The following is a 57,671-nucleotide window of genomic DNA, read 5'->3' on the forward strand; positions in this document are numbered from 1 at the left end:
ATCGACAAAAGTGTAAACAACTTCTACAGTTCCTGCCTGAGTTCCCTGTACAATTCCGCCTTGTGTTATTGTTGCAGTTCCTGATCCGTTTTTTATACTCCAAACTCCTCCTGCCGTTTCATTCTGGAACGCTGTTGATGGTTTTGAAATTGAAATGGTATCAGGCCCTGTGATAGCTGGTAAAACAGTAGCAGCTTTTATAGTGATTTCACGCGAAACCACTCCTTTACAATAGCCATTCTCTACTGTATAATTAATTTTTACTGTTCCAATTCCAGTTCCTGTTACAAGTCCAGAAGCAGTTATTGTTGCACTTCCTGTTCCATTTGTAATAGACCAAACTCCACCAGAGGTATTGTTATTAAATTGAGTCGTAGATCCTATACTAATTATACTTGATCTGCCAGTTATTGCACTTACTACTGGATTTGCATTAATTGTTATTGCAGAAGTTGGCGCTGAAACGCATCCTCCTCCTGTTACTGTAAAAGTAAAAGTTGCAGTACCTGCAGAAATACCTGTTACAACTCCATTATTATTTACTGTTGCTACTGCAGGATTACTGCTTGACCAAGTTCCTCCACTTGTCGGAGACAATGTAGTTGTTGCATTTATACAAATAGAATTAGAACCTGTTATACTAGCCTTAGGTGCTGTTGTAACAGTAACTGCTGGAGTTGCCAACGAATTACAGCTTCCTGTTTTTGTAAAAGTAAACTTTGCAGTTCCTCCCGAAATGCCTTTTACTACACCTGCATTAGTAACAGTTGCGATTGTTTTATTACTACTCGTCCAAGTTCCGCCTGTAGTTGGCGATAATGTTGTTGTCCCATTTACACAAATCGAACTAGGTCCTGTAATAGTTGCTACTGGACAATCATTAACCGTTACAGCAGAAGTTGCTGGTGAAGTACAACCTCCAGTTTTTGTAAAAATAAACGTTGCTCTTCCTGCGCGAATACCTGTCACAATACCATCGTTACTAACTGTTGCAACAGAGGAATTACTACTGCTCCACGTTCCACCCGATGTTGGCGATAAAGTTGTAGTGCCATTTATACAAATTGAATTTGTTCCTGTAATACGAGCTGGCGTACTATTGCCAACTGTAAGAACTGGAGTTGGTACAGATGAACAGCTTCCTGTTTTAGTATAAGTAAAAGTTACCGTACCAGTAGAAATCCCTTTTACAACACCTGCATTAGTTACAGTTGCGACTGCTCTATTGCTACTAGTCCACGTTCCACCAGAAGTTGGTGACAAAGTTGTGGTTCCATTCACACATATATTATCTGGTCCTGTAATAATTGCTTGAGGACAAGTATTGATTGTTATTGAAGAGGTTGGTAAAGAAGCACATCCGTCCGTTTTTGTAAAAACAAATGTTGCTTTTCCTGCAGCTATTCCTGTAACAACTCCTGCATTACTTACAGTTGCTATATTAGAATTACTGCTTGACCATGTTCCTCCAGTAGTTGGAGACAATGTTGTTGTTGCGTTTACACAAATAACATTTGAACCTGTTATACGTACTGCAGTATTTGCATTTACTTTAACCGCTTGACTTGGTAAAGACGAACAACCTCCAGTTTTTGTAAAAGTAAATGTTGCTGTACCAGCAGAAATCCCTTTTACGACACCTGAATTTGTTACTGTTGCAACTGCTTTATTACTACTTGTCCATGTTCCTCCAGTAGAAGGTGACAATGTTGTTGTTTCATTAATACAGATAGAGCTTGATCCTACAATTTCTGCATTTGCAGCAGAGCTAACGGTTACGGCAGCTGTCGGCTCTGATGGACAACCATTCAAAGCTGTGAACGTAAACGTTGCAGAACCTGGTGAAATACCTTTTACGATACCCAAATTGTTTACTATCGCAACAGCAGGGTTGCTACTTGTCCAAGTCCCCGCTAAAAGAGGAAATACTTTTGTTGTTCCATTTATGCAAATAGAAGTTGGTCCTATAACAGATACTTTTGGAATCGATTTTACAAGCACCGTTCTATAGCTATCACCTTTACAATCTGAGTCGTCAGAATCATATTTTAAGATAAATGTACCTGGCTGCAATGCTGTAACAACTCCATCGCTGTTTACTGAAGCAACTAATCTATTAGAAACCGACCATTTACCGCTGTGCCCTGAATGAGTTGGGTGGTTGGCAATATTGAATTGTGTCTTAGAGCCAGCACATATAATGCTGTTTCCTCCAATAATCGCTCCAATCGGATTTCTTTTTCCATTATAAGCAGAAGTTGATTTTGAGTTATTCTGAGAAAACAAAATTGTTACTGTAAATAAACTCAAAATAACATAGATGTAAGATTGAAATAATTTCATTGTAATTATTCTCTGTTTTAGTTAGCACTTTTTGGTTTACAAGTCACAACTTGTTTTTTTACAACTGCCTTTTTATTTGCTTCTATTTTTAAACTTTTTCTTCCTGTATGAGAATGTTTGTTTGAAACACTCACTTCATTTAGTTTTAATTGACCTTGAAAATCAAAATGAGAAGAAACACCACAGTTTGCCAAATCATAATCTTCAAATCCATCAGAAGCCAATTCACTATATTTAGTATTAGAGCCTACTGCCACAGGAAAACGGTTATTATATCCGTATAACGCTGCCGAATAACGATTTAAAGCATCTTTATTTTCTACCTCTTGACCATACGGACTAAATTGAGTAACCTCAGAAGCAAAAGTCCATTTCTTAAATTCCTCTCCTTTTGTAATTTCCCAAACATTATTTTTAAACACATAAAATGGAGAGAAATCAGTAAAGTAACCTGTTTTACGCGGTGTCGGATCAATAGTATAGTTTCTACCTGTTAGATACGCGTACGATTTATTGGCTCTCCAATTTCCAAGTACATTATACAAATACGGATTATACGAACGTTTGATAACGTCATCCACATCCTCATTGCTAGTATCTGTTTCGTAACCAAATTTCAATTTACCATCAACAAAAGTCATTTTTGGCAAATTGCATTCACATTGAGAAGGCCATTCGTTGCTATACTCAATAGCAGCAGCATTTACAATTCTGTCAATTGGACTGCTAGCTAAAAATGGAGATTCCCCAAGAGTGTCTTTTGGTCCCGTAATTTTATTGTTTACATCATAATCGTATAAAGGATTTCGCATAGACGTAACATTAGCCATAGAAGCCATCTGCATATTACGGTGTCCAGAACGAATTATTTTTATTTTTCCAGTCGTTACAACATCGCCTTTAATAAGGACTCCTCTATTATCTATTAACTGAAAACTAGAACCATTAACATTTACTACCCATCCTTTTAGAGCACTTAATACATCTTCTTCTCCTTCTTTTTTATTAGGAGCTTTACCGCTTAACCAAACTTCATCTCCATTGATTAAGTAATCAGATGCCGCAACATTTCCTTTAGATTGATCAAATTGATATTGATTATTACCTGTTTTTAAAACATTATATTCCAATCCAGCATTCTTTGCTGCTTGACTCATTCCGTCATAACTCCAATATGCAGGGAAATTGAATGTATAATATTTATCCTTATACTCATTAACCGTTTCTTTTAATAATACATCACCTGTTTCAGCATCCCAAGCAAGATTTTTAGTCGACACTTCCGATCCTAAATCGTAAGCAACGGTCTCAGAAAGTATTGCAGATGTGTGAATTACTTTTGTCGTAACTGCTGTACGAAGTTGAGTTTCATGCTTAGAATGAGCAGGAATAATTGTTGGCACAACGATAACAATGATAGTAAATGGCAGAGTAGCAACATTGACCGCTACACCATCTGTTGAAGTAACCGTTTTGTTTTCTCTAAAATCATTTATTACATCATAATCAACTCCGACAAGCTTAGTTTCAATCTTTCCTTTTGAATCTACGGTCTGAATATAATTATTTAACAATCCTACATTTTTACTTTCCGAATTTGAGACAATATTATAATTATAGTCAACCCCAGATATAGCTCTTGTCTGGCCTTCTCCATACACACGCTGGCTTTTCATTTTTCCATCCATATCATTGGTATGGATAGAATACCCTTGTGACATTGTAAGATGATCTTTCACATTTAAATTAATCAGATTTGCTAGAACACCTGAAGATTTATGCCCTCCAGACATTATTGTTCTATCTACAATTGTTGGAAAATCATTAGAAGTATAAAATTCAGTTACAACATTTCCTGTAGCATGTTTTTTTACAACTGTTCCATAAGACGGGTCTTTATCATTTTTTCTGTCCAAGTTCTTTACCGTTACACGGCTATAAGTAACCTTTGGCGAAGGAAAAAATGATTCTCCGAATGGTTCTTCAACATAATTATCAGACTCAGGACCTAATAACAATTCGGGCTCATTTTTGTCATAAGCAGGTTTTACAAAAGGATTTTCTTTTGATCCTAAAGGCTCATAAGTTGCCACTCCAGAAGATTTACTAGTAGGATTACCGTCTGCATCAACTGCATTATATGAATATTCCTGTCCATAAGATTGTTTGTATAGATCAGAATTTTTATTTCCAGTCATGATATCCCACTGGTCATGAATTTTGATATCTTTAACTCTGCTTCCACCGCCCAACTTTTTACTATCAGGATGGTGCAGTCTAACCCAAGATTTACCAGTAATAAAATTACTTGCAATACCATTTTTTTCTAGTATTCCATTCGGGCTTTCAAAAATATCAAGCAATGTTGGCAACCAGCCTACCAATTCTGTAATAATACCTTTAAGATCTTTAGTATCTTCTTCATTATTTAAGCTGTAAACCAATCTGTTTAAGTTCTTTCTACCAAATCCCCAACCCGTTTTAGAGATAGGATTTACTTCTTTAATACCATTAAAACCGTCTTCTTTTCTAGCTTTAGTAAGTGGAATAGCTACATATTGTTTACCATTAAATTCATTAAAGGCATACTTGTCCATATCTTTGGTCAACGTCATATAACCCGTAACATAATCGTACTTATCCGTTTCATTAATACCGGGTTTTGGATCAGGATTCACCATGTTGAGCAGGAACCTAAAGTAAATCGGGTTTTCTACATCTCCTATGGTCTTCAAGTATTTATTGTAGAAAGTTTCAGCAATTGAGGCATTACCTTCGCTCTTTATTGCATGATCTAACTCTACATAAATATAATCTCCTAAATCTTTTTTTCCAGGCTTTGCAGAATCATTAATGTTTGAAGCAGTAAAGTCATCTTTGCTACCGCTCCCCACCACTTTAAACATCTGCATTACATCTTTGTTTTGTACTTTACTGTAATCATCAGATTCATAATTCAATTCCATTATACCTCCAGATGGCAAATGAATTGACTTTAACAGCCAGACAGATGCATTTTTATCTGTTCCGTTTTCTATATTCTTTTGGTCAACATACCCATACTCAGCATTTGACAGAGCGCTCATAGTAGCTAGACCAACATTCTCATCAACTTTTTTATAATTCCCCCAAACATCATAAGCTTTCATATCATAATTAGGGTTATTAATAGTATCTGTAGCTAAGTTATATCCAGAACCATTAATCTCTTTTTCTGAAGCATAATTGAAAACATAAGGAGTATATTCTCCCATTTTTGAATTTTTATAAGTAAAATAAACTTTTTCTAAAGTTAATTTTCCTTTTTCTCCATCAATTCCTGTTCCTGTTTTTCCTTTATTAATGTTATTGTCAACTCCTTGACATAAACGGTAACTGTATTTAAAATGAGCTTCTTTAATAGGTGTTGCTTCATCTCCTTTAGCAAGATATTCTGGTTTTGAATACAATGAAATTTTATCCAATTTATAAGTTGGAGATGTTTCATCAATTCCTCCATTCTCATCCTTAACACCAAAAGCATCTTTTCTTTCTGAAAGGTGAAAAATCGCAACATGAGTTTTTGTTACAATCCTTTTGATGTATAATAATTCCTTCTCTCCATACAAGTAATTGGCTTTATTATCCTTTTTACTTGAACGCAGACCTTCATCAAAATTGGCTTGATTTTTTTCGAATGGAACTCTCCATCTGTAGTTGTGCCCTTTGTCTGCATATTTATTTTCGTACTCAAAATTAGTATACGTTCCTAAATCATCATCTGATGGCCCATTATTACTAATATCTTGGTAATCTGAAGACAATACTGAAGTTAACAAATAAGTGTGCGCATATGCAGGAGTAGTTACTCTATTGAAATACTCATCTCCACCTTTAGAATTTCTCGGCGAATTATCAACCCCAGGATTGTACTCAATCAATCCATTTTTAGCGCCAGCATTTTTATACTGATTTCCATCACTAACATCAAATGTTGTTTCTTTTTTCACACTATTGTAAGCTGCCATACCGTAAATGTAACGGTCGCCGCCTTCTTTTGTAATTTTAATCTCAGCAGTGTGGTTATCTTTAGAATATTCGCTAAATCTTTTTGTGAATCCAAAATCTTCAGCTTCTTTTTTAGTCAGTTTTTCTATGGTTTGATTTCTTGCCAATCTTGTTTTTCTCGCAACCTGACCTGTATTACCAACAACATTTTTATTTGTTGAATAATTTAAACTTGTTTTTCTATCAAAACCACTTCCTTCAATATTCAGCTTGATTGGCTGATATCCGCCTAATTGATTTTCGAATAAATCGATTTCTTTATCTGTATGAAAACCTCCAATATTCTTAAAAAATACTTTTTCGTAATCTGGTCTATTATTTGCCTTTTTTTCTTTAAATCTTCCTAAAGCTGGATTCGAATTTGACCATAACGCGCTACGGCTATCACCTATAGTTACATTCACATCAACACCAAAATGGACACCTCCACCAGCACCAAATTCTAAACCAAGTGAGCCTCCTGCACTATCATCATTTGTTTCGTTATCGTAAACATATCCTACTTGCGATTTGTACGGACGATACATACCAGAAATTCCCTGTCCCTGAATACTATAAACATCATAAGTATTATTTGTAATAGGCAGCGATGTAGTGTTTTTATTGACTGTTCTGTCTTTTTCTCTATTAAAATCTAAAACTGCAGATCGTGGCGCATTGTATGTGTTTTCAAAACCATACGCTTTTTCTACTTTTCTCTTTTCAGAATCTTTAATTCCCTGAGAAGTTCTATAACCAGAAAACTTCCCTCCGCCTTCAACACCCCATATTTCCCCTTCAATATTCGCACTAAACATGACGTTTGAAGAAACCATACCTACACGCTTAGTTGGTGTATATGAAGCATTGTTCATTAACAATGAACCCGATATCCCACCAAAAGATGTACTACCCTCTTGTTGTGATGTAGTAGTGTTACCTTTTTGATCAGTTTTACTTACAGTATGAGAAGATTTTGTACTAGATGAAGCCGACATAGTTACGCTCTCAACTCCTTTTCTACTATTATAACTAACTCCGGTATTAAGTCCTAAACTTGCACTGTTTCCATCTTTCTCTTTTATTTTTTGAGAAAGCGAAATACTTGGAGAAACTGATACTCCCTCTGACGCTGAAGATTCAAGATTTACACCAACACCAAGATTACTGCTTATCTGAAACGAAAAGCCTCCGTTTACTGCAACACCTAGTCCGTCATAATTATTATATTTTACTCCAATACCAAAATTTGCATTTGCTTTTTCTTTCATACCAAAAGCCGTAAGAAAAACATTTGCGCTTGATCCTACTGTTACATTAGGTTTCATGCTATTTTCGTAAATCATTTCGTCTCCATCAAAATCATCTGGTAAACCGCGAAGCTGTCTTGAGATCTGCCCTACGTTCAAATCCCAGCCTAAACCTACCCATGATGCTTCTTGGTCCATACCAACACCAGAATTGTACGCCAGATTTAACGGATAACCTCCAACATCCATAATTGGAATATTGTAGTTAAAATCTCCACTCGCAAGGTCAACCATATCTGATGTTCCTATTGGTGTAAATGACTCAAATTCAGGTTGAGATGGCCCTCCCGTCAATGCATACATCTGCATAGGCTGAAGTGTCTCCAAAAGAATCATCATAGCTAAATAAATAGCAACTATTTTTTTAAACTTACTTATTTTCATTTGCTGGATCATAATGCTACTGGGGTAAAAGGATCTTTAAATTTAAATTTCAATGTTCCCTTTTTAAAAAGATAATCGTTGTAAATCAACTGGATTTTATCATTAGGATCTATCCCAGAAAAAAACAAGAGCACTTTTTGAAAAGGGGCTATTTTATAATTACGCTCATAATTTATACCTGAGCACAATATTGTATCTTTTTTTGACGTTACTACATAGAAATCTTTATCAAGACCGAACGACATGTATTTAACCGAATTTGTATAATCAAGCCCTGTAAAATCTTGATTAAGAAGATCTTTCTCTTCATCTTGCTGAAAAATAAATTCAATAACACGCTCTCTTTTATTTGCTTCATAAAGAGAATCGACATGAGAGAGATTCTCGATTCCTTGAGATTTCAGCAGAAAATATTGAATAGGAACTTCAATAGCTGTAAAACCAATATCGTCTACTACTTGAGTATACGACCTTGATTTCCAGCCAATTTTTTCTAAATTAAAGTAACGATCTCTAATTTCAGAATCATTATTTGGGTTCTCTTCTTTTTTACATGAAGCTAGAAGAGATAGAAATAAAATAAAGATTACAACGCTATATCCCTTCATACTTTTTATTTAAATAAGTAAGAAGTTCATCTGTAACATCTATTTTTTCATCGGCAAACAGAACGGTCTGTTGGCCATCTGAACCTATTACAAGCTGATATTTTTTGTCTTTTGAAAAATCTGAAGTGTAACTTTTAATTCGCGACCAGATTTTAGAAGTTTGCTCTTGTGGATAGCTCTGATTGAACTTTTCGAACTCTTCTTTTCTTTGAATAAATTCCTGCATCAGCTGTTCTTTTTGAGCACCAGCAACTGACGATTTTTGTAAGAAAGAATAAAGTGAATCTAATGCTGATTTGCGAGAATTGAATTCTTTTTCTCCTACTCTTTTCATTTCTTTAGTCATCGCAAAACCTTCAAATAGTTTTGCTGAATCAATATACACGACTTTCGTGTTTTGACGAAAAAATTGAAAAAATAGTAAAATAATTAATGCGCATATTAACACTACATTAATTACACGCTGAATGGTGAATTTATGTTGGGGCATAAATATGTTAGTTTGTTTTTGGTGAGGCAAATGTAGAATTAATTATGAATTATTCAATAAAAAAACCTTTTACAAATAAAGAAATACATAATTTTTACAAAAACATTATTTTTAAAGAATTTTTCACATTCAAAGGTTGCTCTAAAAAATAATATATCAAGATTTCGAGTAGGGTGCCTACGGCTTCCCGTAAAAAAAACGCAAAAACACGAATTAACATAATTTTAACAAAAATAAATAACATGTAAAAACTTATAATCGTAAGTTAAGCGCGCGACTTATTACTGTACATTTACATCTTTAGCACTTAAAAATTACCTACAAATTTTCTCTTAAAAAAAACTTTTACCGAACAGAGAATTTATTTTTGTATTCTTACAAAAAAAACTAAATTGCCCCCGTTTAAAAATAAAAGCGGCCCCTTGAAAACATTAACAATACCACGTTATATTCTAATTCTTTTTTCTTTTACTCTAATTTCTTTCGGCGATCCTTATATGATTAAAAGGATTTCGGATAAAGATTTTAGATATGAGTTTTACACTACAGATAAAAAGATCAACCCTAAAACTTCTAAAACTTATTTTTGGTTTAAGGGCGGACTTATTCATGAAGCGCAAGGCGGAATTGCGGGCGAACTCTTAAATGACAAGTTCACCAAAATGTATCATAGCAATCAGTTAGCCGAGCAAGGCCAATTTAAAAACGGACTTCGAGTTGGAGAATGGAAAACTTGGCACAAAAACGGAGCATTAGCCTCCATCCTTCACTATAGCAATGGTTTACGTTGTGGCAAATTCTCGAGATATGACGATATCGGAAATTTAGTTGAAAACGGAAAATATAGTTCGAACTTAAAGACTGGGAAATGGACAAATGCTGAATCACAAGAAATCATCACTTATAAAAATGGCGTAATTGTTAAGAAAAAAGAAGTAATTACAAAATCAGAACAATATAGAATTAAACAAGAAAATATTAAGGCTGAAAATGCAAAAGAATCTCAAAAAGAGCTTGAAGCAACTTCTGATGCATTGAAATTGAAATCTTATAAAGAAAAAACAAAAGAAGAAAAAGCACAGGCAAGAGAAAAGGCTAAAAAAGAAAATGAAATAGCAGCAGCTGATAAAAAAGCAAAAAGAGCGGCCGAAAAAGAAGCGAAGAAAATAGCAAAAGAAAAAGCTAAAAATGAACCTAAAAAAGATTCAAAAATAGAAAGCTTTTTTAAGAACCTTTTCAAAAAGAAAGATAAAGCGCCAAAATAATGGTTAAAGCTCATAGTTTGCTATATGCCATTTATATCTGCTTAATTGTTTCAATAATCTGCGGAGCCCTGTTGTACTTTTCAAACTTGTACAATCAGCTTAATTTGTATTATAATGTGCAAGAAGAACTGTACATCCAGAATCAGTCTGTTTTGAATTTTGCATTAGGAAATAAAATCCAGCCAGCCGAAATTGATAAAGATGAAAAAACCAGTATAGAAGGAAGTTTTGAAGCAAAACCTTATGGCTTGCTCACTTTGATCTTGGCAAAATCTTATATCTCAAATGACACTGTTTCATCAGTACATTTTGTCGGAATTAGAAGTGCAGATAAAAATGCAATCTATTTAACCAATTTATCAAAATCGCTATCGTATTCTGGAAAAGTAAAACTCGTTGGAGACAATCAGTTACCGAGTACTTTTATTGAGACTTCGTACATAAACAATAGTCTCAACGAGCTTAAAAATGAAGGAAAAAATACAATTTCTGAGCCAACGCTTCCAGAAATTAATACCGATTTTAAAAAGATCTTTTTGGATCTTAAATCTGAAAAAGTGAAGCTTGCAGACCTAGAAAAAACCAAAGACTCGCTCTACTATAATTCCTTTTTAAATGCTACAAAAGACATTACAGTAAACCCGAATCTGAACAATATTATATTTAAAGGCAACTTCATTTTACGATCTGAAGATTCTATTAGAGTGAGAAAAAATACAGTTTTAGAAGATATCATTCTGATTGCTCCCAAGATAACTTTTGAAGAAGGTTTTAAAGGTACAGTTCAAGCCTTTGCAACCAAAGGAATTGAACTAGAAGAAAAAGTAACATTAAATTATCCGTCAGTAATTTGTGTTTATAACGAAGGTACAGAAGAGTCAAAAATTAAGATAAAAAAAGAATGCAAAATCTCTGGTGCCGTGGTTTTATTTGGAAACAAAATAGATGTTATCGACAAACACAGCATAGAAATAGACGACTCGGGATTGCTCTTTGGAGATTTATATTGTACAGGAAAATTAATGCTTAAAAGTAATGTTTACGGTTCTGTTTATACCAATCGTTTTTTTATAAAAACAGGATCAACGTCATACGACAATATAATCAGCGATATTGAAATTAATACAACAAAGCGACCAGATTATTTCATTTCAATTCCGTTATTCAACACAGAAACAACCAATTATGGAGTCATTAAAAAAGTGTTGTAAAGTACACGCGAATTCGCTGCTGGAATCTGTTATTGCATTAACGATTATATCGGTTTGCCTCTATTTTGCTGTGATGATTTTTGCATCAGTATATACGCCAAAAACGTCTGCTAAATTTTATAGCACGCAGAATAAAGTGAATGAACTTTTTTATTTATCGCAGATAAAAAATGATTCTATAGCGAATGATGAAAATGAAAATTTATTAATTGAAGAAGAAACTGTAAACGAAAATCTGAAAAAGATTTCTGTGCAGTATAAAGATAGTACACAGTTCAAATTTGAAAAAACTTTTTATGTCCAAAAGCCCTAATAAATATTATTCTGTAGCTGCTTTTTCTATCATAGAAGCAATTGTAGGCATGGCTGTTACGGCTATTATTATGGGAATTTTGTTTGTTATTTTTTCAATTGTGAGTGGAAGAATGATCGACTTTAAAAACCAAAATCAATTGGTAAACGATTTAAATCGATTGACATACAGTTTGAACAAAGATATTTTTGAAAATGAAAAAATGATTGCCTCCGAAAATGAAATTTATTTTAACGGATATGCCGGTGAAAGAGTTTCTTATCAGTTTTTTGATGATGTTATTTTAAGAAATAGCGAAACGTTTGTGGACACTTTTCAAATCAAATTAAAAACAATGATTTTGGATACTGTAAAAAGCAAATCGGAACAATTTGTTTATCAAAAGATTAAACTAAATATCGAATCAAACGAGAAAGAACTGGATTTACGATTTTATAAAAGAGTATATCCTAACGAATTATTACAAAAGATTAAAAACTAATGAGTTTCGATTTATCAACATATAAAGCGCCTAAAGCCGAGAAAAAAGATTTCAGGATTGAAACAGGATCTTTTCAGCTTTCAAAAAAACTTTCTGATAAGAAAAAAGAGATTTTCTACAGAGAGCTGGGAATGCTTTTGCGATCTGGAGTCGATTTTAAAAAAGCTTTGGAAATTTTAAGCAATCAATCTGATAATAAATTTGAAAAAGAACTCATAATTGGCATTAAGGAAAAAGTTATTGAAGGAAGAAGTATTTATGAATCAATGCGCGAAACCGATCAATTTTCTCCTTACGAATATTATAGCATTCAAATTGGAGAAGAAACTCGAAAACTAGAGGAAGTTTTGGGTGAATTACAGAAGTATTTTAACCGAAAAATTCAAATGAAAAGACAGATTGTTTCGGTTATGACCTACCCGACAATTGTAATGCTGGTTACTATTTTGGTTTTGTATTTTATGCTTAACAAAGTAGTCCCAATGTTTAGTTCTGTTTTTAAACAATTTGGAAGCGAATTGCCAAAAAGCACGCAGATTATCTTAAAAATTTCAAATCATTCGGGAATGATATTTTCATTCGTAATTGCCTTTATTGTTGGACTGACAATTGTTCATTTTTTATTAAAAAACAAGGATAGTTACAGGGCGTTTACAACCGCAATGCTCTTAAAAATCCCTTATTTCGGAAATTTAATTCGTAAAATCTATATATCGCGTTTTTGCCAGGCAATGAATTTATTGATTACATCAAGAACTACTTTGATTAATTCTTTAACCCTAACCGGTAAAATGATCAGCTTCTATCCTATCGAGATTGCAATTCAGCAAATTAAAGAAGACATCACGCGAGGAGCTTCATTACACGAAAGTTTAAAAAAACACAATGTTTTTGAAAATAAAATGGTTTCGATGGTCGAAGTCGCAGAACAAGTCAATCAGCTAGAAACTATGTTTGAACGATTAACCGAACAATACAATGAAGAAATTAGCCATCAGACCAAAATGATTGGAGTAATCCTCGAACCTATGATTATCATCGTAATTGGTGCCATTGTAGGCGTCATTATGGTTTCGATGTATGCACCAATGTTCGATTTAAGTAAAATAATAAATAAATAACCATAATTCATTTTCAATTTAAAACTCCCAAATAAAACAACAATTAAAAGAAATATAAATGTTAAAGCACATTAAAAAATACCACAACTCTTATAAAAAAATGTACGTTAAAGCTTATTCATTAACGGAAATTTTAATTGTATTATGCATCATCGGTATATTATTATTGATGGTTTTACCCAATCAGACTTCTGTAATTGGGCAAGCAAAGGCTATTGAAGCGCAAGCTATGCTAAATCAGGTTTATGGTTTAGAAAAAAGCTATTTCTACAGACATTCAAAATACTCTGGAAGCCTAGAAGAAATTGGTTTTGAACAAGAAAAAACTGTAGATGAAGGCGGTCAAGCAGTATACAAAATTGAAATTATCGATGCTACTAATGATTCGTTTTTAGCAAGAGCAACCGCTACTTCAGACTTGGATGGCGATGGCAGTTTTAATACTTGGGAAATCGACAGCAAAAAAATATTAACCGAAGTAACCAAAGAATAAATTGAAACTAGCCTCAATAATCTTGCTGCTTTGTTTAGCATTAGTTTTTATTCAAGATTGGAAATTTCGTAAAATACATGTCGTTTTACCGCTTGCTATTTTCATAATTTCTTTTCTTGTTATTCCTGTAAAAAAATACGAACTAGCTGAAATAGTAGCATACAATACCGTTTTTTTCCTAATTACTTTAGGGTTTCTTACGCTATATATGAGTTTGAAATCTAAAAAAATTCTCAACCCTTTCCTTCACTATTTTGGATTGGGAGATTTGCTATTTTATATCGCTGTCAGCCCTTTATTTTTATTAAAAAACTATATTTTATTTTTCATATTATCTCTTGTTTTTGCCATTGTAATGCAGTTTGGACTGAGAAAATTCATTAAAGAAAATACAGTTCCGCTGGCAGGTTTTTCGGCTTTGTTTCTATTCACTGTTTTAATGAAAGACTATTTTCTAACCTTTCAAAAACTAACCTTATTCTGATGATACAAAATATCGAAATATTTCCAGAAATACAGCATGTTGTATCAAATGATTTGGCTAATCAATACCGCATTATTCCGAAATCGCTACATGAAAATACGATTGAAGTTTACGTAGATCATTCTAGCAATAAAGAAGATGCAAAAGAAGAGCTGGAGCTGTTTTTAGGCAAAAATATTGTTTTCCATTCTGCAGAATCTGCAGAAATTGAAAAAGCATTATCTATTTATTATAGAAAAGAACGTGCCTTAACTTCAAACAAATCATTGAGTGTTGACAAGGGTGATTTTCTTGAAAATTTATTGGCCGAAGCTAAGTCTTTAAAATGCAGTGATATTCACTTTGAAGTTTATGAAAATTCATCTCGAATTCGTTTCAGGATTGATGGGCAATTAATTGAACGTTACAAGATTGAGCAGGAAAATTATCTGGAACTGGTCAATAAAGTTAAGATTAAAGCCAAACTGAATATTACCGAAAAAAGGCTTCCGCAAGACGGACGAATCACTAACGAATCTTTTGATATCAGGGTTTCGATTCTGCCTACTTTATTCGGAGAAAAAATAGTAATGCGTCTTCTAGGCCAAGATGCTTCAAATATTGATTTGAACACTTTAGGCTTGCAGAAAGAAGAATTAGAAAAATATCTGGAAGCGGTTAAAAAACCAAACGGAATTATCTTAATAAGCGGTCCAACGGGTTCTGGAAAAACGACTACACTTTATGCTACTTTAAGATTGTTAAATGACAGCAGAAGAAATATCGTTACCGTTGAAGATCCTATCGAATATACGCTTAAGGGAATCAATCAGGTTCAGCTTAAAGAAGATATTGGTTTAACATTTGCTTCTGCCTTAAAATCCTTTTTGCGTCAAGATCCAGATGTGATTATGTTGGGAGAGATTCGTGATTCTGAAACGGCTTTAATGGCAATTCGAGCCTCATTAACGGGGCATTTGGTATTATCGACCATTCATACCAACTCTGCCATTGGAACCATTTCGAGGCTGATCGATATGGGCGTACCATCCTACTTAATTGCCGAAACCTTAAACTTGTCTGTTGCACAAAGATTGATTAGAAAACTTTGCGACAGCTGTAAAAAAGAAACTATAAGCGATCCTAAAGATTTTCCACTCAATTTCAAATTTCCGTATGAAATAGAATCTTATTATAAACCAGTGGGTTGTAACAAATGCTTTCATACTGGATACAAAGGAAGAACGGCGATTTATGAAATCTTAAATATCGACCATACCATTGCAGAAGCTATTAAAAATAACACCATTACCAAATTATACAGTAATGACAGCAATTATAAATCATTGCCTGAAAAAGCATTTGAGATTTTAGCTGCAGGAGAAACATCTCTAGAAGAAATTTATTCAATTTTAATAAACATATAAATAATGCTTAAACAGATCGTTTTCGCACTAGTTGCGTTATTCTTTTCAAATATAATTTTTGCTCAGCAAGATCTAACGGAACTTAGCAGAAAGTTTGACGAATTTTCAGTACAAAAAAAGGGATTAAATGAAACCATTAAAATTGATGTTTCAGGACTTACTCTCCATGATTTCATTGCCTCAATAGCCGAAGAACATCAATTAAATGTCGATGTAGATACAGAATTAAATCAGCCGGTTGCCAACAACTTTTTTGATGTAACTGTAAAAGATGTTTTCCTGCATCTTGCTCAAAAATATGATATTGATGTTTCTTTTATGAGCAATATTATTGTTTTCAAAAAGAGAAAAGTAGTTGCTGTAGTAGAAAAAAAACAACCTAAAATTATAGATGTAGCCTATAATCCGCAAAATGACTTCTTGTCGGTTAAGCTCGAAAACGATACTTTGTCTGCTGTTGCAAAAGCGATAATAGATAAATCGGGAAAAAATTTACTCTTAGCTCAGGATGTAAAAAACATCAAAGTTTCTTCTTACGTGCTAAACCGCCCATTTGATCAAGTTATCGAAATGATGGCAAAATCAAATGATTTAACTGCTACAAAAGACGATAGTGGCATTTATTTTTTACAAAAGGGCACAGCTCAGAATCTGAGCGCACAAACAACTGGACCGAAGGCAAAACAGCCAAAAGCAAGCTTAGGTGTTCCCGGATATTATGAAGTAAATATTAATAAAAATGGTTTTTTACAAGTTAGCGCTTACATCGCAGACGCATCTGATTTATTAACCGAAGCAGCAGAGAAACTTCACATTAACTACTTTTTATACAATAAACCAGAAAATGAAAAAACAACGCTTTCTGCTGATAATATAACTTTTGATGACCTTTTGGCTCACATCTTTAAAGGAAAAAAATATACGTACAAAAAACAGGATAATTTTTATTTAATTGGCGAAGAAGCTACAGAAGGATTGAGAATTACCGAAATGATTCAGCTGGAAAATAGATCAATTGAATCTGTTATCTCTACTCTGCCAAAGGTTTTTTCAGAAAAACTGGAAATAAAAGAATTTATAGAACTTAACGGTTTAATCGTTTCTGGTTCTAGATCTATACTGGAAGAATTAAAAGTCTACATCAAACAAATTGATAAAGTTGTTCCGATGGTTCAGATCGAAGTTATTATTGTGCAGTACAATAAGGCGTATGACATTCAAACTGGAATGAAAGCAGGTCTTGATAAAATAAATAAAGTTCAAACTGGCGGAGTATTATTTCCAAACTCAGATGTCACTTTAAACGGTTCGTCTGTAAACAGTTTAATAGATGCTTTTAATGGTTTTGGTCTTTTTAAACTAGGAAAAGTAACCGAATCATTTTATCTAAATTTAAAATTATTGGAGAATAACTCTGCTTTAAAAATAGAATCGACTCCTAAAATTGCTACCATTAGCGGACACGAAGCAAAACTGTCTATTGGTGAAACAAGCTACTATTTTGAACAAAATAACAGGCTGATAAATAACAATATCGGAAATGATATTTTAAATTCGGGAACGTGGAAATCTACAGATGCAAATCTTAGTGTTTCTATCAAGCCTTATGTTTCTACAGACGAAAATGTTACTTTGACCATCGCGGTAGAAAAAAGTTCGTTCTTGGCAAGAGTTGGTGAAGATGCGCCTCCTGGAAAAGCAACTCAAAAATTTGAATCGCTTGTAAGAGTTAAAAACAGCGAAATGATTTTATTGGGAGGTCTTGATGAATTGAAAAAAGAAAATTCTGGAACTGGAACACCATTGCTTTCGAGAATTCCAATTATAAAATGGTTCTTCAGCAGCAGGAAAAAAGGAAAAAGTGACTCGAAACTTCACATTTTTATTAAACCAACAGTTATTTATTAAGAATGATCGCCACTTTATCTAAATTCATTAAAATAAACGACTTAAACGTTGTTGGCGTAATTAAAAAAGAAGGTTACGAAATCTATAATTTGCTTACTGTAAAAAAGAAAGCAAACAAAATTTCTATTGTCTCCAAACAGACCTTTGAAACCTTTGATAGTTTAATAAAAACTGCAGATAAAAAATTACCTATTTTGCTTCTTATTGAAGGAAAAGGAGTTTTAAACAAAGAAATAAATTTTGAAAATGAAGCCGATTTAAACTGGCAGAAAAATATCGATTTCAATACTATTTATTATACTGATCTGAAAGGGAAAAATTCCAATTTCATGAGTTTTTGCAGAAAAAACATCGTAGAAGAAAGCATTTCCCAATTTCGAAAAAGTGGGTTTGAGATCATTGATGTTTACATTGGTTCGTTTCTTGGCGCATTATTGAATAGTACTTTAAAAAGAGAAGTTCTGTATTCTACCGATTTAAAGCTTGAATTTGAGAATGATATTCTCTCCAGTTTTTCTAAACAAAATGAAACACCAAATGCTGTAAATTATCAAATTGGTGAAGAAACAATATCAAATGTTTTCTTGCCTCTTTATGGCTCAGTGATTCATTTTTTTGTAAAGCCAAAAGAAGTTTCTAAAACGGTAAATGCTAGTTTAAACAATGAGGAATTAGTATATAAAAAAGCATTTAATTTTCTTGGTATCGGAATGCTAGTGGCTTTTCTAATCTCGTTATTAATCAGCTATTTTTTGATTCAATATTATGGCACTAAAAACTCTGAACTCAATCTTCAGACTGTTTATTCTAATCAATCGTATCAGTTAATATTGGATTTAGAAGCTCAAAAAGAAAAAAAGCTGAATCTCTTAAAAGAATCTGGCGTCTTGTCTTCTAAGTTTTTTTCTTTTTATAGTTACGAGATTATGAAAACAATTCCGAGTGCTATTTCTTTAACCGAATTAAATATTGCTCCCTTAAAAGAAGAATATAAAGAAAACAAAAAAGCTTTGTTTGAAAGCGGTTCCATAATTATTAAAGGCGAAACTTTTCAAGAATCATCATTTAATTCATGGCTAGAAAATCTAAAAAAAATGGATTGGATGCAACGTTTCGAAATCGTCAGCTTAAAAAAAGACAAAAAGAACAAATCAATTTTTGAAATAAAAATCATACTTAAAAATGTTTGAAAATTATTCGTATAAACAGAAATTTTATGCTTTGATCGGAATCTTTTTTATGCTGTCGATAACGGCATACAAACGATCCTTTCACACCTTGTTTGATGTTGTTTCAGAATATCGAGAACTTTCAAAAAAGGCTGATGATATTAATAAAAAAGCAAATAATACCGGAACTCTTAAAAACGATGTGGAGTATTTGAACAAAATAATTGGCAAAGAAGGCGTAACAAAAGAAATGGTACAGCAAGAAATAATCAGTTTTGCCAGTACAAATTCTGGAGTTTCGATAAACGATTTAAAGCCCATTCATGATTATCCAGAAACAGATTATCACATTATAACCAATCAATTGGACGTCACTGGAAATGCGAATCAATTATTAGAACTGGCCTATAATTTTGAAAAAAAATTCAACTATTCTCGAATGGTGAGCCAGAACTTTTACACCACTAAAAAAAACAATAATAAATCTGAAGTTTTACATTTAAAAATGATTTTTCAAAACTATGAAAACACTAAATAAAATTCTATTAATCAGCCTTTCTCTTTTTATATTCTCTTGTGATGATATCCTTGAAGAAGATATTACTAATGATATCGTACAAGTTATTTCTCCAACAAAAGACGCTGTTGTAGAAAGTAATGTAGTTAACTTTAAATGGAACAGCTTAAAAGGTGCTGACAAATACCGCGTTCAGGTTTACGAATACGATCAGGTACTGATTTTAGATTCGTTAACTACAAAGACCAACTTGACTTTACCCCTAGCTGCAGGAAGTTATATCTGGCGTGTGCGAGCAGAAAATTATGCTTATCAATCGACCTATTCTTTTCCATCCAACTTTTCAACAAATATTCCAGATGATTTAACCAATCAGCAGGTTATATTATTAACTCCAGATAGTGACAAATATCTAAATTTTACCAATATCACCTTAAACTGGGAACAGCTTGATAACGCCACTTCTTATAGTGTAAGAGTAGTAAATACAGTAACTGGCCAAGAAGTTTACCCACAAACAGACTTAACAGATACTTACTTAACATTGGATCTACCAGAACTTGCTGACGGAAATTATGAATGGAGAGTAAAAGCAAAAAATGCTGAAACTGAGACAAGGCAATATGCAGCAAAAAGGTTCAATGTTGACACAACCGCTCCAAATCAGCCAAAAAATTCATTGCCTGCTGATAATGCTACTCAAACAGTAAATACTGCAGCAAGTTTTACTTGGACCATTGCTTCAGATATTGGAAACATAAAATCGCCAATATCTTATGTAGTAGAAATAGCAACTGATATAGATTTTACATCCAATCTTCAAACATTAAACAGTAATACAACAACACTATCCTATACTTTTGCTACTGCAGGAACGTATTTCTGGAGAGTAAGAGCGGTTGACGTTGCTGGAAACATTGGAACCAACAGTACAGGATTTAAGATTACAGTTAATTAATAATGGCAAAAAAGAAAATTAATATACTTCTAATTATTGTAGTTCTAAGCCTATGGGGAACCGTAGGTTATAGAACTATAAAACGTTATTTTACCGATAATGATGGCTTCGCAAATAGCGAAATTTCGAATCATAATGTATCTCTAAAAAAAATTAATAAAGATACTTTTGAATTAAAGAAAATTGGCCGTGATCCTTTTTTAAATAAACAGTATAATGAAAAACCTGCATTTGTTGCTTCAGTTTCTTATCATGCTCCAGCAAAAAAAGTGATAAAAGCAGCACCAGCTCCAAAAGTAAACTCCAATATTAGCTGGCCACAGTTACAGTATTATGGTTATATAAAATCTAATGATCAAGAATTAGTTCTCTTAAAAATAGATTCTAAACTGCATAAATTGAAATTGAACAATGAAGTAAATGGCTTAGTAGTGAAGAAAAAATTTAAAGACTCTGTAGAAGTTTTTTTTAATTCACAGCGCAGAATAATACATATAAAATAAAGAAACCCGCCCTTTTTAAAAAAAAGTCAGGCGGGTTTCATGAACATTGGGGGCTGTTCTATATATTTTGCTTAAGGCACAATCTTAACTAATGTCCAGTTTATTCCTAAAGGATTTTTTGTCACTTTGCAGATTAAAGGAAACTCGGGATTTTTGACAATCCACATTTCGGTTGCATCGATTTGGGCTTTTATATGAAAAGCTTCAACTGCTTTTCCATCTAGAATTACAGCTGCTTTTGAATCATTTTCAACTAAATCGTATATCGTATTATTGTAAACAAACTTTTTATTTTGAATCAAATCCTGATAAGCCGACTGTGAAATCATAAAAAAGGTTTCGGATGGTTTTAAATTCAATACTGGCGCGTATTCGCCTTGACTGTAACTTAACGCATTTCCGTTTTTTAGTCCTTCTTTTGTGGTTACAATGCTGCTTTTTACACCTCTTGTTTCCAATTTGAAAATAAGTGCGTCATTAGTCAAATCAGCATTTAACGTCAATGCTCTAGTTTGTCCGTGAAGTTTACAGCTGTAATGTAATTCGGTATTATTTTTAAACGTCGGAATTATACTTTGTGCCTTTCCGATTTGAAAGGCCGCACAGATTAGCATGGATAAAAGTACTTTTTTCATCTTTTGAATATTTATTTTAACGGCGGTAAAATTGTCGTTCCCCAAGCTGAAGGTTTTGAATCCATTTCTAAAATTAATTCGCCTCCATTGTTAATATCATCATGGGAAATCCAAGCTTTCTGATAGGATTTTCCGTTTAAAAAAGCAGTTTTGATATATCGGTTTTTATCACTCCTATTTTTAGTAGTGATTTTAAAACTTTTACCATTTTCCAACTGCATAGTCGTTTCTGTAATTAAAGGTGAATTAATTAGATAATACGGCTGCCCTGCATTTGGATACAATCCCATCATGTGGAAAGCCAGCCACGAAGACATTGCGCCTGAATCGTCATTTCCAGGCAAACCTGCATGAGAAGTATTGAAATTATTCTTGATAATGGTTCTGATTCTATCACTGCTTAAATATGGTTTTCCTATCCAATGATACAGACACGGAGTCAGAAATGAAGGTTCGTTAGCTACATTATACAAATTGGAATCGAAAAGAATATTAAGCCTGTTCTCAAAAGCTTTTTCTCCTCCTGATTTTTTAACTAATTCTGGAACATCATGCGGAATACTCAACGAATATTCCCATGAATTTCCTTCGTAGAAAAACACGCACCAATGGCAGACATACCAAGGCGATTCTATAATAACAGGCGTATATTTGAAAGTAGGTTTCTGAATTTTTGATTCACCAAAAACAATATCATCCAGCCAGTTTCCGTCTCTGTCTTTTGGCATAATAAATCCTTTTGCACCTCTGTTTTCATAATCTGCACGCCACAAATTCTGCCAGCTGTCCGCTTGTTTCATATACTGATTGTACAAATCCATTTTGCCCAAACCTTTGGCAACGATGGCAATATTATAATCGTTATACGAATAATCAATAGTTCGGTTTCCAGCGCGGTCTGTACCGTATGGAACATAGCCTAATTTAAGATAATCGATAAGTCCGCCTCTTCCCTCTTTTTCTTCATTTTCACCCGGAGGAACTGTAGCATCTTTGAGCATCGCCTGCAATGCCAATTCGTAATCTATACCTTTTAGATTTTTTACAAAAGCATCGGCAATTACAACCTCAGCATTAGATCCTCCCTGCGTTCTTCCGTTATCGTTACCACTTCTTCCTTCAGGTAAAAAGCCTTCACGTTTATAAATATTCAGCATCGCATTGATGATTTCAACTTTACGTTTAGAATCGATCAGCGTGATTAACGGACTTGAAGTTCTGAAAGTATCCCAAATGGTATAAAAGTCATCATAATACGGTTCGTCATTTGTCCAAAGCGGATTCTCGCCTGTTCTATTCACTGGCATAATCATCGTGTGATACAAACCTGTGTAGAACATTTTTTTATATTCTATCGAAGTGTCTTCTGAAAGCTGGATTCTACTCAATAAATTTTCCCATTTATTTTCTAGAGAAGCCAAAACAGCATTAAAATCCCAATTTGGAATTTCAACTTCGATATTATTTTTTGCTTTTAATTCACTTAAAAATGAAATTCCAATTTTGACATTCAGTTCTTCTTTTCCTGAATTTTCAAAAGATAAAAGTGCTGCTGTTTTTTTACCTGAGTCAAACTGTGCTTTTTCATTATAAAACTTACCATCTTTACAAGTCACATATTTGGCAATCGGCTGATCGAAAACGGCCCAGAAATAAACCGTATAAGCGCGCCCGTTATTCCAGCCTCCGCGAATTCTGCTGTAACCGCGAACTTCGGTATCTGAGACAATTTCGATTTGAGAACCTACAAACATCTGTGCTTCTCTACCATCGGGTTCGTCTTGCTCTCCCAGAAAAAATCCAGGATCTATTTTTAATTCTTTCGATTTGTTTTTAGGATAAGTAAATCGGTAAAAAGAAACTTTTTCACCAGTCGTGATTTCTGTTTTGATTTGATTTTCCTTAAAAACAGTTTCATAATACCCCAACTTTACATTTTCTTCAGTTCGGTAAGACGTTTGATCCAATTTATCCAAAGCTCCAGAAAATGGCATAATAGAAATATTTCCATATTTGGGTCCGCCTCCCGTTCCGCTTACGTGAACTTGACTGAAACCTGTTACTTCTTTCGGCATTGGAAGCCAGCCACTATTAGGATGAACTGTACAATCGGGACTTGGTTTTACCATTCCGTACGGGCAAGATGGCCCAACAAAAACCCTCCCTACACCTTCAGAACCAATCATGGGATCAACGTATTGTTGAACGGTTTTTTGTGCACTTATGCTTAGTGTGAACAAAAATGATATTCCGAAAAGTATATTTTTACTATATATCTTCATTGCTTAATAATTTCTTTAAAAGTTTTTTTAGCCACTCCCGATAGCTATCGGGATTCACAGATTACAAAGATTATTTTTTAAACACATAGAGACATAGATTTTTTTAGACTTAGCTGAAGGGTATCAAAAAGAAACTCGTTTCTTAACACATAGCTATGTGTTTTATTAGTAAGTGAAACGCCTTTTTTAGCTATCCAAAAAGCTATGTTTCTATGTGTTTAAAAATTAAAAACTCTATTATTAATACTTTTGAGTTTCAATTATTTTAAAATTGAAAGTATTTTATGAAACACTTCATTGTTTTCATAAACTCCTTGAAAATCTTGTGAATGCGGACCGTAAGCAAATATTGGAACCATCGTTGCTGTATGATCGTTAGTTATAAAATCGCCTTCAATTTCATGCTTTTTGACATTTCCCTGCGGAATAGCAAATCCTGATGTTTCGTGATCGGCTGTTACAATAACTAATGTTCCTTCGTTTTGATCTGCAAACATTAAGGCTTGTGTAATTGCTGTATCAAAATCTATCGTTTCTGCAACAATTCCTGCTGCGTTGTTAACGTGTCCAAAACTGTCAATCTGCGCACCTTCAACCATTAGGAAAAAAGGCTTTTTCTTCTTGCCTAAAAATTCCAAACTGTATTTTGTGGCATCTGCCAATAATTCTCCTCTTCCTTCTAAAACTGATGGAACTCTGCCTTGTGAAATAAAAACTCCAACAGCCTCACTGTTTTCTGCTTGCATTTCCTTAACTGAATTCAATATTTTAAATTTAGAATTAATTGAAGTATTTTTAAATTCAGATGCTCCTCCTGCCACAAACAGATTCAGTTTGCTTTTTAATAAATCTTCTGAAATTCCTTTTGCATCAGATCTTTCTTCTCTGTGCGCAAAAAAAGCAGCTGGCGTTGCGCCCGTAATTTCGTCTGTAGAAATGACACCTGTTGAGAAGTTTCTTTTTTGCAAAATTTCTGAAATATTTGAAATTGGTTGTCGTAAACTATCAGTTCCAATAGCTCTATTATTGGTTTTCTGCCCCGTAGCCAATGCAGTTCCAGCGGCTGCAGAATCGGTTGTAAAATCATCTGCCGACTGTGTTTTTATAAAACCAATACTTTTTAATTGTGTTAAAGACAAAGCTCCGTTATTGGCTAAAACTGCCGAAGAGATTTGAGATAATCCATTTCCGTCTCCAATTAAAAGAATAACATTTTTTACAGGAAGATTTTTTTGATCTGTTTTATAGGTCGGAATATAAACTTTTGACGAATTTGTAGCGGTTACAAATCTCTTAGGGAAAGATTCTAGATAATGAACACAATTATAAGGTTTGTCTGTATTAATAATATCAACTCCTAAATTTAAAAAAGCTTTCCATGAACTTTTTGTATCAGGACAGCCCCAAAATCGGAATGGTTTATTTAATGTTTTCGCTTTAGCAATAACAGCAATTACGCGATTATAATCCTCATGTGTCAATCTCCCCAGTCCGTTCCAAACTGAATATTTTTTAAAGTCAACGCTTATCATCGCTACTTTTTCCCAGTTCTCTTTCGAAATGGTTTTGTCTATTTCTTGAAAATCGAAGAAAATAAAGCTCGGATATTTTATATATGTTGAAGCTTCTGGCCTGTTTCCAGAAATAATAATTTTTACATCTTTATTACTGGTAATAGTTTCATATTTCTTTAGAATCGAAATAAGTTTATTAAGCGTTGGCTCCGCTTCAGTCTTTAGGTCTATTAATAAAAATAATTGGTTTCCTTTTTTGTAATTCATTTTTAAAGCCGTTTCTAAAGGCTTTAAATACAACTCTTCTAAAGTTCTCGAAACACTGATGCTTTCTTTATCATGAGCCACATAGAGATTATTGTCTTTCAAAAAAATATCGGCTTCAATAGATGTTGCTCCATTAGAATAGGCATCCCAAAACGGAATCGTATTATTGTAATCATTATGCGAATGCACTTTGACTGGATTTTGTGCGTTCGCTCCTAAAAAGGAGAAGAACAAAAGGCTAAATATAAATGATAATTTCATTTTAGAATTAATTACTGAATTTTAGAAAAAACGTAGGTTTTGAGGAGCAAAAAAGGTGTGGTATAAAGCCGTAATTCTAGACTTCATAATTCGAAAAATATAAAAAGCTTTTTGGGGAATAAACTTTTCAAATGCATAATAAAACAGGGCTTTTTTATCAGCCCTGTTTAAACAACTAACACAAAAAAGACTGCTATTTTTAGGTACAGTATAAATAAACTGCAGTCTTTAATTCAATATAAAAAAACAAAAACTTAAACTAGTATCCTTCGTTCTGAACTAGATATCCTGGCGTATTTGAAGCTCCGTCAATTGCTTTTTGAGGAATCGGGAACAATCTTTTCTTTACATCAGTATCTGTTTTTTCTGTCCATTTATCTTCAAAATGGCTGAAACGAATTTGAGTATTTCTTCTCAAACCTTCCCAGTAAAATTCAAAACCATATTCTCTATACAAAATATCTAAATTGATTGCAGGAAGTGCAGCAGGAATTGGAGCACGAGCCGTTCTTGACGTTCTAACCGTATTCATATCTGCTAATGCACCTGCGTTATCGCCTTTTCTAAGTTTAGCTTCAGCACGCATCATCAAGATTTCAGCATATCTTAGCAAAACCATATCTACACTACTAAAGTTATTTCCGTCTGGAGACGTGTGGCTAAATTGGTATTTAGATACTCTATAACCAGAATAGTGCATACTTCCTTCTTTTGTAAAATCAACTTTAAGCGTCAAGTTAACATAGCCCACATTTTTATCTGGTCCGTTTCCTTTAATTTGTTTAACTGGGTAGATTCTGTAACCCGTATCACATTTGTAAAACGCTCCGTTAGCATCTTTTCTAGCAGCCCACGGAATACCTCTCATAATTCCTCTGTCGATTTCAAAGTCTTCTGCTTTAACACAGTAGTAATGGTTCTCATCATTTAAAGGACTAAATCCTGTAAGATCTTTTAAGTTAGCAGGCACTTTTGCGTTGTTTTTATAAAACCTGGCATCAGCATCTGCAGGGTCTACAGATCCGTAAGCATCAACCCAAGTTTGATAAAAATCAGATGTAATAGCTGGTCCGTCAGTTCCGTCAGCATCAATTTTTTCAGGTCTTGGAAACATTGAGCCAGGAATTGACCAATAAGCCCAACGATTGTGTTCTTCTTTAATAACACCACGCTGATCTAATGCAAAAATGACTTCTTTATTTGTATTGTTATTATCATCAAATAAATCAAAATATTCAGGAGATAAACTGAATTTACCTGAGTTCACAATATTATCGGTGTATTTGATTACTTTATCCATATCTGCTGGAGCAAATGATGGCGTACCATAAGGATCACGATAAACAGCTGCATTCAAATACAATCTAGAAAGAAGTCCCCAAACTGCAGCTTGCGTCATTCTTCCAGGCCCTTTATCTTTATTGATTACATCAGCAACAGCTAATAAATCGCTTTCAATATAACTAACAGCATCTGCGCCACGAATTATTTCTGAGTTTACTTTAGATGATTCTTTTTTAAATACAATTCCCCAGTTATCTAAGGTCATCATGTTTAAGTAAGCTCTTAAAGCTTTCATTTCATAAAGAGCTCCCTGCGCTTCTGTATTTCCAGCTTCTGCAAGAGGAGTCAATACTTCAATTGCTGTTAATGTTCTAGAAAGATTTATGGTTACTTCATTCCAAGTACTTGATACCAAATCATTTGTAGGGGTCGTTGTATGTGCGTGAACTGCTAAATATTTACCGCCATCATACCAGTCTGTACCACCTCTGTAAGGCAAAATACCTTCATCACTAGCAATTAACTGTAAACCAAAATTGTTTGTATGTATCCAAGTTGATTTTAATTGACCATAAGCTGGAGCAATGGCTCCGTTAACCGCCTCTGCTTGTCCTATTCCGTTTAAAGATTCATCTAATACTTTTTCTTCTAAGTCTGTACAACTCCAAGTAAATAATAAACTGAATGCAATGGCTCCTACTATTATTTTATTTTTCATGTTATATTATTTTTTTATTAAAATGCCACATTTAGACCAAATACAATGGTTCTCGCTCTTGGATAACTGAAATAGTCAATACCAAAAGACTGAATTTCTCCAACAGAAGTACCTGTATTTAATTCTGGATCATAACCGCTGTATCTTGTAATTACAAATAGGTTTTGTCCTGTTACAGAAAGACGAATGTTATCCATTACATCTCCTAATCCAATTAATCTCGGACTTAAATTATATCCTAGTGTAGCATTGTTTAATCTTAAGAAACCTCCATCTTCTAAATATCTTGTAGAAACCGTATTAGAGTTTGTAGATGCTTCATTTAAATATTGTGTAGCTCTGTCTGTAGTATTAAAAGAGTTAGCCAAATTTCCTCTGTTGAATGATGACATTGCAACGTGGTTGTAAATTTTATTACCTCCTACACCATTAAAATTAGCTCCGAAATCAAAGTTTTTATATCTTAAATTCAAATAGAAAGCATAGATATAATCTGGTAAAGCGCTTCCTGCAACTATACGGTCATCATCAAGAATTTTTCCGTCTCCATTTGTATCAGCAAACTGATTTAAACCGTCAGGACCAATTCCTGTAAAGTCAAGCATATAGAATGAACCAATTGGCTGATTGTTAATGATACCATTAATAGTTGCTCCAGATTGTCCGCCTCCTTGCGCACCTCCAGTTGTCAATATTTTATAAGCAGAATTTTCTACTCTGTTTTTTGTAAAAGAGATGTTACCTCCAATGCTATAAGAGAAATCACGGCTTCTATCGCTGCTGTAATCTAAAGCTACCTCAATACCATTGTTTTTAATTTCCATATTAGGAATATTGGTATAATACATCGGTACAGGCTGAATAGGATCTGTCGGTGCAATTTGAAGCAATAGTTTACTTGAAACTTTGTTAAAATAATCAACAGTACCTGATAATCTATTATTAAATAAACTAAAATCAAGACCTACGTTTGTTTGTGTTGAAACCTCCCACTGAATATCTGGATTAGCCAAACGTGTAAAGATTGTTCCGTATGGATAACTTGCTAAATCTACAGCAGACGGATCAAGCGGATAGGTATTGTTTCCTGAATTACTTTCTGTATAACTTGCTTTAGTAATCTTAGAAGGAATTTCCTGAGATCCAGTTTGTCCCCAGCTCGCTCTTAACTTAAGGTTGTTTAATGTTTGAGAGTCTTTTAAAAATTCTTCTTTTGTAATATTCCATCCTAAGGCAACAGATGGGAAGTATCCGTATCTGTTATTTTCTCCAAATTTAGAAGAACCGTCAGCACGCATAGTAGCAGTAAGAAGATATTTATTGTCATAAGCGTAGTTTAATCTTCCGAAGAAAGACTGCAACTCATTTTCTACAGCAGATGAAGATTTGCTCACAAGCTCACTTGCTGCTCCAATCTGATTTTTTGGTTCAACACCATTATTAGGAAAACCTCTAAAGTTGTAATTCTTTTGATTTACTTGGATTTTTTGATAAGATTGACCTGCAAGAACTGTAAAACTATGCGCTTTTTTATTAAAATTATACGTTAATGTATTTTCGTATAAAACGTTATTATTATTAGTCGCAATATTATTTACAGTACCCAAAGTTGTATTAGTAGCAGATGCGTACGGTAAAACTTGAATATCTCTTTCTGACATGGAGTAATCTACACCAAGATTGAATTTATACGTTAATCCTTTTACAAATTCAAATGATGGAGAAATATTTGCCAAAATACGATTGTTGGTTGTTTCATCAGAATATAAGCTCTGACTGATCATCGGATTTAAAATATCATTGCTTAAATTAACATTTGGCTGTCCGTTAACATAAACTGCATCCGTAGGATTCATTGTCAACATATTTCCAACTACACTTCTAGCATCTGGTCTTGAGTTGTCCAGTTTAGTTGCTGTCATGTTAAAAGCAATATTAAATTTATCATTAAGTGCTTTCTGATTTAAATTTAAACGTCCTGTATAACGCTTTAAATCACTATTCTGTAAAACACCTTGCTGGCTATCTGCACCTAATGAAGCGGCATAAGTAGATTTGTCTGTTCCTCCGCTCATAGATAAATTAAGATTTTGAGAAACACCAGTTCTTGTCAATTCATCTTGCCAGTCTGTATTTGCTCCACCGTCAAGTAAAGTTCCGTTTACAGCTGCAACACTTCTTCTAAATTCATCAGCACTAAAAACATCTACTTTATTTGCCAAAGTCGAAATTCCTGTAGTCATAGAAAGATCAATTTTAGTCTGTCCTTTTGATCCTTTTTTAGTTGTAATTACAATTACTCCATTAGCCGCTCTCGAACCGTAAATTGCAGATGCAGATGCATCTTTAAGAACTTCGATACTTTCGATATCCTGCGGATTAATAAAGTTCATTGGGTTAGAAGCTACTCCTGTTGTAGAATTGTCTAATGCAAATCCGTCAACTACATAAAGTGGTGTAGTTCCCGAACGTAAACTTCCTGCTCCACGAATAATAATATCTTGAGCTGCACCAGGCTCACCACTTGCTGCAACAACGTTAACTCCGGCAACTTTACCCTGAATCAATTGTCCTGCATTAGATACGACTCCTTTGTTAAAATTTTCGCTTTTTACAGAACCAATTGCTCCTGTAACATCAGATTTCTTTTGAGAACCGTAACCTACAACTACCACTTCATTAAGAGTACTCACCTCTTCTGCTAATGAAACAGTTAATTTTTGAGTTCCAGAAAAAGAAACCTCTTTCTTTTGGAATCCTACGTAAGAAAAAACTAAAACACCTGAGTTTTGCTGTGATTTAATTACAAATTTTCCATCAAAATCAGTTGTCACAGCTCCTCTTGGTTCTCCTTTAATAAATACAGAGACTCCAGGAACTGGTATTTTTTCAACATCAGAAACTACAGCTCCCGATACATTTACTTGTGCATAGGAATATGACATACATCCTAAAACAAGAATTAAAAATGCATAAATTTTTTTCATTTAAAATACTTTTTTTGTTTTGCCAAAAGTATCTTAACGATCCCTCCAAGAGGAGGATTTTTGTTTTTCAAAAGAGGACTTTTAATTCAATTTAGGATATAATTAACATCAAAAAAGGGGTGTTTTTGCTCATTAACTTTACCCTAACTTTCTGTAAATACAGTCCTAACAAAACCTAGAGAGATAACTCCTTATATTCTTTCGGACTTTTTCCAAAATACTTCTTAAAAGAGCGTCCAAAATATTTCGGATCATTGTAACCGCACTCAAAACTGATTTCCGAAATGTTCAATTTCTTCGTTTTAAGCAACATTTCTGCTTTCTGAAGGCGAAGTGACATTAAAATATCTGACGGAGACTGATTTAAAGTTTCTTTAAATAAGCGATAGCATTTTACTCGTGAAATTCCTAATTCGTCTGCCAACAATTCTACATTAAATATAGGATTCTGCAATTGCTTTCTAATAATTTCTAAAGCCCTTTTCAAAAGTTTTTCATTTGCAGTAATATGTTCATTGTCTTCTGTCAAAATCTCAAATATTTTCTGCTGAATTTTATATTCTCGTACCGGTTCTTGATTCTGGTCGATCAAGCTGTCTATTTTTTTCTTTATGAATGAAGCGCGAGCAGGAAGTTTAATATGCGTATCAATGCCTAATTCTAATAACTGTTCGTCAAGTTCATAATTGATATCTTCAGAAATATAAATCAGCGGAATTTTTACATTTGTATTTTCTTTATTTGATTTTAAAAAGTGAAGCAATTCTTTGGAGAATTCTGCCTGATAAAAAACGATAGCCGAAATTTCACTGTGTTTAATTACGGCGTTTAGATTAGAAACCGAATTTTCAAACATTAAGTTATAATTTTCGCTTTCTAAAACCTGATTTGCAGCAGGATTATTATATTCGTCACTAAAAACCAAAAGACATTTTTTATCTTCAGAAAATTGCTCCTGAGAATTGAAATTTTTCCACGAAATGGTTTCTTTTAAACTTAAATCTTCTTCTACAGCTTGTATCGGAATACGCAAAACTGCCTTGAAATGCTCTTCTGACGAATACAGCACTTCTCCTTCTAAATCTTGCAATAAAACCTGCAATGCTCTAAAATATGGACTGTAATGTGAAATATTGTACCAGTTGTTTTTTAAAATAACACTATCAGAAGTGGTTTTGATTTCCAGATAATTTTTTTCATAGCCAATCGTAATTTTCAAAGTGCTGTCTTTATCTGAATATTTGCTTAAATCATTAAAAAAATATTGAAGCGAGAGTTTTAAACGAAGCAAATCTACAGCCGCGAAATAATCTTGATTCGTTATTTCGCAATTGAAATTCACTTGATTTATTTGAAGGTCTTTTTTCAATTTCTCGACATTATTTTTTAATACCGGAAATAAATTTGTCGCCGTCTTTTTTAAAGGTCCAAGTTCTTTTACATGTTCCAAGTAATTCCATTCTGATATTAAATTGACCAATTTTCCAGACTGAATCGTTAAGTCTTTGTGCGCTTCTGTATCTTTTTTAAATGAACTTGAAATTTTAATTATTTGCGAAATGGGTTCTTGAAATTCAGCCAGCATAAAAGTTTTAAATTTCTCGATTTCAAAATTTTCGTTTTTTAAATTGCTGTGCAGAATCAAGAGTTTTTCTTTCTGCTCTACTATTTTCTTATTCTTCTGATCCAGTTCATTGTTAATCTCTTCCAGATTTTTTTTCTGATTTTCAATAACTGTCGTTCGCGCTTTTACGAGATCTTCCAGATACTTTTGCTGAGAAAGAACCGCTTTGTTTTTGACATACATAACCACCACACAAACAATAAGCACAAAACCAATTAAAAAAACATAAAACAATCCCGATTCATAAAACGCTGCACCAATTTGCAGTTCAAAAAAGACAGGTTCAACAGTTCCATTTTTTCCTTGTTTTATTAAAAACCGATGTTTGCCAGACGATAAATCGGTATACTCAATTTTATTGTTTGGAGGCAATAAAACCCAGTCGTCATCTTCTCCTTCTAGTTTGTAATAGATATTCGCTTTTTTATTTCTTGGAAATAAAATTGGTATTACTTCTATTTCCAATTCATTATTGCTAAAACTCTTTTCAATGGTTTTCAAATAATTTTCGTTACCATCTATTTTCAGTTTTATTTTGGCTTGAGCATTATCACAATAAATAGTGCTTGGATTAAAATAATTCAGTCCGCCAACTCCTCCAAAAAACATATTTCCTTTAGAATCCTGATAATAAGCTCCTTCAGAAAATTCGGGAGCCTGCCATCCATACGACGGATTATAAGAATCAACATTGTAGCTTTTTTTATGAATAGAAGCAATTCCTTTTGTAGTGCTGACCCAAATTTTATCACCGTTATCAATAAGCCCATAAACCATGTGGCTCGGAAGTCCGTCATTCTCAGTAAAATTTTTTATTAGCCCCTTTTTTTTATTAAAAATACTCACACCACCAAGAGAAGCAATCCAGTAATTATCGGTTTGTTTGTCAACAAAAACAGAATAAATGCTATTGCCTAAAATTCCATCTTTTGCAGTAATATTTCTTAAAGTACCTGTATTTAAATCAAAAACAATTACCCCACTGTTTTCTGTTGCCAATATAAGATTCTGATTGTTTTTTCTAACACATCTGATGTGGTATTTATTTAGCAACTCCTGCCCTTTAAATTTTTCAAATTTTCCTGACAGCAAATTAAATTTTGCCAGACCTCCCCAACAGCCCATCCAAATCTGTTTGTTCTGGTCTTCGCACATCGAGTAACATCTGGCAATAGACAAACCTGGGATACCGCTATTCTCGTAACTTGTATAGCTATTGTCTTTAATTCGCAAAATACCTTTGTACGTTCCTGCCCAAACTGTTCCGTCGCTTGCCGTAAACAAAGTTCTAATACGCTCCCAATCGGGAACAGACGCAGCCTGATTAATTTTAAATTTTTCGAAAAAACCATTTCCTTCATTAAGATAGTAAAGACCTCTCGTGTAGAATCCGAGCCAGATTTTGCCTTTGGCGTCTTTGGTAACGGCTCTGATGGTTTCGGCTGGCAGATTGGGCTGTTTGACAGGATGCGGCGCGATCAAGTTTATTTTTTCAGAACCAGTGTATGCCATGCTTAAACCTCCGTCTTTTAACCCGAGCCAAATATTTCCGAAATCATCTTCATGAAGCGCTTCTATTTCATTGCTTTTAAAAGAATACGGCGAATATAAATCGGACGTAAAATGCTTTATATTTTCTTCGGAGTCATTTGTAATGATATAAATTCCATTTTCGCGCGTAGCAAACCAAATATTACCCTCTTTATCTTTTAAAATATCGTTGATGGTCAGTCTCGGATATTTTCTTAGCAGTATATTTTTAAGATTGGTAAAATCGGTTGATCTTACTTTGTTATAAGCAATTACAGAAAAAGAGTTGTTTTTAAATTCGTAATAACCATCCTTGGTCTGAACCACTATATTTCCTTTTTCAGACAAATGAATATCTTTCGGAATACTTTTAAATTTGAAATTTCTAAACTCGTGTTGTCCTAAATACTGATTGATATGCCCTTCTTTTGTAATGAGCCAAATAGTACCCGCAGCATCTTTTTCTAATTTGGTAACGTAGTTGCTAGAAATCGTTTTATCGTTATTTTGGTCGTTTTTATAAATCTTGAAATTATAACCATCAAAGTAGTTTAGACCATCCCAAGTAGCAATCCATAAGCCTCCGTTGCTGTCATTTTCTACATCATTTACCGAGTTGTTGGACAACCCTTGATTTGTTGTAAAATTTTCGAACTTAATCTGCTGTCCAAAGGCGAATACATTAAAAATAAAGAAGAAAAATAAAGACCTGATCATTGTGTAGTAATTTAACCCACAAGTATACAATCGCAAGGTAAATGGAATATAAAGCGTAGGTTAAGTTAAAAAGATGGCGGTAAATATATCCTAAAACTTATAAGAATTAGATAAATAATATTTTGCCATATAACTAAAAAGCCAGAAATAGTTCTGGCTTTTTAATTTTTTAGAATAAATTGAAATCATTATTTCTGAGGGACAATCGTCCAAGAATCAAATTTGCAATCGTGTTTGTATCCTAGTTCGCACATTTCCGTAACCCATTGACTTAATGACTCATGCATCATCTTAATCTCTGTAGTCTTCCCAGAAATTACAAATAAATTTTTATCCTGTTGTGCGGCTTCATAGTTTACAATGTAACTCTTGCTATGCAATTCTTTTTTCAATTCCTGTGCTTTTTCAAGCGTGTCCGAATTAAAAAAATAATCAATTTTCAATTCATCTTCTTCTTCTACTGCAGCATCTCTCAAACTAACAAGTGATTCTGTTGCAAGTCTCAAATGTCTTAAAAGATTGGTGTCAAAATCATTTTCAGAAACTAGACGTTTCTGTTTTTTAGGCTTCAAAAAACTTAAAATTTCCATTATATGGTTTGTTATTTAGATTACTTGTTTTGGCAGTTCTGATGTTATGCTTTTGTTATGCTTTCTCCATTTCTTTAGTGAGCGAACTCAGATATTCAGTTGGAGTATTGGTGGTAATTTCTTTGAAATAGCGATTAAAAGACGATTTTGAATTAAAACCTGCCTCATAAGCCACTTCTAGAATATTGACGTTTTTGTTATGCTTGGATAACTGGTTCAATTTGTCTTTTACATATTGAATTCTATATTCATTTACAAACGTATAAAATGGCTTATTTACAAAATGGTTCAAGGTTTCGCTTACGTGATATTTCTTCTGGTTCGTAAGCTGAGAAAGTTTATCGATTGTGAGTTCGCTGTCTGTAAAGTGCTTTTCTGACTCCATTGCAGCTTCGAGCTTCAATAATATTTTGAACATTTCTTTTTCACGAAGCACTTCTTTTCGCTTTTGCGCTGCCGGACGTTCTTTTTTCGAAATCACTATCGTATTAGATAATGGCGGCGTTTTAAATAAGCTTAAGGCATCGGTTTGAACTTCAGATGGCGCTGTAATTTCTGCAACCGCAAAGTTTACTTCTTGAAATACAATTTCTTCTTGAATAGGATCTTCAGAAGGCTCGATAGAAACAGTGTATTTATGAGTGATGATTCTGATTACAATACAAATCAGTAAAGCATAAACAACGCTTCGGCTGATGTAGCTTAAAGAAAATGCATTAGGCAAAAAGATGGTTAGAAATGAACCAATGCAACCAATTAAAAGAAAAAGTGAAGCAACCTGTATAATCAGGTTTCTTTCCATGCAATTTGGTGATAGTTTTTTCACCGCTGTATAGATTATAAAGCACGAAAAAATAATATCTGACGAAAGCAAAACGTACAGCGTAACCGTATTATACCAATATAAAAACTGATGTCCTTTTGGAGATCCCGCTGCTAAAACGCAAATTGTAGAAAAATAAGCAATAGCGCCAAGTATTAAAGGAATAAACAAATACCATCTTGAAGAAGGTATAAATTCTGGATTAAGCGTTTTCCGCAAATACAGATACAAAAGCGGAATATAAGAAAAACCGATAAAGGTATTCAGCATATTCAGCACTTGCTGATCTTCTATAAAATTAAAAATGTAAAATTTGATCGAAAGATGAAGTCCGATACAAATTACTAATGAAATCAATAAATCATCAGCATGGGTTCTGTATCTGCTTCTTAAAAGTAAAACTACGGCTAGTAAAGCCTGAAATATTCCTATGGCAATTATATATTTCATCTGAAATCTTTGTGCTAAAGTACTTTCATGGAGTTAACTAAATGTTTACAAATTGCAAAAAAATCAGTTCGTAACAATTTAATAACAATCCCAAATCCCTTTAAAAACAAGACTTTAGACAAAAACACAAAAATTGATACTGCTGTTAAGTACTTATAAATCTATAGGGTCGCGACAAAGTATTTTTCGCAACAAATTTGCCAAAAAAAACACAACCATGTTACTGAAAAACTCTTGCAAATTTAAACTCAATCAAAAGCAGGTATTCAAAAAAATACTTTTTACCCTGCTGCTTACAACAGGCGCTATACTGTCTGGAAATGCTCAGACCATTAAAGGAATCGTTACCAGCGATACCGGTACATTACCGACTGCGAATATTACTGGAAAAAGTTTTCAAAATTCGACCATATCAGATATTCAAGGAGCTTTTACCTTGACTGCTCCACTGATAGGTGAAGTTACAATCGAAATCAGCTATATTGGTTTCGAGACAAAATCAATTACTTTAAACTTGGTAAAAGGAATCAACGATATTGGTTTAATTCAAATGTCGCCAGACGGTTCAAGCACATTAAAAGAAATTGTTGTGTCTGGAACAATGGCGCCATCTCAAGCAAAAGCGTATAGCATTAAAAAGAATTCGCTTGCGATTATGGACGTTATGGCTGCCGATGCGATTGGTAAATTACCAGACCGTAATGCTGCCGAAGCGGTACAGCGTATGCAAGGTGTGGCCGTTGCGAGATATCACGGTGAGGCCGATCAGGCTACGGTAAGAGGAACTCCTTTTGCTTGGACTTCTACTTTATTTAACGGAAATCGTTTGCCAAGCTCCAATGTTATGGGAAACCGTTCGTCTGTATTGGATGCCGTTCCATCAGAAATGATTCAATATGTGCAAGTTGCGAAAGCTATTACACCAGATATGGAAGGCGATGCAATTGGAGGATCGATTAACTTTATTACTCGTACTGCACCTTCAAAACGTACCTTAAACGTAAGTGCTGCGGGAGGTTATAACACTTTTAGCGAAAATGGAACGTATAATGGTTCTATTACTTACGGAGATCGTTTCTTCAACAATAAATTAGGCGTAATTGTTTCTGGAGCGATCTGGAGCAGACAATGGGGATCTGATGAATTTGCAGCCACTTACAATACTGGTGCTGCAACGGAACAGCAGAAAAGATCTCTAAATACGGTTCTTTTTAAACGTTATATGGGAGAACGCGAAACCAAAGGATTAAATGTGGGTGCAGAATACAAAATTACACCTGCCGATAAAATATTCTTTAGAGGAATGGCGAATAAATTTGACGATATACGCCCAGTATATGAATCTTATATTGATTATACGAATTCGCGTTTTCAATACAATTACAGATATTCTCATTACCAAACGGCGCTAAACGGATTTGAAGTTGGTGGAGAACATCAGATGAGCGAAAAATTCAAACTGGATTGGAGTTACAGCAATCATAAATCAGATTATTATTTGGATACGCCTCCTACTTCTGTAAACAAAGGTCTTCCAATTGCTACTTTCCGCCAGAAAATTACAGGTGGTTTCAATGATCTTTCAAGCGATGGAAAGCGTTACTGGGGCTTTGATTCTCCAAACGGTGTCGGTGGAACGGTTGACAATTTTGAAACCGGAATTGCTAATCCAAATGAAGTGATGGATCCGTCTAAATTATTGCTAAACCAATTGGTTATTGCACAATTAAATAACAGCGAAAGAGACCAAATCGGACAAATCAATTTAAAAGTTGAAGCTAGTTCTAAAGTAAATCTGAAGTTTGGTGCAAAATACCGTCACAAAGACAGAACAAACACCTACGGATCAAATTATGTGTACTTGCCAGCTGCTGCGGTTGGAATTCCAAATTCACCAGCTTTGGTTCCGTTATCGAATCTGCAGACAACTAGTTTCCCAAGCGGAAGCAAATTCTTTGGAAACATGAATGGAGATTTCAGCCAGTTCGTCGTAAATCCGTTAACTAAAGATCAGTTGTTTGCTATGTTTGGACAGCCTTTTCAAACGGCTAACGGCATAATGGATTTTACGTCTAAAACTAATGCAACTGCTTTTTATACGGGCGACGAAAGTGTAATTGCAAGTTATGCGATGGCCGAAATAGATGCAACTGAGAATTTTAAAATCGTTACAGGTATTAGAAATGAATATACAGATATGACATTAAACGGAACAAAAGCAACTACAGAAGGAACTCCGGCTGTTGTAACCTTAAGTCCGTCAAAGGTTGAAAATGATTATAACGCGTTTCTTCCGATGTTGCATTTAAAATATAAATTGAGCGATAAATCTAATCTTCGTGCCGCTTATACACGCTCATTTGTACGTCCAAATTTTGGAGATATGACACCAGGAAGTTCGACCAATACCACTTCTTCACCAATGACTATTACACAGGGAAATCCTGATCTAAAACCAACATTCAGCAACAATTTTGATTTGATGGGAGAATACTTCTTCGACAATGTTGGACTACTTTCTGGAGGCGCTTTCTATAAAAATATTACTGATGTTGTTTTTACAGATGTAAGCATGCAGAATATTGACGGTGAAGATTACTTAGTAACTCAGGCAAAAAACCTAAACAAAGCTACTTTATTCGGTTTTGAAGCTGGAATCAACAAAAGATTCGATTTCCTTAACGGATTCTGGAGCGGCTTTGGAATAGAATTCAACTATACTTTTATTGACTCTAAAACGGAAGTGCCAAGAATTACCGCAACTGGTATTGAAAATGATAAAACAGGTCTGCCAAACCAATCTAAAAACTTATTTAATGCGATTCTTTTTTACGAAAGAAATGGTTTAATGGTGCGTCTTGCAGGTAATTACCGCGGAAATTCTGTAGAAAGCATCAATCAGCAATTAGGCCCAGATTATTACATCTGGACAGATTCCAACTTTACTGTTGACGCCTCTGCAACCTACAGCATTACTAAAAGACTGAAAGTTTTTCTTGAGTTGAACAACTTAACCGATTCTCCAGTAAAAATGTATATGGGGAAAGAAAAACGCCGCGTTACTTCTCAAGAATGGTACGGAAGCCGTGGACAAGCAGGACTTCGATATGATATTTTCTAAAATAATAAACACAAATAAATTCAACAAAATGAAAAAAGCAATAATCACAATGGCAGTTTTGGCACCACTAGTTGCCTCTGCTCAACTTACAGATAGCATTAAAAGATTAGTCCCTGTAAAAGGAACCGTAAATTTTAGAGATGTAGGCGGTTACAAAACTATGGATGGAAAACAGGTTGCGTGGGGAAAAGTATATAGAAGCGCAGGAATTGATAAATTGACAGATACCGATTTAGCAATATTAGACAAGAAAAAAATTCACACCGTAATTGATTTTCGAGGTGTTGCCGAAGCTAAAGCAGCTCCAGATCATTTGCCAAAAAATACAGATTACACTTTAAGTCCAGCAGGAAGTGACAGTCTTCCTAATCCGGCGCAAATGGTTAAGTTTTTGAAAGAAGGCAACTTTCTGGAAAAATTCTATGGCGTTGATGCTGTAAAATATAGTGGAGACAGATTTAGACCTTTGTTTGTGAAACTTTTAACTGCTGATAAAAAAGAAGCTGTAATGTACCACTGTACAGGTGGACGTGATCGTACGGGAATGGCAACTGCTTTATTCTTGTATATTTTGCAGGTTCCTCAAGAAACGATTGAAGCCGATTATGTTGCTTCTAATGTTTATTTGAAACCAATGAATAAAAAAATGTTAGCACCTTTGGCTAAAATGAGCGGTATGACAGAACAGGAAGTAGAAAATTCAATGTCATTGAAACCAGAGCTTATCCGTGCTTTTTTTAACGGACTAAAAAACCAATACGGAAGCATTGAAAATTTCCTTCAGCAGGAAATGGGTATTGGTACAAAAGAAATTGCCTTATTAAGAAAAAAATATACTGTGTAGTTGTTTCGTGTTTTATTTTCAAAGAAAAAGCTGTCCGATTTGGACAGCTTTTCGTTTATAGAGAAAATTGCTTATTCTTTTTCAGACACAAAAACATATAGTTTTTGCACTTTTCCATTTTCGATCACAAACAAATCCATACCGCTAACAACTGCTGGTTTCGATTTTGAACCAAATTGCCAATACAAGCGAATTATATTATGATTCGTTTCAATTGATTTTGCAGTAAATCTAAATTCAGGATTTTTGGTCTGAAGTTCTACAATAAATTTACTGATATCATTAATTCCTTCAGCAATAAAATGACGATCGACCATTTCTACATCAGATGCGTAAACTTGATTTAATAAAACGTTACGTTTTGCTTCGTCTTTTTCATTCCAGATTTTAAGGTGATTTTCTACTATTGCTGTATTCTTTTTAGCATCAAAATCATCTGCTGTAACTTTTTTTACTGCTTTATTTTTCGGTGACCATAAGATTGTTTTCGGATTCGATTTTTCATATCCTTTTCCGTTTGGATACGAAACCAGTTCCATTTTAGAACCCCAAGGCGTTTCAAAATACACCCAAGATTCCCCAGCAGTATCTCCCGATGGCATTGTAAAAGGTTCGCCCAATACTTTTACGCCTTTGCTTTTTAAATATTGCACCGCTGCATGAATATCATTTACATAAAATGCAATGTGTGATGCGCCGATATCATCGGTATTTGGCTGTGTTTTGCTTCCTTTATTGTCCGCATATTCAAATACTTCTATACTCGCTCCGTTTCCTGCATTTATCATTTTTATCGTAACAGCACCCGTTTTCGGATTAATATGATTTAATTCTTTCCAAGCATCATCCAACGGAATTGGTCCTAATTGTGTTACAGGTTTAAACCCGAGTACATCGTCAAAAAATGGTATCGCTTTATTGAGATCAGGAACATTAATTCCCACATGATCGATTCCCACTATTCCAGCATTATTTTGAGCCACAGTCTTTTCAGAAGCAGAAAAAAGAATTAATAAGTTAAGCATTGCTGCTGCTGAAGTCTGTACTTTTTTATTTGATTTTTTATGAGTTGTTTTCATGATTATTGTAAATGTTTGAATAAATTATCTAATGTTTTATTGTTGATATTCTAACACATAGAAACATAGCTTATGCAAGCTTAAAAAGGCATTTCATTTGCATAAACAAACATAGCTATGTGTGAGAAACGAGTTTCTTTTCATCTTCTTTTCAGATAAAGAAAAAACTATGTTTCTATGTGTTAAAAATTAAACTTTGTCTAATTATTGAATGTTTCAGAAATTAATTAGTGTAAGCGGCTAGCCATTTAGCTTTGATATTGGCACGAGCTTCAATAAATTCTTTATCGGTTCCTTGAGCGATGGCATCTAATGGAAAACGCAAAGGTCTCTCTCCTTTTTTCATGTTTACCAATTCTAAAATACCATCTGCAATAGTCTGTGGATTCATAGCGAACTGCGCCATTTTACCAAATAATGCAGTTCCTAATGCATTGAATTTGTCTGTTGCTGCTTCTCCATATTGCTCGATAATTTCTGTTTTATCGGCATGAATACCCGCTTTTGATCCGTTATTCATTTCTGTTGGATAAACTCCCGGCTGAATACTTACGTTTTCAATTCCGTACTCTGCTAATTCATCTTGCAATCCTTCTGTAAAACTTTCTACGACAAGTTTAGAAGCGATGTACGGAATCATAAAAGGCAATGTGTGTCCGCTTGCTCCTGTTGTAATATTGATAACAAGACCACTTTTTTCTTTTCTCATAGAAGGAAGAACTGCCTGATACATACGAAGCACGCTGTAAACGTTTACATCGAACATTTTACGAACCTGATCAACAGAATAGCCTTCAAGCAGACCAAAACCACTTACTGCAGCATTATTGATCAGAACATCAATTTTTCCGTATTTAGCAATTACTTTTTCGATTGCAACCTTAACTGATGCATCTTCTGTAATATCAATATCTACAACTTCAATATTTTCTATTGCTCCTAATTCTTTTGCTGCAGCAGCATTTTTATCGTTTGTGTTGCGCATTCCTGCAATTACGGAGTGGCCTGCGTTTGCTAATGTGATAGCGGTAAGTTTTCCAAAGCCTGTACTTGTTCCTGTAATAAAAATTGTTTTTGACATGATTTCTAATATTTTAATTGTTTATAATGTTTGTTTCTTTTGAACATTACAAAGTTGCGCAGAATGCAAAACCTGCACATTGATTAGAAATAAGTAAAAACTTGATCTAGATCAAGAGTTTGAAAAGGGCATAAAAAAAGGAGCTTTTAAAGCTCCTGATATGGTTTATTTTTTAGCGGTCTGTTTTCGAATACGGCTTAGCGTTTCTGGTGTCATGCCCAAATAAGAGGCAATCATAGTCTGAGGAATTCTAGACGCAAAGCCTGGATATTTATTGACAAAATTTAAATACTTTTCTTCGGCTGTTAAAGTTAGTGAAGCCTGAATTCTATTCTGAGCTGCTATAAAGCTTCTTTGCAAAATAGTATTGACCATATTATTAAACGCTGGAATTTCTCTGCAAAGCATTTCAAAATTTTCATGAGTAAAAAGTACAAGCTCTGTATCTTCAATGGCATCAATATTAAAACGGGATGGCTGCTGCATCATTAAGCTCTCACGATCTCCTGTCCACCAATTTTCTATACTGAAACTATTAACATGTTCGCCTCCTTTTTCATCCACTGTATAAGTCCTTACGCAGCCTTGAGTAATGAATGCGTCATATTTCCAGACATCTCCTTCCTGTAGAAGATACTGCCTTTTTCGAAGTTTTTTTATAATGGCAAATGACCGAATGCGTTCAGATTCTTCCTGAGTCAGCTCAGTTTTATCTTCTAGATACTTTTGGAATATTTCATACATAGATTGTAAAATTATATAAAAGGCATTTGATGGACAAATTTTAATATCGAACGAAACTGCCAATAATCAAAAAATCTACAATATAATACTATGCTGTGGCACTGGCAGTACTGGAAGGTTTGTTTCTCCAAGCATTTCTTTGAGATCGACCTCTATAATTTTTGAAATCTGTGAAATGGGTACATCATTCGCATTTCCTTCAAATGGGTTTTCGGTGCTCTCACCTACTTGTCCCAGCGAAGTATACATCCACGAAATAATAACACTGAACGGAATCACTAGCCAAACCATATTTCCCTGCATAATGCCGGTTATACTTTCGTTCATTTTATCAAATTCTCTTAATAAGCCAAAAGGCAGCAGGAAACAGAAAAGGCGAACAAGCAAAGTATTTATAATGGCATATTGTCTCGGATAAGGAGAATCTTTCAACTGCTCGCTTCTTCCTTGATGGGTGTAAAAGTCTTTTATGGCTCTTTGGAATTCTAAAAACTGAATCAGAACAATTTCTTCTGAGTCCAAAAGCTTTTTCAACGTTTTGCTTTGCAATGCCATAATTTGCACCGCTTTATTTTTAGTTCCTAAAACATATTCTAAATCAGCTGGAGATAGATATTTTGAAAGCTCTTCTTCAAGGCTAGTTTCATTTTCGGGAATACTATAATAAAACTCCTGATATTCTGCATTGTGTTTTTTCTGGCTGGCTTCCCAAACGCGGTAGGAACGCATTTCGTAGCGCAGTGCAGTAAGCCAAGCAAAATGACGATAAATTAGTGTTTTTGCCTCTTCTGAATTATTAATAAAATCTCGGCACATTACGCCCCATGTTCGGCTTGTATTTAATATAAAAGTCCAAATTTGCTGTGCTTCTACGGTTCTATTATAGGTTTGGGTATTTTTAAAACCAACAATAAAAGCTGTTGCTGTTCCGAGTAATGCTACAACCGTCCAAGAAATTGCAAGCCATTTTACAGCAAAAACTTCATATAAAAGAACTGGAATGCTACTCAATAAAAGCAAAATATAAATGCTCTTTCTAGTCCAGAAAATAAACTCCGAAAGCTTATATGATTTACCTATATACATGGTGTGTGTTTTAAATTAAAAGCTAAAAAAAGCATGCCTTTGGGGGCACAGACATGCTTTTAAGGAAATTAAGCTACAGGAACAGACATACGAACCTCAACGATTGCTCCGTACTGAATAATCGGACATGCTTCTGCAATTTTAACGGCTTCATCATAATCATTTGATCGGATTAAGAATAAACCGCCAATTGATTCTTTTCCATGTCCGAAAGGTCCGGTTGTAATATGATTTCCCATTTTGGTATGTTTAATCACTCTTCCGTCTAGATCCCAACGTTTTGGCGGAGCTACCAATTTATCCTGAGCTGCAATTCCTGCAATCCAATCTTGATACGGTTTTATGGCATCTTTCATTTGTTCTGGTGTTGGGACTGGTTTCTCGCTTGTGAAATCTCTGTGGATCACTACTAAAAATTCTTGCATAATACTTTTATTTAAGGATTTATAAATCGTTTTATATTTAAAAAATAGATGCGTAATCTTCTTCTTCGTTCTCGTCAAACGGCTGTTCTTTCATGTGAACTGTTTCGTCCAGTAATTCGCATCCATCGGTTAAATCGTGATGATGCAGATTTAGCTCACCTTCTTCTTCATTACTATGAATCTGAGTTTTGGTTAAGCCCAATATTCTAAAAATATTAACTAGTTTCATGATTTTCTTTTTTAATAAGTTCCTTCTAATGCTTTATTCTATACTGGCTTAATCACTTTTCGAGTCTTGCCTTTTACTTCGATAAAACCCATTTTCCCATTTTCAAAATTTGCTACAGCTTGAGATAAAGCCAATTCTGATTCCATTACAAAAGCGCCTTTAGAAAAGGAAGGCTCATCGAGCGGTTCTGCAGAAATAAACAGCAATTCGCTATTGGTGATTCCGATAAATTTGAGAGGCTCTTCAAGATCTGATCCTGCCATAGAAATAACCATTCCTTCCTCCAGTTCTGTAGTGGATTGATTGGTTATAAAATCAAAAAAACCTTCAACTGCCAGAACAGTTCCCGACCATTGTGCATTAAGCTGATGCGAAAACTCTTTTCCTGCCTTTAAAAAAACATGCAGAATGGTTAACGAATCTGGCGTTTCAATTTTATTTTCTGTATTTCCTGTTTTACCGCAAACCACCCTTACGCGTAGACCTTCCTCTTTGATTTCGGGAATTTGCGCTTTATCAATAACTAAACTTTTAGGATTGTCTTGTTTTTTTGCTGCTGAACTATTTACAAACAACTGCAAACCTTCAACATTGGTACCTTCAGTAACGGGAAACTCAGAATGAACGATTCCTTTTCCTGCATAAGACCAATTCAGACTTCCTGGAGTTATAACCGTATTGTTCCCTTTTGAATCTAAACTTTGAAAAGGTGCTGAATTCTCAAAAACATAATGCAGTACCGACATTCCTGCGTGTGGCTGCGGACCGTAGACATCATGAGTCAATTCAAAATGATCAAATCCGATAATTGGATTCATTAGTCCGTCAAAATCATTGCTTCTTGCTTTTCTGGCAAAAAACTGCTCATCTCCCTGTACTTCCGGAGTGACCACTGCTGAGAGTTTTAACTTGTTCATATTATTATTTTTTATGGTTAGAAAACACCGCTGCCCATTGATTTGCCGTGTTGTTGATCAGTTTTCGTAAAATAAATTACGCTGACGTAGGGCACAAGAATACACGAACGGGTGGAAAGTGTACGCCCATTACAACCGCCTCGACAAACTGCCTACCCGTCATCTTCGTTTCAACGGGCATCGAAGCTTTTATAGTTTTTTAGAATTTAGATTAGGCTCTTTGAGGACGGTTTGGAAACCATTCTTCAAAAGTGATAGTTCCTAGTTTTGCGGTTGCAGCAGGAACCAAAGTAAGTTCTTCAAGAGGAGAACCAAAGTATAATGCTTTTTCATCTGAAATCACTTCCAGCGGATCATTTGTTTTGGTCAAATAAGTCTGTAAAAGTTCTGAAAGTTTGAAACGTTCTGGTCCGCCAATTTCAATAATATCGTTAATCGGATTGGCAAGTGATAATTCGACTACCATTGAAGCCACATCTTCTGAAGCGATCGGCTGGATTTTGGTTGGAGAAATTACTACACTTCCTCCTTCGTGAGCAGATGCAGCAATTCCGCCAAGGAATTCCATAAATTGAGTAGAATGAATAATCGTAAACGGAACTCCCGCTTTTCTTATTAAATTTTCTTGAGCTTGTTTGGCTCTAAAATAACCGCTTTCCTGCAAACGGTCTGTACCTACCACAGAAAGTGCAATGTGATGTTTTACTCCTGCATTGATTTCTGCTGCTAAAAGGTTTCTTCCAGAAGTTTCAAAGAATTCTAACACTTCTTTGTCTGCAAATGATGGCGAATTAGCCAAATCAATTACGATATCTGTTCCGTTTACTGCTTCTGCAAGTCCTTCGCCCGTAATAGTATTAATTCCCGTTGATGGCGCTGCTGCGATTACATTGTGTCCCTGATCGCGAAGTTTGTTTACTACTTTTGATCCGATTAATCCTGTTCCTCCGATTACTAAAATTTTCATGATATTGATTTTTTAAATTGTGATAAATTGATTTTCGTTTTCGATTAGTAATAGCCAAGATGCGTGCCATTCACGTAAACATCTAAAAAACAATTAGTTACATCAAAATCAATATTTCAAAATTCCCTTCCTAAAGGGAAATCACTTTGAGATTCACTTTATTTAGTGAAAATTTTAAAAATAAAAATGCTCAATACTAAAATTAGTAATGAGCATTTATCATGAAAAATATTTTATTCCTAAAAGTAATCTGCTTTTGTAATGAGCAGTTTTTTCATTTTAGAATGAAGTGTATTTCCTGGAATATCCAGCGCTTCTGCTGCGCCGCCCGCTCCAGAAATCTTCCCTTTGCATCGTTTTAAAGCACTGATAATAAACATACGCTCCATTTCTTCAAGAGATTTACTGAAAATATTTTCGTCAGCATCATTGCTTTTATCCGCTTTTCTCGGAATATAAACTTCCCTTAAAACATTGTCTTCGGCCATTAATACGCTGCGTTCGATAAGATGTTCTAGTTCTCTAACATTTCCCGGCCATAAATAACTCTGCAATTGCTGCATTGCTTTTGGCGCAATACGATTTATATTTTTACGGCTGTTTTTACTGTATTTAGTGACAAAGAAATTAGCAAGCGGTTCTACATCTTCCATTCTATCTCGAAGCGCAGGCAGGTAAATTGGAAATACATTCAATCGATAAAAAAGATCCGATCGAAAACGGCCGGCGGCAACTTCATCTTCCAGATTTCGGTTTGTGGCGGCAATAATTCTCACATCAACTTTAATCGTATCTTTTCCTCCCACGCGTTCCAGTTCTTTTTCCTGAATCACGCGCAAAAGTTTAACCTGTGCTTCGAGGGGCATTTCTCCTATTTCATCTAAAAATAAAGTACTGTTATTAGCGAGTTCAAATTTTCCAATTCTTCTTTCGGTTGCTCCTGTAAATGCGCCTTTTTCGTGTCCGAACAATTCGCTTTCGATTAAACTGGCTGGCATTGCGGCACAATTTACCTTAATCATCAATTTGTCTTTTCTTAAAGATGCGTTATGAATGGCGCGCGCAATCAATTCTTTTCCGGTTCCCGTTTCTCCTAATATCAAAACGGTCGAATTGGAATCGGCTACCAAAGACATGAGATGATAGACTTTCTGCATTTGCACGCCGCTGCCAATAATTTCAGAAAAATTATAAATGTTTTTTATCTGTTCTTTCAAATAGACATTTTCATGTTCCAACTGCTGTTTGTAAAGCAGTAATTTTTCATTGGCCTGTATATTCGCAATAGCGACAGAAATTTGAGAGCAAAGTCCCTTCAAAATAGACGGATTCAATTTGTCTGCTAAAAGCCACATCGTACCCACTCGCAAAGTGCCGACTTTTAATAAAGCGCCGTAAGCATTTTTAAATCCAACTTTTTTCCATAATTGGGCAAAATCAGAATTAGTATTTCTAAGTTCTTCCTCTACATTAAAAATAACAGTGCCGTCGCTTTTTATTACCTGAGCAGTATAAGGTTCTTTTATATTGAGTTTGATGGCAGCCATTTTGTCAAAATCAATTTCTGCTTTTACAAATAAAGATCTGTCAAACATGTAGGAAGTCAAACCGTAATCATCGTCATCAAAAACTTTTAGCATCGCCAATTTGGTATCTAGAAGATCACGAAGCACGTTAATTATGGCGTTTTCTAAGTCTTCTTTGGTGCGCACTCCTGCAATTTCATTACTAAAATGCAAAAGCACTGCCTGTTCGTTGTTTTTGCTTTCTAATAATTCATTGGCAATAATATTGGACATTGCAGTAGAAATTTGAAAACAGATTCCTTGAAGGAGCGAGATATTAATTTCTTCAATTGCCAGCCATAACATTCCCAATACGATTTCGCCATTTCGAAGAGCAATGCCGACCATTCTTTGAAATCCTAAATTTTTCCAGAACAAAAGATAAGGTGCATCAATTCCTCTGTCAATTTCAATATCTACATTAAAAAGCAACGGAATATAACTGTCTAAAACTCGATTTTGCAAACCGTCGTTTACAGGAAATTTGGATTCTAATAATTCCTGCAAAACTGGGTTATCATCTGAGGTTAGGCTTTCATCATAAATATAAGTGCTTAGCGAATTGCCGTCTTCATTCAGTTTGCGTATGACATATCCCTGAAGCGGATTTATTTGTTTTAAAGCTGTACGAACCGCAATAGCCAAATCTTGTTTGGTTCTTACTTCTGAAATATCATTGCTAAAGTCAAGCAGAAATGATTTTTCCTGCTCTTTTTTCTGCAGTTCTTCATTTTTAATGATATTAGATACCGCAATAGAAAGCTGGGGTGCAATTCCTTTGATTATATTTCGAAATTCTGGAGTAAAGCTTCCAGGTTTATCGGTATACAGGTGAACAAATCCCAAAGGCTGGTCTTCATTCCACAATGTCGTCATTAAAGTTTCTCTTACACCGCCATCGTAATTTACCTGTAAAAAACGAGGACTTTGGGGTTTATCTTTAACTTCTTCTACTATAAAAGAAATCGGTTCTTCGGCAGCGAGAACCGATTTAATAAAAGGTTCGTTGAGTGTAAAATGTGTTTTTTGAAGTTTTGAGTATGATTCTTTGTCTAATATCGCATCTGCATCGCGATCTAGCAAAAATCCAGCATACGTTTTATCTTTATGATCTATAAGCGTAATGGTGGTATGTGTAAAATAAAAAAGCCCTTTTAACCTTTTAGAAAAAAGCAGAATCAAATCTTTCTTTTCCCTAACTTTAGTAATATCTTTTCCCAGATCTAATAAAACAACACTTTCATGCTCGACAGCAATCTGTGATGAGTTATTAGAACTAGATTTTTTATTTGCTGAAGGGGACTTCGTTTTTTCGTTCTTCATTTTACAGACAATTTACAAGTCATAATTATCCGTTAAAATTACTTAAATTTAACCTGCAAAAGCTCCTTCAATTGAAATAAATCGAATCTTAAAATACTTTCCTGAATACCCTTAATTACAAAACTTACAATACCAACAATGGAGAAATAACTCCAATCATTAATCTGCCTGTATTATTATTGACTTGTCCTAAATACGTTTTCGAATAGTCGCTATACTCATAAAATCGTCCTACGTAGCTTGCATAGAATTTTAAATTAAAATTTTTGATGGGATAAAATTCAACCGTTGGAATAACTCCCCATGCGGTTCTCATACGTGTAGAAGTTGCCAAATCTGAAGGAACATCCTTCCAATATGCAGTACTGACCATTCCGATTGCTGAAAGTTTCCATTGTTCGTTAAGCGAATATACTGCTCTTAGCCAATGTTCTACATAATTGGTGTTTTCTGCAGCATGATCTAAGATGTTATCGGGAATAATCGTACTCACCACTCCCGTTCTGTCCAAATCTTCACTGCTCCATTTAAAATCGTATTGAAACAGCCATTTTTTAGTTCTAAATTGATTTCCAAGTGCCGTATAATACATATTTACCGGTTTGCCGTGTTTTTCGGCCTCCTGAAAAATACTGAAACTGTAGATTGTTTTGAATTTTCCGTCTAGAAAACTTCCGTTCCAGTTGCCGATATAGGCTGCAGGAAATTTTGCTTCTGTAATATCGGGTACATCCTGATAAATCTCTGAAAAAGTTTGGGTTCTTGAATTTAATACCTGAGCTGAAAATGAATGATTTTTGGACGGAATCCAATTGAATTGCACGCCCGTTAAGAAGTTATCTGAATTGTCTACGATATCATTGTATTGGTAAATATCAATTGGGTTCATATCAAATTCATAACCTCCCCAATTGGCAGTCATTTTTCCAACCGCGATACTTGTTTTCTTGGATATCGTATAACCAATAAAAGCCAAATCTGTCGAGCTGGACATATTGTCTACCGACTGCACTTCGGTATTTTTGGTATATCGGTCTCTAAATCTAAAAAACACTTTATCCTTATAGACCTTTCCTTTTATTTCTAATCTAAACTGATTGATTTCGAACCTGCTTCCTGTATATTTTCCATCAGCGAAATAATTGTTCATACCAAGCTGCGTATTAAAAATGACATCAACATTGTTTAACAAATCGGCTTTATTTGCCTTTATCAAAGGCACCTGATGATTAATTATGGTGTCTGCCTGCTTATCCTGCTGCGCATAAATATTGACAGCTATTAATCCTACTAGTATTAAAAATAGTTTACGCATATTTTTAGGTTTTGAACAGGGAAGCATTACAAAACACTTCCCTGTTTACATTATTAATACTCGAAAAAATACTCCTGAAGTTTTTTGCTATCGCTGGTTTGCGTTAATCCTAGCATCAATAAGATTCTCGCTTTTTGCGGAATTAAATCATCGGCAACTATAGTTCCTAATTTTGCATCGTCGGTTTCATCCAAAAGTGTTACTCTTCCTGTTGGCACTCTGGAAGCTCGGGCTACTACAATGCCTTTTTTAACTGCAGCAGCTGCGGCATCTGAATTTACTTTGTTTAGATTTCCGTTTCCTAAACCACCTGTAACAATGCCTTTTACACCAGCAGCAACATACGCATTGATAGCCGTTGCAGGCGCATCTGCAAATAATTCTACTACAGCAACATCTGGCAATTTGGTTAATCCTGTAATATCAAAAGGTGTATTTTTATTGCTTTTTCTAAGCTCTTTTTGATACATAACTACTTTTCCGTCGTAAACCTGCCCTATCGGACCACTGTTTGGTGCGTTAAAAGCATTTAAATGTGTTGTACTTGTTTTTACGGCATCTCTTCCTGACAAAATATATTCATTGAATACCAATAATACGCCACTATTTGCTGCCTGTTTGGAAGCTGCCAAAGTCACGGCATCAAATAAGTTTTTCGGGCCATCGGCACTAATTGCTGTCGCTGGACGCATTGATCCTGTAATCACCACAGGTTTGTCATAACGAACGGTTAACGATAGAAAATAAGCCGTTTCTTCCTGCGTATCTGTACCGTGCGTAATTACAATACCGTCGGCTTCGTTATTTTTATAAATTTCGTTAATTCTTTTATTCAATTTGATCCAGATATCAACGCTCATATCCTGACTACCAACGTTGGCAATCTGTTCTCCTGTTATGTCTGCAATTTTTTCAATTCCCGGAACAGCAGAAATTAAATCTTTTATAGGCAATTCTCCTGCTTTATAAGCCGAACGGTCTGCCGAAGCTCCTTTTCCTGCAATTGTTCCTCCAGTTGCCAGCACTTTAATTCGGGGCAATTTTTGCGCTTGAATACTGAAACTTAAAAAAATCGATAAGACTAAAGCTAATAGTGTTTTCATGATTTAAAAGATTTGATTTATAATTTATTTTTTGGTTGAATTTTCCCAGCTCGTTACATATTCCATTAAAATTTTACGGATGTTTTTTCCTAGAATTAAATAACTTTCTGTTGGAAGATTGGCAAGCGAAACCCTTATACTCCATTCTGGACCTGCAAAACCGCCTCCGTTTAAAAGTACAATAGCTGTTTTTTCGGCAAGACGGAATAAAACATCAACAGGCTCAAAATTGGTCACAAGCCAGTTTGCAAAACCATCGCCGTAAAAATGTTTGGCGGCTACCATAATATCAATTTCAGAATAATATCCTGCACGCATTGGATCTTCCAGAATTGGAACTTCCATTCCTTCCCAAAGCAGATTTAAACGTTTTTTGATAATGGTTTGCGTCAATGTTTTGTAAACATCCTGAGTATCTAAAATGCAATAAGCAGAGAAAAGCATCATTTGAAATTGCTGAGGTAATGAAAGGCCAGCGGTATGATTTAAAGCTACTTGACGGCTATCTGCAACCAGTCTGTCAATGAATTTAATTTTCTCTGGCTCCAGCGTTAAAGAAGAATAACGATGATGCAGTTCTTTTTTGTGAGCATCGCTTAAATTCGCAATTTTTTTATCGAAAATATTATCCTCATGAATCGCTATAATTCCTAATCGCCATCCTGTACAGCCAAAATATTTGGAGAAAGAATACACCGTAACCGTGTTATAAGGAATAATAGCCATCAACGATCTGAAGTTGTTGATAAACGTTCCGTAAACATCATCTGTAATGACCATGAGTTCAGGATTGTGATTTTTAACAATATCAGCAATGTAATTTAATGTCTCTGTACTCATTGCCGAAGAAGGCGGATTGCTCGGATTTACTACAAAAGCAACTTTGACAGACGGATCTTTTAATTTATCTAATTCTGAATTCGGATATTGCCAAGTATGAAAACCATTTTCTCCTTCTCCGCTTGCCTGTACATGAACCACTTCAAAACTATAGCGATCCAATTCTGGAATTTCGATATAAGGCGTAAAGGTTGGTGTTAGTAATGCAATTTTATCTCCGCGCTCGGTTAGATGATTCTGCATAAAAGAATCGAAAATATAACACATGGCGGCCGTTCCTCCTTCAACTGCAAAAAGATCAAACTTTCCTTTATCATTTCCTAAACCACACATTTCCTGAGTGATATAATCGTGAACCACAATTTCCATGTGGCTCAGCATACGATCTGGAACTGGATAATTGAACCCGATTATTGCTTCAATCCATTCGCGAATCCATGCATCGGCATCAAAATCATGTTTTTCTACGCCGTAACGATAGGTTTTCTCTAAAAGTGATGCTCCTGGAGTGTTTTTGTTTTTACTCAAAAATTCTTCAAAACGTTTGGAAACGCCAGTTTTGTCTTGTACAATTCCAGCCATAATTCCTTGTTCTTCAAAGACATTTTTACATTCGTTTAAAGCAAATTGTCCAAACAAAAAATAAGCTTCACGCGGAACGGTCGCAATCCAGTTTGGATTTCCTCTTCCTGCATTTAGCGTAATAGCTGTAGATTTTAAAGCGCTCTCGTTTGCTAGACGAATTAGTTCATTTTTAATTTCAAAAGGGCTTAGCGTCTGAAGTGTTTTTTCGACTTCACGCGATGTTTTAATTTTGGAAATATCAATAGCCATAATAAAAATTTTTTAGATTTATAAAAACAAGCACATTAACTCATAATAAGAATAATCACAACTCCCCAGATAATCAGCAGTGTATTACCAACTGCGTAGGTTACCGTATACCCAAGCGCAGGAGTTTTGCTTTGCACGGCATCCTGCAAAGCGCCTAAAGCTGCGGTAGTGGTTCGTGCTCCAGCGGCACATCCTAACGTAATTATGGGGTGAAATTTAAAGACGTATCTTCCCAACAAAAGAGCCAGAATCAACGGAATTGCTGTCGCAGCGGCACCGGCGATAAAAAGTCCCCAGCCTGCTTCGTGAAAACCTACAAGGAAACTTGGTCCCGCTGTGATTCCAACAACGGCGATAAATATATTTAGACCTACATTATTCATTACCCATAAAGCAGGTTCCGGAATTCGTCCAAAAGTAGGATGCTGACCTCTAAGCCAACCAAAAACAAGTCCAGAAATCAAGGCGCCACCACTCGTGCTCAAACTAAGCGGAACCCCTCCAACTCGTAAAGTAAGCGCACCAACCAAACCTCCTAAAACAATTCCTAAACCAACAAAAGCCATATCTGTCGTATTCGTTGGTCTGTCTGGATAACCGATATGGACTGCAGCCTGATCTACATCTTTTTTAGTGCCAACAAGTTCAATCATATCTCCTTTTTGCAAAACCGTATTCGGTAAAATGGGCATATCTATTCCGGCACGTTTTAAAGATCTGATTATGACACCATGCGAAGATTTATTGTTTCTCAGTTCTGCTATGGTTTTATTCAGTACTTCTTTTTTTACAATCAAAACACTTAAGATTTCTACAGGGAAATTCAAAAGTTCTACGTCAAATACCTCTTTTTCGTTTACGGCGACATAATTCATCATAAACTCTCTTCTGCCTCCTAGCGCGATAACATCATTTTCTTCTACAATCGTATCTTTTGTAACGTCCATGATTTCTTTGCCTTTTCGAATTCGCTGAATAAATAAATGTCTTCCTTTACTTTCCAACTTTGCTTCGATCTCAGCAACTGTTTTATTGCAACCTTCTGATGCTGCAGAAATTTGATACGCATTGTAAATCACACGATCATAAGCCGATGCGATTCCGGGATCGTCACCAATGGAATCTCCTCCAAGCTGAATTTCGAGTTCTTTGGCTTTTTCGACAAGATTTCCGCCGAGTAATTTTGGCCCGATTGAAGCTAAAAGCCAAGCCGATCCTGCTGTTCCAAAAATATAAGTAACGGCATAAGCAACCGGAATTTTATTAATTAAATCGGTCTTTTGCTCTGCAGGAATTCCTAACTGATTAATGGTATCTGAGGCGACACCAATTACGGCTGAAATGGTTTGTGATCCTGCCAACATACCGGCTGTCAATCCCATATCGTACCCCATCAGTATGCCAATTAGGTACGGACAGACCAGACAAAAGACACAGACAATTGCGGCGTATAACATTTGTGGTAATCCGTCTTTTTTAAGTCCGCCAAAAAACTGGGGTCCAACACTGTAACCTACAGCAAATAAAAACATTAGAAAAAAAACAGACTTGACATTTGGAGAAATTACAATATCCAGCTGTCCAACCAAGACCCCTACAAGCAAAACACTTGTTACCGTTCCTAAAGAGAAACTTCCAATTTTAAATTTTCCAATAAAATATCCGAGAGATAAAGTGAGGAAAACAGCTAATTCCGGGTATTCTTTAAGTGTACTTACAATCCAATCCATAGCAATTTATTTATATAGGGTTAATTCACTAAAAAACATTACAAAAAAGAGAAGCGCTTTTTACGCCTAAAATCAGTCGTTGATAAATACAATAATCTGAGATGACAAACGGTGCTGTAAAATACCAGCAGCATCATCAAATGCAGTAGCGTCGATGGGGTTTCGCGCAAACTTGCACCTGATTGTACAATTCCGGTGTACATGGCAATAAATGGTGTAGTAGGTAAAAGATTGGAGAGCCATCGCAATACAACTGGCAAGGATTCAAACGGCCAGCTGTAACCTGTAATTAGAAAAATGGGGTAAGTCGAAAATGCCATAACTTGCAGGCAAATGAGCTGAGATTTGAAAAAGGAACCGATAAACTGCGCCATCGGAATTAAAGTGATAATGAATAATAAGAGCAAAATGCCTAATTCAAAACCATTTCCGCGCATGGGCAGATTTAGCAATTTGTAATTTACATTCAAAAAGAAAAATCCGTAGGAAGAAAAAAGTAGCAGATAGAATAATCCTTTGCCCCAAATTCCGTTTGAAATTCCGTCGCTCAACCAATCCTTTAAACGAAAATGCTGTCGTTCTCCCGCCACACTTTCGGATAAACCAATAAGCAAAGTCTGCTGTAAAATTAAAGCCAGAAGTCCCGGCAATAAAAAAGCGCCATAACTCGATCGTTCATTAAACAACGGTCGATAATCTAAATTGACTGGCATCACATTATCCATAGAAGCTGCTGTGCTCATACCTTCACTTTTCTGAAAATACTGCAGTCGCACTCCTGCTCCAATCGTTAAGCAGATTTGTTGGACGCTCATTAGCAAATCACTTGAAGGTATAAAACGGGCTGCGTTAACAGCAAGCACCACATTGCTTTGTTTTAAACTGAGCAAGTTTTTTTCTATACCTTCTGGAATATAAAAATAGCCTTGACAGTTTCCACTATACATCGCTTCCTGAGCTTCTTTCAAATTAGAAAAATGAATTAAATCTACTATTGGAGAATTGTCAATATTCTGTTGCAACAAACGCGATAACTGCGATTGATCATCATCGACAACGGCAAGTTTGACTTCAAATTCTTCTTTATTGATATAAATGCTTCCATAGAAAAACGCATACAGCAAAGGCGCAATAAGCACTGTGAGCAGTACACTATGATCCTTAGCGATCAATCTGGCTTCTCTTAAAAAGAGCTTAATCAGCGACTGTTGTGATTTTTCTTTCATCTCTGATTAAATTAAATTGACGTTGAAATAATAAAATAGCTGTTGGAAACATGACCAAACAGAACAATCCCAATTTCTTAAGATCCCCCAAAGCATAATGCATCGGTAGATTCATATAATAAACTTTAAAAAATCCATCCAAAAAAGAGGTATAAGGCATGATAAGCGCATAATACTGATCGTACCACGGCATTGCCCAGCGCGGAAATGTAAAGCCGCTAAAAACAAAGGCCGGAGAAGTATAAAACAAAGCCACGTCGCCCGAAAGCATGACATCTTTAAATAAGGCCGAAATAAACATTCCGATTCCGATGCAAGCCAAAGACAATAACGTATAAATGACAAAAAATTTGCCTGTTGCCGCACCAACTCCAATATCAAAAAAAGGAAAAACGATAAAAGCAATCAAAGCAAAATTGATCCAACTTACGGCAAGGTGAGCAAAAGTTTTACCGACAATTGCATTGATTACAGAACCATTGGCACATTCGTACAATTCATCCATAGTTCCCGTTACCCACTCATAATTTAAAGCCAGCATACAGCTGATAATCAAAATCATCTGCATTC

The 57,671-nt window shown here is 34.7% G+C and carries 41 protein-coding genes (1 of these 41 running past the window's edge); 14 read left to right on the forward strand and 27 right to left on the reverse strand.

The window, feature by feature from the left end:
* The 4 genes from Q9Q97_RS19895 to Q9Q97_RS19910 form a co-directional block, all read right to left on the reverse strand.
* Window positions 1-2,343: Ig-like domain-containing protein (locus Q9Q97_RS19895; RefSeq protein ID WP_306160312.1), on the reverse strand; the 2,343-nt coding region annotated here is incomplete at its 3' end.
* A 17-nt stretch (window positions 2,344-2,360) separates the two neighbouring features.
* The gene (locus tag Q9Q97_RS19900; RefSeq protein WP_306160314.1) at window positions 2,361-8,063 is read right to left on the reverse strand and encodes a hypothetical protein; all 5,703 of its coding nucleotides are present in this window, start codon (window positions 8,061-8,063) and stop codon (window positions 2,361-2,363) included.
* 8 nt (window positions 8,064-8,071) lie between these two features.
* A complete protein-coding gene (locus Q9Q97_RS19905; RefSeq protein ID WP_306160316.1) occupies window positions 8,072-8,671 on the reverse strand; it encodes a hypothetical protein in 600 nt (199 codons plus the stop codon).
* Window positions 8,658-9,056 carry an OmpH family outer membrane protein gene (locus tag Q9Q97_RS19910; protein ID WP_306160318.1) on the reverse strand — a complete coding sequence of 133 codons (399 nt, stop codon included), beginning with the start codon at window positions 9,054-9,056 and terminating at the stop codon, window positions 8,658-8,660. The genes Q9Q97_RS19905 and Q9Q97_RS19910 overlap by 14 nt, the downstream gene beginning before the upstream one ends.
* A 527-nt stretch (window positions 9,057-9,583) precedes the next feature.
* Here Q9Q97_RS19910 and Q9Q97_RS19915 point away from each other — a divergent pair.
* The 12 genes from Q9Q97_RS19915 (at window position 9,584) to Q9Q97_RS19970 (ending at window position 20,990) form a co-directional block, all read left to right on the forward strand.
* The gene (locus tag Q9Q97_RS19915) at window positions 9,584-10,426 is read left to right on the forward strand and encodes a toxin-antitoxin system YwqK family antitoxin (RefSeq protein WP_306160320.1); all 843 of its coding nucleotides are present in this window, start codon (window positions 9,584-9,586) and stop codon (window positions 10,424-10,426) included.
* A complete protein-coding gene (locus tag Q9Q97_RS19920; RefSeq protein ID WP_306160322.1) occupies window positions 10,426-11,637 on the forward strand; it encodes a hypothetical protein in 1,212 nt (403 codons plus the stop codon). Before Q9Q97_RS19915 ends, Q9Q97_RS19920 begins: the two co-directional genes overlap by 1 nt.
* Entirely contained in the window at window positions 11,612-11,950 is a 339-nt protein-coding gene (locus tag Q9Q97_RS19925) for a hypothetical protein (protein WP_306160324.1), read from the forward strand. The genes Q9Q97_RS19920 and Q9Q97_RS19925 overlap by 26 nt, the downstream gene beginning before the upstream one ends.
* Complete coding sequence (locus Q9Q97_RS19930) at window positions 11,934-12,431, forward strand: type II secretion system protein J (protein ID WP_306160326.1); 498 nt, start codon at window positions 11,934-11,936, stop codon at window positions 12,429-12,431. Before Q9Q97_RS19925 ends, Q9Q97_RS19930 begins: the two co-directional genes overlap by 17 nt.
* Window positions 12,431-13,552, forward strand: coding sequence for a type II secretion system F family protein (locus Q9Q97_RS19935; protein ID WP_306160328.1), 1,122 nt, complete (start codon window positions 12,431-12,433; stop codon window positions 13,550-13,552). Before Q9Q97_RS19930 ends, Q9Q97_RS19935 begins: the two co-directional genes overlap by 1 nt.
* Before the next feature lie 58 nt (window positions 13,553-13,610).
* Window positions 13,611-14,045 carry a type IV pilin protein gene (locus Q9Q97_RS19940; RefSeq protein ID WP_306160331.1) on the forward strand — a complete coding sequence of 145 codons (435 nt, stop codon included), beginning with the start codon at window positions 13,611-13,613 and terminating at the stop codon, window positions 14,043-14,045.
* A 483-nt stretch (window positions 14,046-14,528) separates the two neighbouring features.
* The gene (locus Q9Q97_RS19945; protein ID WP_306160334.1) at window positions 14,529-15,935 is read left to right on the forward strand and encodes a GspE/PulE family protein; all 1,407 of its coding nucleotides are present in this window, start codon (window positions 14,529-14,531) and stop codon (window positions 15,933-15,935) included.
* Between the two features lie 3 nt (window positions 15,936-15,938).
* Window positions 15,939-17,843, forward strand: a complete 1,905-nt coding sequence (locus Q9Q97_RS19950; RefSeq protein WP_306160336.1) for a type II secretion system protein GspD — start codon at window positions 15,939-15,941, stop codon at window positions 17,841-17,843.
* A 2-nt stretch (window positions 17,844-17,845) separates the two neighbouring features.
* The gene (locus tag Q9Q97_RS19955; RefSeq protein WP_306160338.1) at window positions 17,846-19,033 is read left to right on the forward strand and encodes a hypothetical protein; all 1,188 of its coding nucleotides are present in this window, start codon (window positions 17,846-17,848) and stop codon (window positions 19,031-19,033) included.
* Window positions 19,026-19,550 carry a hypothetical protein gene (locus tag Q9Q97_RS19960; RefSeq protein ID WP_306160339.1) on the forward strand — a complete coding sequence of 175 codons (525 nt, stop codon included), beginning with the start codon at window positions 19,026-19,028 and terminating at the stop codon, window positions 19,548-19,550. The genes Q9Q97_RS19955 and Q9Q97_RS19960 overlap by 8 nt, the downstream gene beginning before the upstream one ends.
* Window positions 19,534-20,487 (forward strand): hypothetical protein, encoded by a 954-nt coding sequence (locus Q9Q97_RS19965; protein WP_306160341.1) that lies wholly within the window; start codon window positions 19,534-19,536, stop codon window positions 20,485-20,487. Before Q9Q97_RS19960 ends, Q9Q97_RS19965 begins: the two co-directional genes overlap by 17 nt.
* A 2-nt stretch (window positions 20,488-20,489) precedes the next feature.
* Window positions 20,490-20,990: a hypothetical protein gene (locus Q9Q97_RS19970; RefSeq protein ID WP_306160343.1), complete on the forward strand. Its 501-nt coding sequence runs from the start codon at window positions 20,490-20,492 to the stop codon at window positions 20,988-20,990.
* Between the two features lie 71 nt (window positions 20,991-21,061).
* On the opposite strand, the gene Q9Q97_RS19975 is transcribed toward Q9Q97_RS19970, so the two are convergent.
* The 8 genes from Q9Q97_RS19975 to Q9Q97_RS20010 all read right to left on the reverse strand — a co-directional run bounded on the left by Q9Q97_RS19975 (window position 21,062) and on the right by Q9Q97_RS20010 (window position 36,672).
* On the reverse strand, window positions 21,062-21,625 hold the full coding sequence (locus tag Q9Q97_RS19975; RefSeq protein ID WP_306160345.1) for a hypothetical protein: 564 nt from the start codon (window positions 21,623-21,625) through the stop codon (window positions 21,062-21,064).
* A gap of 11 nt (window positions 21,626-21,636) precedes the next feature.
* Window positions 21,637-23,907 (reverse strand): GH92 family glycosyl hydrolase, encoded by a 2,271-nt coding sequence (locus Q9Q97_RS19980; protein ID WP_306160347.1) that lies wholly within the window; start codon window positions 23,905-23,907, stop codon window positions 21,637-21,639.
* Window positions 23,908-24,167: 260 nt separating this feature from the next.
* Window positions 24,168-25,949 (reverse strand): alkaline phosphatase, encoded by a 1,782-nt coding sequence (locus tag Q9Q97_RS19985; RefSeq protein ID WP_306160348.1) that lies wholly within the window; start codon window positions 25,947-25,949, stop codon window positions 24,168-24,170.
* A gap of 259 nt (window positions 25,950-26,208) precedes the next feature.
* Window positions 26,209-27,951 (reverse strand): RagB/SusD family nutrient uptake outer membrane protein, encoded by a 1,743-nt coding sequence (locus tag Q9Q97_RS19990; RefSeq protein WP_306160350.1) that lies wholly within the window; start codon window positions 27,949-27,951, stop codon window positions 26,209-26,211.
* Window positions 27,952-27,968: 17 nt separating this feature from the next.
* Window positions 27,969-30,938, reverse strand: a complete 2,970-nt coding sequence (locus Q9Q97_RS19995; protein WP_306160354.1) for a TonB-dependent receptor — start codon at window positions 30,936-30,938, stop codon at window positions 27,969-27,971.
* 175 nt (window positions 30,939-31,113) lie between these two features.
* A complete protein-coding gene (locus tag Q9Q97_RS20000) occupies window positions 31,114-34,809 on the reverse strand; it encodes a two-component regulator propeller domain-containing protein (RefSeq protein WP_306160355.1) in 3,696 nt (1,231 codons plus the stop codon).
* Window positions 34,810-34,997: 188 nt separating this feature from the next.
* Window positions 34,998-35,399, reverse strand: coding sequence for a ribonuclease E inhibitor RraB (locus Q9Q97_RS20005; RefSeq protein ID WP_306160357.1), 402 nt, complete (start codon window positions 35,397-35,399; stop codon window positions 34,998-35,000).
* 55 nt (window positions 35,400-35,454) lie between these two features.
* Window positions 35,455-36,672 (reverse strand): AraC family transcriptional regulator, encoded by a 1,218-nt coding sequence (locus tag Q9Q97_RS20010; RefSeq protein WP_306160359.1) that lies wholly within the window; start codon window positions 36,670-36,672, stop codon window positions 35,455-35,457.
* A 217-nt stretch (window positions 36,673-36,889) separates the two neighbouring features.
* On the opposite strand from Q9Q97_RS20010, the gene Q9Q97_RS20015 reads away from it, so the two are divergent.
* Both Q9Q97_RS20015 and Q9Q97_RS20020 read left to right on the forward strand, forming a co-directional pair.
* Entirely contained in the window at window positions 36,890-39,793 is a 2,904-nt protein-coding gene (locus tag Q9Q97_RS20015) for a TonB-dependent receptor (RefSeq protein ID WP_306160361.1), read from the forward strand.
* A gap of 28 nt (window positions 39,794-39,821) precedes the next feature.
* On the forward strand, window positions 39,822-40,637 hold the full coding sequence (locus Q9Q97_RS20020) for a tyrosine-protein phosphatase (protein WP_306160363.1): 816 nt from the start codon (window positions 39,822-39,824) through the stop codon (window positions 40,635-40,637).
* A 71-nt stretch (window positions 40,638-40,708) separates the two neighbouring features.
* On the opposite strand, the gene Q9Q97_RS20025 is transcribed toward Q9Q97_RS20020, so the two are convergent.
* From Q9Q97_RS20025 to Q9Q97_RS20095, 15 genes are all read right to left on the reverse strand, one after another.
* Window positions 40,709-41,716, reverse strand: coding sequence for a VOC family protein (locus Q9Q97_RS20025; RefSeq protein WP_306160365.1), 1,008 nt, complete (start codon window positions 41,714-41,716; stop codon window positions 40,709-40,711).
* A 223-nt stretch (window positions 41,717-41,939) separates the two neighbouring features.
* Window positions 41,940-42,797, reverse strand: a complete 858-nt coding sequence (locus Q9Q97_RS20030; RefSeq protein WP_306160367.1) for an SDR family oxidoreductase — start codon at window positions 42,795-42,797, stop codon at window positions 41,940-41,942.
* Between the two features lie 165 nt (window positions 42,798-42,962).
* Window positions 42,963-43,541: a Crp/Fnr family transcriptional regulator gene (locus Q9Q97_RS20035; RefSeq protein ID WP_306160369.1), complete on the reverse strand. Its 579-nt coding sequence runs from the start codon at window positions 43,539-43,541 to the stop codon at window positions 42,963-42,965.
* 75 nt (window positions 43,542-43,616) lie between these two features.
* The gene (locus Q9Q97_RS20040; RefSeq protein WP_306160371.1) at window positions 43,617-44,627 is read right to left on the reverse strand and encodes a bestrophin family protein; all 1,011 of its coding nucleotides are present in this window, start codon (window positions 44,625-44,627) and stop codon (window positions 43,617-43,619) included.
* A gap of 68 nt (window positions 44,628-44,695) precedes the next feature.
* Window positions 44,696-45,052, reverse strand: a complete 357-nt coding sequence (locus Q9Q97_RS20045) for a YciI family protein (protein ID WP_306160372.1) — start codon at window positions 45,050-45,052, stop codon at window positions 44,696-44,698.
* Window positions 45,053-45,089: 37 nt separating this feature from the next.
* Window positions 45,090-45,281, reverse strand: a complete 192-nt coding sequence (locus Q9Q97_RS20050) for a hypothetical protein (RefSeq protein WP_306160374.1) — start codon at window positions 45,279-45,281, stop codon at window positions 45,090-45,092.
* A 38-nt stretch (window positions 45,282-45,319) separates the two neighbouring features.
* Window positions 45,320-46,198, reverse strand: coding sequence for a pirin family protein (locus tag Q9Q97_RS20055; RefSeq protein WP_306160375.1), 879 nt, complete (start codon window positions 46,196-46,198; stop codon window positions 45,320-45,322).
* A 211-nt stretch (window positions 46,199-46,409) separates the two neighbouring features.
* Window positions 46,410-47,165, reverse strand: coding sequence for an SDR family oxidoreductase (locus tag Q9Q97_RS20060; protein ID WP_306160377.1), 756 nt, complete (start codon window positions 47,163-47,165; stop codon window positions 46,410-46,412).
* 239 nt (window positions 47,166-47,404) lie between these two features.
* Window positions 47,405-50,053 carry a sigma 54-interacting transcriptional regulator gene (locus Q9Q97_RS20065; protein ID WP_306160379.1) on the reverse strand — a complete coding sequence of 883 codons (2,649 nt, stop codon included), beginning with the start codon at window positions 50,051-50,053 and terminating at the stop codon, window positions 47,405-47,407.
* Between the two features lie 124 nt (window positions 50,054-50,177).
* Window positions 50,178-51,368 carry a porin gene (locus tag Q9Q97_RS20070; protein ID WP_306160381.1) on the reverse strand — a complete coding sequence of 397 codons (1,191 nt, stop codon included), beginning with the start codon at window positions 51,366-51,368 and terminating at the stop codon, window positions 50,178-50,180.
* Window positions 51,369-51,421: 53 nt separating this feature from the next.
* The gene (locus Q9Q97_RS20075) at window positions 51,422-52,471 is read right to left on the reverse strand and encodes a type II asparaginase (RefSeq protein WP_306160383.1); all 1,050 of its coding nucleotides are present in this window, start codon (window positions 52,469-52,471) and stop codon (window positions 51,422-51,424) included.
* Between the two features lie 24 nt (window positions 52,472-52,495).
* The gene (locus Q9Q97_RS20080; RefSeq protein ID WP_306160384.1) at window positions 52,496-54,145 is read right to left on the reverse strand and encodes a bifunctional aspartate transaminase/aspartate 4-decarboxylase; all 1,650 of its coding nucleotides are present in this window, start codon (window positions 54,143-54,145) and stop codon (window positions 52,496-52,498) included.
* Between the two features lie 35 nt (window positions 54,146-54,180).
* Window positions 54,181-55,875: an aspartate-alanine antiporter gene (aspT, locus tag Q9Q97_RS20085; RefSeq protein WP_306160386.1), complete on the reverse strand. Its 1,695-nt coding sequence runs from the start codon at window positions 55,873-55,875 to the stop codon at window positions 54,181-54,183.
* Window positions 55,876-55,913: 38 nt separating this feature from the next.
* The gene (locus Q9Q97_RS20090; protein ID WP_306160388.1) at window positions 55,914-57,101 is read right to left on the reverse strand and encodes an ABC transporter permease; all 1,188 of its coding nucleotides are present in this window, start codon (window positions 57,099-57,101) and stop codon (window positions 55,914-55,916) included.
* Window positions 57,070-57,671: the 3' portion of an ABC transporter permease gene (locus Q9Q97_RS20095; RefSeq protein WP_306160390.1), read on the reverse strand. The gene runs 583 nt beyond the window's last position; the window shows 602 of its 1,185 coding nt (coding positions 584-1,185); its start codon lies beyond the right edge, outside the window; the stop codon is at window positions 57,070-57,072. The genes Q9Q97_RS20090 and Q9Q97_RS20095 overlap by 32 nt, the downstream gene beginning before the upstream one ends.

The sequence above is a fragment of the Flavobacterium sp. DG2-3 genome (assembly GCF_030730925.1).
GTDB lineage: Bacteria > Bacteroidota > Bacteroidia > Flavobacteriales > Flavobacteriaceae > Flavobacterium.

Coding starts and splice junctions, on each gene's coding strand:
- Q9Q97_RS19965 (WP_306160341.1), top strand. CDS start 19,534: ATGAAAACACTAAATAAAATTCTATTAATCAGCCTTTCTCTTTTTATA.
- Q9Q97_RS19920 (WP_306160322.1), top strand. CDS start 10,426: ATGGTTAAAGCTCATAGTTTGCTATATGCCATTTATATCTGCTTAATT.
- Q9Q97_RS20025 (WP_306160365.1), bottom strand. CDS start 41,716: ATGAAAACAACTCATAAAAAATCAAATAAAAAAGTACAGACTTCAGCA.
- Q9Q97_RS20010 (WP_306160359.1), bottom strand. CDS start 36,672: ATGAAATATATAATTGCCATAGGAATATTTCAGGCTTTACTAGCCGTA.
- Q9Q97_RS19950 (WP_306160336.1), top strand. CDS start 15,939: ATGCTTAAACAGATCGTTTTCGCACTAGTTGCGTTATTCTTTTCAAAT.
- Q9Q97_RS19945 (WP_306160334.1), top strand. CDS start 14,529: ATGATACAAAATATCGAAATATTTCCAGAAATACAGCATGTTGTATCA.
- Q9Q97_RS20055 (WP_306160375.1), bottom strand. CDS start 46,198: ATGAACAAGTTAAAACTCTCAGCAGTGGTCACTCCGGAAGTACAGGGA.
- Q9Q97_RS19955 (WP_306160338.1), top strand. CDS start 17,846: ATGATCGCCACTTTATCTAAATTCATTAAAATAAACGACTTAAACGTT.
- Q9Q97_RS20035 (WP_306160369.1), bottom strand. CDS start 43,541: ATGTATGAAATATTCCAAAAGTATCTAGAAGATAAAACTGAGCTGACT.
- Q9Q97_RS20080 (WP_306160384.1), bottom strand. CDS start 54,145: ATGGCTATTGATATTTCCAAAATTAAAACATCGCGTGAAGTCGAAAAA.
- Q9Q97_RS20060 (WP_306160377.1), bottom strand. CDS start 47,165: ATGAAAATTTTAGTAATCGGAGGAACAGGATTAATCGGATCAAAAGTA.
- Q9Q97_RS19905 (WP_306160316.1), bottom strand. CDS start 8,671: ATGAAGGGATATAGCGTTGTAATCTTTATTTTATTTCTATCTCTTCTA.
- Q9Q97_RS20005 (WP_306160357.1), bottom strand. CDS start 35,399: ATGGAAATTTTAAGTTTTTTGAAGCCTAAAAAACAGAAACGTCTAGTT.
- Q9Q97_RS20045 (WP_306160372.1), bottom strand. CDS start 45,052: ATGCAAGAATTTTTAGTAGTGATCCACAGAGATTTCACAAGCGAGAAA.
- Q9Q97_RS20030 (WP_306160367.1), bottom strand. CDS start 42,797: ATGTCAAAAACAATTTTTATTACAGGAACAAGTACAGGCTTTGGAAAA.
- Q9Q97_RS19985 (WP_306160348.1), bottom strand. CDS start 25,949: ATGAAATTATCATTTATATTTAGCCTTTTGTTCTTCTCCTTTTTAGGA.
- Q9Q97_RS20090 (WP_306160388.1), bottom strand. CDS start 57,101: ATGAAAGAAAAATCACAACAGTCGCTGATTAAGCTCTTTTTAAGAGAA.
- Q9Q97_RS20075 (WP_306160383.1), bottom strand. CDS start 52,471: ATGAAAACACTATTAGCTTTAGTCTTATCGATTTTTTTAAGTTTCAGT.
- Q9Q97_RS19940 (WP_306160331.1), top strand. CDS start 13,611: ATGTTAAAGCACATTAAAAAATACCACAACTCTTATAAAAAAATGTAC.
- Q9Q97_RS20065 (WP_306160379.1), bottom strand. CDS start 50,053: ATGAAGAACGAAAAAACGAAGTCCCCTTCAGCAAATAAAAAATCTAGT.
- Q9Q97_RS19900 (WP_306160314.1), bottom strand. CDS start 8,063: ATGAAAATAAGTAAGTTTAAAAAAATAGTTGCTATTTATTTAGCTATG.
- aspT (WP_306160386.1), bottom strand. CDS start 55,875: ATGGATTGGATTGTAAGTACACTTAAAGAATACCCGGAATTAGCTGTT.
- Q9Q97_RS19980 (WP_306160347.1), bottom strand. CDS start 23,907: ATGAAGATATATAGTAAAAATATACTTTTCGGAATATCATTTTTGTTC.
- Q9Q97_RS19935 (WP_306160328.1), top strand. CDS start 12,431: ATGAGTTTCGATTTATCAACATATAAAGCGCCTAAAGCCGAGAAAAAA.
- Q9Q97_RS19970 (WP_306160343.1), top strand. CDS start 20,490: ATGGCAAAAAAGAAAATTAATATACTTCTAATTATTGTAGTTCTAAGC.
- Q9Q97_RS19995 (WP_306160354.1), bottom strand. CDS start 30,938: ATGAAAAAAATTTATGCATTTTTAATTCTTGTTTTAGGATGTATGTCA.
- Q9Q97_RS19960 (WP_306160339.1), top strand. CDS start 19,026: ATGTTTGAAAATTATTCGTATAAACAGAAATTTTATGCTTTGATCGGA.
- Q9Q97_RS19975 (WP_306160345.1), bottom strand. CDS start 21,625: ATGAAAAAAGTACTTTTATCCATGCTAATCTGTGCGGCCTTTCAAATC.
- Q9Q97_RS19930 (WP_306160326.1), top strand. CDS start 11,934: ATGTCCAAAAGCCCTAATAAATATTATTCTGTAGCTGCTTTTTCTATC.
- Q9Q97_RS20070 (WP_306160381.1), bottom strand. CDS start 51,368: ATGCGTAAACTATTTTTAATACTAGTAGGATTAATAGCTGTCAATATT.
- Q9Q97_RS20000 (WP_306160355.1), bottom strand. CDS start 34,809: ATGATCAGGTCTTTATTTTTCTTCTTTATTTTTAATGTATTCGCCTTT.
- Q9Q97_RS19990 (WP_306160350.1), bottom strand. CDS start 27,951: ATGAAAAATAAAATAATAGTAGGAGCCATTGCATTCAGTTTATTATTT.
- Q9Q97_RS20050 (WP_306160374.1), bottom strand. CDS start 45,281: ATGAAACTAGTTAATATTTTTAGAATATTGGGCTTAACCAAAACTCAG.
- Q9Q97_RS20015 (WP_306160361.1), top strand. CDS start 36,890: ATGTTACTGAAAAACTCTTGCAAATTTAAACTCAATCAAAAGCAGGTA.
- Q9Q97_RS20040 (WP_306160371.1), bottom strand. CDS start 44,627: ATGTATATAGGTAAATCATATAAGCTTTCGGAGTTTATTTTCTGGACT.
- Q9Q97_RS20020 (WP_306160363.1), top strand. CDS start 39,822: ATGAAAAAAGCAATAATCACAATGGCAGTTTTGGCACCACTAGTTGCC.
- Q9Q97_RS19925 (WP_306160324.1), top strand. CDS start 11,612: ATGGAGTCATTAAAAAAGTGTTGTAAAGTACACGCGAATTCGCTGCTG.